Below are 57,671 nucleotides of genomic sequence, written 5' to 3'. Positions count from 1 at the left end.
GCGCGACTTCGCCTACTACGAGGCGATCACCGTCCGGGACTCGTCGCTGTCCGCGCCCGCGCAGGCGGTGGTCGCCGCCGAGGTCGGGCACCCGGACCTCGCTTACGCGTACGCCCGCGAGTGCGCGCTCATCGACCTGTCCGACCTCCGCGCGGAGACCGGCGAGGGCCTGCACGTCGCGGCGCTCGCCGGCGCGTGGACGGCGCTCGTGGTCGGGCTCGGCGGCCTGCGGCAGCGCGGCGACACGCTGGACCTGGTGCCGCGGCTGCCGCGCCGGCTCACCCGGGTGTCGTTCACCGTGCTGCAGGGCGGCGCGCGGGCGGAGGTGGACGTCCGGCGGGACCTGGTGACCTACCGGCTGCTGTCCGGGGACGAGATCCTGCTGACCCACCACGGCGAGCCCGTACACCTGTCGACCGCGGCCCCGGAGCAGGAGCGCCCCCAGCCGCCGCTCGAGCACCACCCGTCCCCGCCGCAGCCGCCGGGCCGGCACCCGGTGTTCGACGAGACCTGAGCGAGGGCCGCCCTCTCGAGGTCGCCGGTTCCGCGCCCGCGCTCGGCGTGTCGCACCGCGTGTCGCGGCGGAACCGCCGACCTCGACGACCTCAGCGCAGGTACGCCGCCGCGGCCGCCCGCACCGCCGCGCCGGTCCGCTCGAGCGCCGCCGTCCGCACGGTCCACTGCTGCCAGTGCAGGACGACGTCGACGTGCCGGCCCGGGTCGAGGTCGACCAGCGTGCCGTCCTCCTCGCCGGCGCGGGCGTCCGCCTCGGGCAGCATCCCCCAGCCCAGCCCGAGCCGGACGGCGAGCGCGAAGTCCGCGGAGGAGGGCACGTGGTGCCGGGGCGCGAGCAGCGGATCGGCGCCGCGACCGCGCAGGTACCGGTCCTGCAGGTCGTCCTTCTTGTCGAACACGACGAGCGGCGCGGCGGCGAGCCCGGCCGGCGTCGGACCGTCCGGCAGCAGCGCGGCGGCCCGGTCCGCGGCGACCATCGGCCGGTAGCGCAGGACGCCGAGACGGTGCGAGGTGCAGCCCTGCACGGGGCGCGCGGCGGTGGTGATCGCGGCGACCACGGCACCCTCCCGCAGCAGGTCGGCGGAGTGGTCCTGGTCCTCGCGGTGCAGGTCGAACACGATCTCGTCGGCGAGCGGCGCCAGCGCGGGCAGCACCCAGGTGCCGAGCGAGTCGGAGTTCACCGCGATCGGCAGCACCGGCCGGCCGGACGTCGCGCCCGCGGTCACGGCGGCGCGCGCCTCGTCGGACAGCGCCAGCACCTGCCGCGCCAGGCGCAGGTACACCGCGCCGGCGTCGGTCACCCCCGCGGGCCGCGTGCGCCGCACGAGCACCTGGCCGACCGCGGTCTCCAGCGCGCGGATGCGCTGGCTCACGGCCGACTGCGTGAGGTGCAGCGCGACGGCCGCGCCCTCGAACGAGCCCTCGTCGACGACGGCGAGCAGGGCGCGGAGCTGCGGGAGGTCGGCGTCGGCCATGCCGGGACCCTACCGACCCCCCGCCCCGCACCCCGCGCACGCCCGCACGCCCGCACGCCCTGCACGCCCCGCACGCCCGCACGCCCGCACGCCCGCACGCCGAGCTTGCAGAAGATGCGTGGTTCCTGCCCCTCGGACCCCGCATCTTCTGCAAGCTCGGCGAGAGCGCAGGAGGCGCGGTGGCGCCGCCAGCATCAGGTGCACTGATGGGGCATCGATAGCAGTCGTTGGACTGATGGTGTCGGCCCGCCCTAGCGTCGCCTCGTGCCCGACTCCCTCGCCGCCGCGCTCACCGGCCTCGCCTTCGGCCTGTCGCTGATCGTCGCCATCGGCGCCCAGAACGCGTTCGTCCTGCGCACGGGCCTGCGCCGGACCCACGTGCTGCCCGTCGTCGCCGTGTGCGCGCTGTCGGACGCCGTGCTGATCCTCGCCGGGGTCGGCGGCCTCGGCACGCTCGTCGACCGGCACCCGGCGGTGCTGACGGTCGCCCGGGTCGCCGGCGCGGCGTTCCTGCTCGGGTACGCCGTGGTGGCCGCCCGCCGTGCGCTGCGACCGGGCGCCGTGCTCACCGCCGAGGACGGCGACGCCGCCCCCGCCCGGGTGTGGCCGGTGGTGGCGACCTGCCTCGCGCTGACCTGGCTCAACCCGCACGTGTACCTCGACACGGTCGTGCTGCTCGGCTCGGTGGCGGGCACGCACGGCGACGCGCGGTGGTGGTTCGGCGGCGGCGCCGTGCTGGGCAGCCTGATCTGGTTCACCGGGCTCGGGTACGGCGCCCGCCTGCTGCGGCCGCTGTTCGCGCGGCCCGGGGCGTGGCGCGTGCTGGACGCCGCGATCGCGCTGGTCATGGTCGCGATCGCGGCGAGCCTGCTGCTCGGGCTGTGACCCGTCAGGCCGCGGCGCGCCGCCGGCGCACCAGCGCCGTGACCCCGTAGATCCCGACCACGACCGCCACCAGCCCGGCCGTGGCGAGCAGCTGCCCGCGCGCCGTGCCGTCCGCGAGCATGAGCACCACCAGCCCGGCGAGCGCCGCCAGCGTCGCCCAGGTCAGCCACGGGTAGCCCCACATCCGCAGCGGCAGCTCCTCGCCCCGGGCCCGGGCCTCCGCCTCGAGGCGCGGCCGGAGCCGGAGCTGGGCGACCGCGACCAGCACCCAGACGACCAGCAGCGCAGCGCCGACCGCGTTGAGCAGGATGCCGAGCAGCGTGTCGGGCAGCGCCCAGTTGAGCCCGACCGCCACGACGCCGAACGCCACCGACACCAGCACCGCCACCCAGGGCACGTCCCGGCGGGACACCCGGCGGAGCACCGCGGGGCCGTCGCCGCGGCCGGCGAGCGAGTACACCATCCGGGACGTGGCGTAGACGTTCGCGTTGAACGCCGACAGCAGCGCGATCACCACGACGGCCTCCATCAGCCGCGCGGCGCCCGGCAGGCCCGCGACGTCGAGCACCGCCACGAACGGCCCCTCCTGCAGCACGGGCGCGTCCCACGGCAGCACGAGCACGATGATCGCCACCGAGCCGACGTAGAACAGCAGGATGCGCCACAGGATGGTCCGGGTCGCCCGCCCGACGGCGCGCTGCGGGTCCCGGGCCTCGGCGGCGGCGATCGTCACGATCTCGATGCCGCCGAACGCGAACACGACGACGAGCAGCCCGGCCGCCACGCCGCCGACGCCCTCCGGCGCGAAGCCGCCCTGGCCGAGCAGGTTCGTGGTGCCGACCGGGTCGGTCCCCGGCAGCAGGCCCAGCACGAGCAGCACGCCGAGCACGAGGAACACCACGATCGCGGCGACCTTGACCAGCGCGAACCAGAACTCGAGCTCGCCGAACTTGCGGACGCCCGCGAGGTTCGCGGCGGCGAACACCGCCACCACCACCAGCGCGACGCCCCACTGCGGCACGCCCGGCAGCCAGCCGGTGACGATCCGCGCGACGCCGGTGATCTCGGCGCCGAGCACCATGATCAGCGTGAACCAGTACACCCACCCGAGCGTGAACCCCGCCCACCGGCCCAGCGCCCGCTCCGCGTAGACCGAGAACGAGCCGCTGGCCGGCAGCGCCGACGCCATCTCGGCGAGCATCCGCATCACCAGGACGACCAGGACGCCGGCGATCGCGTACGACACCAGCACCGCCGGCCCGGCCGTCGCGATCCCGACACCGCTGCCGAGGAACAGGCCGGCGCCGATCGCGGAGCCGAGGCCCATCATCGTCAGGTGCCGGGTGCGCAGGCCGTGGCCGAGGTGGTCGCCCCCGGCGGGGCCGGCGTCGGCGGGGGTGGCGGTCGGCGGGGCGTCGGTGGCGCGGGGCATGCGGGCTTCCTGGTGCGGCTGGTGCCGGAGGTGCGGCTGGTGCGGCTGGTGCGACGCCGCGGGGCCGCGGCGTGGTGGCCGGGCGGGGTCGCCGGCCGGCGCACCACGGTAGCCCGGGTCGGGGCGCCCTACTTCCCGCCGCGCTCCCGCGACCGCCGCCACCGGGTCAGCCGCTCCTCGAACCGCCGGTCCACGTGCCGGTCGACCTGGCGGCTCAGCTGCCGGCTGACCTGCTCGTCGATCTGGGCGCGCAGCTGGCGGCGCTCGGCGCGCAGGAACGCCGTGTGCTCCGCGTGCAGCGCCCGCGACGTCGAGATCACCATGCCGATCATCACGACGCTGAACGGCAGCGCGATGAGGATCGCCGCCGTCTGCAGCGCCGTCAGCCCGCCCGCGAGCAGCAGGGCGATCGCGAGCACGCCGCCGAGGCCCGCCCACACGACGCGCAGCGGGGTTCGCGGGTGCGGGTCGCCGCCCGCCGCGAGCATCGACACGACGAGCGCGCCGGAGTCGGCGGACGTGATGAAGAAGAGGGCGACCAGGATGATCGCGCCGATCGACAGCACCGCCCCGCCGGGCAGCCCGGCGAGCAGGTCGAACAGCGCGTTCTCCGGCACGACCTCGCCGTCGGGGCCGACGAGCCCGCCCTGGCCGAACAGCTCGCGGTGCAGCGCCGAGCCGCCGAGCACGGAGAACCACAGGAAGCAGACGATCGTCGGGACCAGCAGGACGCCGCCGACGAACTGGCGCACGGTGCGGCCGCGGGAGATGCGGGCGATGAACACGCCGACGAACGGGGACCAGGAGATCCACCACCCCCAGTAGAACGTCGTCCAGGACGCCTGCCAGGCCTCGCCCTCGGCGCCGGCGTACGCGGACACGTTGAACATCAGCGGGATCACCTGCGACAGGTACGTGCCGATCGACTGCACGAACTCGCGGAGCAGGAACAGCGTCGGCCCCAGCACGAGCACCAGCACGAGGAGCACGCCCGCCATCGACACGTTGATGTTCGACAGCCACTTGAGACCCTTGTCGAGGCCCGAGACCACCGACAGCGTCGCGATCGCGGTGATCACGAGGATGAGCACCACCTGCAGCGTGGTCGAGCTCGTGGCGATGCCGGTGTGGTCCAGGCCGGCGGTGATCTGCAGGACGCCGAGGCCGAGCGAGGTCGCGACGCCGAACACGGTGCCCACGACGGCCGTGACGTCGACCGCGTCGCCGATCCGGCCGCGCACCCGGTCGCCGAGCAGGGGCTCCAGCGACCACCGGATCGACACCGGGCGGCCCTTGCGGTGCACGGTGTAGGCGATCGACAGGCCGACGACCACGTAGATCGCCCAGGCGCTCAGGCCCCAGTGCAGGTACGTCTGCGACATCGCCTGCTGCGCGAGCTGCTCCGGGGTCCCGGTGACGCCCGGCTTCGGGTTCGCGTAGTGGCTCAGCGGCTCCGCGACGCCCCAGAACACCAGGCCGATGCCCATGCCGGTCGCGAACAGCATCGCGAACCACGACCCCAGGGGGTACTCGGGCTCGTCGTCGTCCTTGCCGAGCGTGATGTCGCCCCACCGCCCGACGCCCAGCCAGATCGCGAACGCGACGAAGCCGGCCACCAGGGCGACGTAGTACCAGCCGAATCCGCTGACCACGTTCGACTGCACCGACCCGATGACGTCGTTCGCGGTGTCCGGGAACAGGATCGTGAACCCGGAGACGGCCGCCACGACGGCCACGGAGCCCCAGAACACGGCCCGCGACGTGCCCCACGGGCCGCGGCCGGCGCCGGGACGTGGCGCCCGCTCGTCGGTCGGGGTCTCGGTCGTCGGTGTCGCCACGGGGGTCCTCTCGGCGGTCGGCGGCAGGGCGCCGACCACCCTAGCCAGGGCGGTCCCACCCAGCCACAGGACGGCGGACCCTCAGGTCAGCGGGCGCGCCGGTGGCGTCACCGGCGCCGGACCACCAGCCGTCCCGGCCCGCCGTGCGCGTGTCGGTGGCCCGGCCTAGCGTGACCGCCATGACCGAGCAGACTCCCGAGAACAGCACCGACGCCGCCAAGGACCCGGCCGACTGGGTGACCGGCGACGAGCCGATCACCGGTCCGCAGGACTCCTACCTGCACACGCTCGCGCGGGAGGCCGGCGAGGAGGTCCCCGAGGGCCTCACCAAGGCCGAGGCGTCCGAGATGATCGACCGGCTGCAGGGCGAGACGGGTCGCGGCGCGAGCTGACCCGCCCGGGGTGGCGTACGCGGACCCGCGGGCGGCTCAGTCGTCCGCGGGCTCCCGCAGCACCGGCCAGGCGCCGTCGGACGTGTTCGCGAGCACCGTCACCGTGACGCCCGTCGCCGGGTCGTGCGCGGTGCGCGCGGACACGCCGGCGTCGTACCCCTCCAGCACCAGCTCGTCGGTCCCGAGCGCGAGCCAGAACCCGCGGCCGTACCGCATGCCCTCGTCCTCGACGACGTGCCGCGGCTCGACGAGCCGCTCGACGGCCGCGAGCGGCACGATCCGCCCGGTCGTCAGCGCCCGCCAGAACGCCGCGAGGTCCGCCGCCGTGGTGGCGAGCCCGCCGTCGCCGCTCCCCCGGACCGGCAGGTGCAGCACGTTCGTCCGCGGGCCCTCCTCGTCGAGGTAGCCGACCGCGAGGTCCGCGGTGGGCTCGTCGGACCGCGGGTAGCCCGTGCGCGTCATCCCCGCCGGCCCGAGCACCCGGTCGGCGACCAGGTCGGGGAACGGCACCCCGGCGACCCGCTGCGCCACGAGCGCCAGCAGCACGTAGCCGGCGTTGTTGTACGCGAACCGCTCGCCCGGCTCCGAGACCTGCGGGTGCGGCGCCAGCATCGGCAGGTAGGCCTCGGTGTCGTCCAGCACGTGGGGCGGCAGGGTGAGGACGTGGTCGGTGATCGACCCGAGCGCCGACTCGTCCAGGTAGTCGCCGATCCCCGACGTGTGGTCGAGCAGGTGGTCGACGGTGACGCGGTCGTCCACCAGCGGCAGGTCGCCGCCCAGCACCGGCCGGACCGGGTCGTCCCAGCCGAGCCGGCCCTCCTCGACCAGGGACGCGATCGTCAGCGCCGTGAACCCCTTGGCGACGCTGGCCACGCCGAACCGGTGCTCGACCGACGCGGGCACCCGCCGGGCGCGGTCGGCCCAGCCGTACGCGCGGGCGAGCACCACCTCGTCGCCCCGGGAGACGTGCACCACCCCGCTCAGCCCGGTCGCCTCGGCGCGGGCGTGCAGGGCGCTCGCGCGGTCCTCGGGTGCGTTCGTCGGGCGGCGGTGCGCGGCGCTGGTCATGCCGACGACCGTACGAGGGCGACCCCCCGGCGGGCGAGCGGTTATCCCCAGCCCCAGGACGAGTCGGGGTGCTGCTCCGGGCACTCCGCCGCCCCGTCCGGCAGCTTCTCGAAGTGCCACACCTCGTTCGCGTACGTCTGGCACAGCCCGAACTCGACCGCGCGCTCCGCGAGCCAGTACGCGCCCTGCGTCGCGCCGACGTCGATCGCCAGTCCCTGCACGTGCGCGGACGTCTCCGCGGGCAGCACCCAGCGGTACGCCTCCGGCACGCCGTGCTCGGCCACGGCCTCGTCGACCAGGCGCTGCTGCTCCTCGGCGGTGCGCCGGCCCGAGGTGATCCGGAGCTCGACGTCCTCGGCCGCCGCCGCCGCGCGGGCCGCCTCGAACCGGGCGAGCAGCTCGGCGTCGACGCCCTCCGCGGGGCCGTCCGGCGTCGGCGCTCCCGGCTCGCCCGTCGGCGCGCCCCGCACCTCGTCGCCCGGCACCGCCGCGACGCGCGGCGGGTCGTCGGCCGCGGTCGCCGCGGAGCAGCCGGCGGCGGCCAGCGCGACGACGGCGAGGGCCGCGGCGAGCGCGGGGCGGCGGGCGGAGGCGGGGCGGGCGCGGTCAGCGGCCGGCGCGGGGCGGGCGCGGCGGCGGCCCGGCGCGGCGAAGGCGCGGCGGCGGTGCGGGTCGTCGGTCGTCATGCCCCCACGCTCCCGCGGCCTGCGGCACGGTGCGTCGGCCCGCGGTCCGACCGCGCCGCGCCCGGGTCCCCCCGCGGTCGCACCCGCGCCTGGTCCCGCCGACCGACCCCCGGGGCCGCAGGCGCCCCGCCCCGCTCAGCCCCGCGCCCGCGCCAGGCGCTTGTCCCGCTCCTCCTGCTTCAGCTCCTTCGCGCGCACCTCGCCGCGCAGCGTCACCCGCGCGATCCCGTCCAGCAGCCCGGCGTCCGCGTCCTCGTGGAACACCCGCCCGTACCGGATCCGGCTGAACACGTCGACCATCCGCCGGTCGAGGTACCCGATCGCGACCCGGCCGAGCAGCCAGGCGGCCGCGCCCCCGTTCACCGCGCCGAGCACCACCAGTGCCGCGCCGAGCGGCGCGCCCCCGCGCGGCGCGACGTACACGATCGCCGCGGCCGTCGGCGCCACCGCGACGACGATCGCGAGGATCACCACCCAGACGTGCACGGCGATGTTGCCGTTGGCGTCGTTGGGACCGACGCGGCGGCGCGGGTCGACGCCGGGCGACACCCCGACCGCCGAGGTCAGCACCGCGGCCCCGGTCGCGGCGCCGAGCACCGCCGGGACCGCCGCCGCGACGAGCGGCACCGTCCACCACGCCCCGCTCAGCACCAGGAACGGCACGGTGACGAGCACGACGCGCGGCGCGAACACGAGCACCATCGCCCACTGCCGCCCGCGCACGTCCGCGCGCACCGACCCGGCGTCCTCGCCGACGACGTTCTGCCACACCGCCGAGCCGTCCTGCCCGTACAGGTTGCAGCCGGACAGCCCCAGCACGAACGCCACGATGACGCCCGCGAACGCCGCCGCCGGCCGGGTGTACCCGCCGAGGAGCGCCAGCACGCCGATCACCACCCCGGTCCACAGCGCGGTGGAGCTCTCCAGCGCCCGCCACGGGTCGCGCCGCCACTGGCGCACCTCCTTGCCGACGACCGCGCCGGTCGGGCTCGCCGGCAGCAGGCCGCCGCCCGCCACCAACCCGCGGGACCGGGGCCGGCCGCGCCGCCGGGCCGCGCGCGCCGAGCGCGGCACGAGCAGCGGGACGGCCGCGGCGACCAGCACCACGTCCAGCAGCGCGAGCCCCCCGAGCAGCGCCAGCGCCCGGCCGGCGTCCCCCGCCGCGGCCGCGTCGGCCGCGAGCACCGGCCACGACGACGGCAGCGCCTCGAGCACCGTGGTGACCGGGCCGTCGGGCAGCCCCCGGGTCAGCAGCGCGGGGACGCTCTCCATCGCGACCGAGACGATCATCCAGCCGGCGAACATCGCGGCGAACATCACCCCGAACTGCACCCCGGCGATCTCGATGCCGAGCTTCGACTGCATGGCCGCGCCGAGCAGGCCGTAGACCAGCCGGGACGCCACCACCAGCAGCACCCACGCCAGCACCGCGCCGACCACCCCGGCCGCCACCGCGGCCGGGCCGCCGCGCGCCCCGTGCGCCGCGACCGCCAGCAGCGCGACCAGCACGACGCCCGCGGCGATGCTGACGAACACGCTCATCAGCAGCCCGCTGCCCACCTGGCGCCGCGTCAGCGGCAGCAAGGCGAAGTACTCCGCGCGCAGCACCCCGGCGCCGCTGGTCAGCACCGGCCCGACGAGCCCGCCGAGCGTCCACACCGCCAGGAGCAGCGTCAGCGCCGAGCGGCGCACGCCGTCGTCCTGCACGCCGACGGCCACGGCCCACGTCGCCGCCGCGAGCAGCCCGCCGAGCACCCAGCCCACGAGCCGCAGCCCCGGGAGGGCGTTGCGGAGCATCGCGAACTTGAGCGCGATCATCCCGCGATCCACGCCAGCTCCTCCTCCCGCACCTCGGGCTCGCCGACCAGCGCGACGAACCGGTCCTCGAGCGCCGCGCCCGCCCGCACCTCGTCGAGGGTGCCCGCGGCCTCGACCCGGCCGCGCACCACGATCGCCACCCGGTCGCAGAGCTGCTCGACCAGCGACATCACGTGGCTCGACACCACGACCGAGCCGCCGGCGGCGGTGAACCGCCGCAGGATCCGGGTGAGCACCCGGGCGGACACCGGGTCCACCGCCTCGTACGGCTCGTCGAGCACCAGCACGCGCGGGGTGTGCAGCAGCGCCGTCGCGAGCCCGATCTTCTTCCGCATCCCGGTGGAGTACTCCCCCACCAGCGTGCCGAGCTGCTCGGCCTCCTCCAGCTCGAGCACCCGCAGCAGCTCGGCCGACCGCGCCGCCACGACGTCGCGCGGCATCCGGCGGAACCGACCCCAGTAGGTCAGCAGCTCGCCGCCGGTCAGCCGCTCGGGCAGCGCCAGCCCGTCGGGCAGCACCCCGAGGCGGCGCTTCGCCTCGACCGGGTCCGCCCACACGTCGACGCCGTCGACCCGCGCCACCCCCGCCGACGGCCGCAGCAGGCCGACCGCCATCGACAGCGCCGTGGTCTTGCCCGCCCCGTTCGGCCCGACGACCCCGTAGAACGACCCGGCGGGCACCACCAGGTCCATGTCGTCGACCGCCACCTTGTCCCCGAACGTCCGGCGCAGCCCGCGCAGCTCGAGCGCGGGCGCCGGCGTCGTCGTCTCCCTGTCGTCCATGCCGCCAGCCTCCGCCGCCGGTGCGCGGACGCGGATCGGCCGACCGGCCAGAGGGGTCGGCCGATCGGCCGGTCCTCGGCGCCCGGGCGGCCCGGCCGGCGTGGTCGCCTCCTACGATCGGCAGGTGACCGACGACGCGGGACGGGCGACGGCGCCGGCCGGGTGGCGGCGCGTGTCCCCGTTCGCGCGGCCGCGGACCCCCGGCGAGTGGGTGAGCGACGGCCTCGTGAACGGCCTGCTCACGCTGTCCTGGCTCGCCTCGGTCGCGGGCGGCCGGCCGGACCAGATCCCGGCGTGGTTCTGGCCGCTCGACGTCGCGCTCGGCGGGTTCGCCTGCCTCGCGCTGTGGTGGGCCCGGCGGTTCCCCGTCACGGTCGCGCTGCTGCTGGTGGTGCCCGCGGCCCTGTCGCTGTCGGGCGGCCTGGCCGGGCCGTTCGCGGTGTACCGGGCGGCGCAGCTCGGGCGGCCCCGCGCCGCGGTGGCGGTGGCCGTGCTGCACGTCGCCACCGGGCTGCCGTACCACCACCTGTTCCCGCTGCCCGGCATGTCGTGGCTCGTCTACGCCGTCGTGATCCCGCTGCTGTACGCGCTGGCGGTCACGCTCGGTCTGCTCGGCCGGTCCCGCCGGCTGGTCATCGAGGGGCTCCGCGAGGCCGCCGCACGGGACCGCGAGCGGTACGAGGCGCAGCTGACCGCCACCCGGCACGAGGAGCGCGAGCGGATCGCGCGGGAGATGCACGACGTGCTCGCGCACCGGATCTCGCTGCTGTCCGTGCACGCCGGCGCCCTGGAGTTCCGCGCGGGGTCCCCCGCCGCGCCGAGCACCGCGGAGGTCCGGGACGCGGCCCGCGTGATCCGGGAGAACGCCCACCTCGCCGTCGAGGACCTCCGCGAGCTGCTCCTGCTGCTGCGCGCGGAGGACGACCTGGCGACGGGGCGGCCGCAGCCCCGCCTCGACGACCTCGGCCGGCTCGCGGCGGAGGCGGCCGAGGCGGGCCAGCAGGTGGACCTCGTCGTCGACGTGTCGGCCGCCGGGCTGCGCGAGACCACGGAGCGGACCGTCTACCGCGTCGTGCAGGAGTCCCTGACCAACGCGCGGAAGCACGCCCCGCGGGCACCGGTCCGGGTGCGGGTGTCGGGCGGCGAGGGCGCGCGCGTCCGGGTCGAGGTCGAGAACGCCGTCCCGGTCGGGGTCACCGACGCCGACCTGCCACGCGGCGGGAACGGCCTGGTCGGCCTCGCGGAGCGGGTCCGCCTCGACGGCGGCACGCTCGTGCACGGCGTCGACGGCGGTCGGTTCCGGGTGCGGGCCGACCTGCCGCGGGCGGCGCGGTGACGGCGGGGCCGGGGCCGGCGGGCGCGGGGCCGGCGGGCGCGGGGCCGGCGGCCGCGGCGGCGCGCGTCCTGCTCGTCGACGACGACCCGCTGGTCCGTGCCGGGCTGCGGCTGATGCTCGCGGGGCACCCCGCACTCGAGGTCGTCGGCGAGGCGGGCGACGGCGACGAGGTCGTGGCGGCCGTGGAGGATGCACGGCCCGACGTGGTGCTGCTCGACGTCCGGATGCCGCGCGTGGACGGCGTCGCCGCGCTGCGCGCCGTCCGGGAGCGGTTCGCGTCGCCGCCGGCCGTCGTGGTCCTCACGACCTTCCGCGCCGACGCGCTCGTGCTGGCCGCGCTCCGCGCCGGGGCCGCCGGGTTCCTGCTCAAGCACACCCCGCCGGAGCAGATCGTCGCCGCGGTGCTGGCCGCGGCGGCCGGCGAGCCCGCGATGTCGCCCGCGGTGCTGGCCCAGCTCCTGGAGCACGTGCGCGCCGAACCGGAGCCCGCTGCGGCCGGCCCGGACCCGCTCGACGGGCTCACCGACCGGGAGCGCGAGGTGGCGCTGGCCGTGGCGGACGGGCTGTCGAACGCCGAGATCGGCGCGCGGCTGTACCTGTCGGTCGGCAGCGTGAAGACGCACCTGTCCAGCGCGCTGGGCCGCCTCGGGCTGGAGAACCGGGTGCAGCTGGCGATCGCGGCGCACGAGTCCCGCCGCCGCGGCTGAGCCCGGGCCGGGTGTCCGCGTCGAGATAGGTCCGCGCCGTCGAGGTAGGACCACCGATGGTCCTACCTCGGCGCGGAGGCCCTATCTCGGCGAACGCCGCCCCGGCCTCAGTCCCGCACGCGCGTCGCCCAGAACGCGACCGCGCCCGCCGCCGCCACGTTGAGCGAGTCCACCCCGCCCGCCATCGGGATCCGCACGGTCACGTCCGCCGCGGCGATCGTCGCCGGCTTCAGCCCGTCGCCCTCCGCCCCGAGCACCAGCGCCAGCCGCTCCGGCGGGTCGGCCTCCAGCGCGTCCAGGCTCACCGAGTCGTCGGACAGCGCCAGCGCCGCGGTGACGAACCCGGCGGCGCGCAGCAGCTCGACGCCGCCGGGCCACGGGTCCACCCGGGTCCACGGCACCTGGAACACCGTGCCCATCGACACCCGCACCGACCGGCGGTAGAGCGGGTCGGCGCACCGCGGGGTGACGAGCACGGCGTCGACGCCGATGGCCGCCGCCGACCGGAAGGCCGCGCCGACGTTCGTGTGGTCGACGACGTCCTCCAGCACCGCGACCCGCCGCGCCCCGGCGATGACCTCCGCGACGGACGGCAGCGGCGGGCGGTGCATGGCCGCGAGCGCCCCGCGGTGCACGTGGAAGCCGGTGATCGCCTCCAGCACGGGCGACTCCGCGACGTACACGCGCACGGGCTCCCCGGCCGGGTCCCGGGCCTCGAGCATCGACGTGAGGTCCGGCAGCCAGCGCGGCGACACCAGCACCGACCGCGGCCGGTGCCCCGCGGCGAGCGCCCGCCCGAGCACCGTCGAGCTCTCCGCGATGTACAGGCCCTTCTCGGGCTCGTGCCGGGAGCGCAGCGCGACGTCGGTCAGCGAGACGTAGTCGGCGAGCCGCTCGTCGTCGGGGTCGGTCAGGTGGACGATGTCGAGCGCGGGCACGCCGGACATCATCCCCCGGCGGCGGTCAGGCGAGGAACTCCAGCGCGGCGGCCACCAGCAGCCGCCGGCCCGCGGCGATCGTCGGCTCGTCGAGCGGCGCGAACTGCGCGGTGTGGTTGCCCGGGACGGCCGCGGAGAACCCGGAGACGTAGCCGTCGGGGAACAGCGCGGGGTCCATGCCGCCCCAGAACCAGAACGCGTACGGCACCGGGTCGCCCGCGTACCGGCCCCTCGGCAGCCCGTACTCGGAGAAGTCCTCGGAGCCCATGAGCGGCTCGGCGGTCCGCACCGCGCCCCCGGGCATCACCGCCTGCTGCGCGGCCATCACCCGGTCGACGACCTCGGCGGTGTTGACGGTGGCCGGCGGGTTCTCGCGCATCGTGATCGTGGGCGGCTGCGGGCAGCCCGCGGCCGCGGCCTCGGCGCCGACGATCCGCTCGACCGCGGCGACGGCCCGCGTCATCGACGCGTCGGACCGCGCCCGCAGGTTCACGGTGAACGTCGCGGTGTCCGGGATGATGTTCGACTTCGTGCCGGCGTGGAAGGTGCCGACGGTGACGACCAGCGGGTCCTCGGGCGCGGTCTCGCGCGCAGCGATCGTCTGCAGCCGGGTGATCGCGTACGCCGCGGTGAGGATCGGGTCGACGGTGACGAACGGCCGGGAGCCGTGGCCGCCGCGCCCGTGGATCGTCACGTCCAGGGTCGCGGCCGCGGCCATGAGCAGGCCCCGGGAGTGGTTCGCGACCCCGGCGGGCAGCGGGCCGACGTGCTGGCCGAGCGCGACGTCGGGCTTCGGGAACCGGGTGAACAGCCCGTCGGCGAGCATCGCGCTCGCGCCGGTCGCCGTCTCCTCGGCGGGCTGGCCGACGACGAGCAGGGTCCCGCGCCAGGCGTCCCGGGCGGCCGCGAGCGCGTCGACCGCGGCCGCGAGCGCCGTCACGTGCATGTCGTGCCCGCACGCGTGCATGGTGGCCACGGTCTCCCCCGCCGGGTTCACGTCCGTGTGCCGGCTCTGGTACGGCAGGCCGGTCTCCTCGAGGACCGGCAGGCCGTCCATGTCGGCACGCAGCATGACCACCGGGCCGTCGCCGTTGCGGAGCACGCCGACCACGCCGGTCCCGCCGACGCCCTCGGTCACGTCGAGGCCCGACGCGCGCAGCTCGGCCGCGAGCGCCGCGGCCGTGCGGTGCTCCCGGCCGGACAGCTCGGGGTGCGCGTGCAGGTCGCGGTAGAGGTCGCGCCAGTGCGCGTCGCGGGTGTCCGCCGCGTCGAGCACCCGCGCGGCGCGGGTGCGGTCGGTGGTCGGGGCGGCGTCGAGTGCCATGCGGCGGTGGTCCCTCCGGGTCGGGGTGGCGTCCCTCGCGCACGCTACCCCCGGGGCGCGGGCGGGCGGGGGTCGTGCGGCGGTCGCCGGGCGGCACCCGCGGGGCCGCTACCGCGCCCCTCTTGCCCCCGCCGCCCCGGCCGGGCCACCATCGGCCCATGCGGTACGGGGTGCTGGGGCCCGTGGAGCTCGTGACCGCGGAGGGGGCCGAACCGGTCCGCGGCTCGCGCCAGCGTGCGCTCCTCGCGGTCCTGCTCGCGCACCGGGGGGCCCTGGTCCCGCGCGAGCGGCTCATCGCCGCGCTCTGGCCGGCCGGCCCGCCGCCGAGCGCGGAGCACACCCTGCACTCGCACGCCTCGCGGATCCGCGCGCTCGTCGGTGCCGACCTGCGCGCGGTGCCGGGCGGGTACCGCCTCGACCCCCAGGACCTCGACGCGGACCGGTTCGACCGGGCCGTGCGCGCCGCCACCCGGCCCCGGTCCGCCGGGCGGGGTCGCGCCGACGCCGCCGGGGACGAACCCGCGAGCCGGGCGCAGGTGCTCGCCGACGCGCTCGCCCTGTGGCGGGGCCCCGCGTTCGGCGGCGAGGCCGACCTGCCCGAGGTCCAGGCGGAGGCCGAGCGGCTGGAGACCGCGCGGCGCAGCGCGCACGAGGCGCTCGCCCGAGCCCTGCTCGACACCGACGCGGAGCGCGCCGCGGACGCCGCCGAGCGTGCCCTGGACGGCGACCCGTACCGGGAGGGCGCGTGGGCGCTGCTCGTCCGCGCGCACACGGCCGAGGGCCGGCCCGGGGAGGCCGTGCTCGCCTACCTGCGGGCCGCCGCGGCGCTGGACGAGATCGGGCTGCTGCCGTCGCACGAGCTGCGGACCGCGCACGCCGCGGCGCTCGCGGCCGGGCGGCCGCCGGGCGCCGGGGCGCCGCCGGGAGCGGGGACGCCGCGCGCCGGGGAGCCGCCGGGGGCAGGGGCGCCGCCGCGCGCCGGGGAGCCGCCGGCGCCGGTCCGGGCCGACGGCCGCAGCGCGCCGACGGGCCCGCGCCGCACGGGCGGGGTCCGCCCGGCCGCGGGCGCGCTCCCCACGCCCGGAGCGCCGCCGGCGGCCGGCACGCCACCCTCCGCGGCCCCGCCGGCGGGCGCGCGCCGCACCGGCGCGGCGCGCACGACGCCCGGTGCCGGCCCGCCGGACGCCCCGGCCCGCGCCGCCCTGCCGCGCCCGCGCACCTCGTTCGTCGGCCGCGAGGACGAGCTGCGCGCCGCGCGCGCCCTGCTGGGCGAGAGCCCGCTGGTGACGCTCGTCGGCCCGGGCGGCGTCGGCAAGACCCGCCTGGCCCTGGAGGCCGCGGCCCGGGTCGGCGCGCCGCTGGTCCCCCGGTTCGTCGAGCTCGGGGCGGTGCGGGACCCCGCGGCGGTGCCCGCCGCCGTCGCGCACGCCCTGGACGCCGACCCGGACGACCCGCCCGCGCAGGCCCTCGCCCGGGCCGGGACGCGAGCGGTCGTCCTGCTGCTGGACAACTGCGAGCACGTCGCCGGCGCGGTCGCCGAGTGCGTCGACCTGCTGCTGTCCGAGCCCGGCCCGCTGCGCCTGCTCGCCACGAGCCGCACGCCGCTCGGCGTCGCCGGGGAGCACGTGCTGCTGGTGGAGCCGCTCGACGCCGTCGGCCCGGCATCCGCGGCGGCGCGGCTGTTCCGGGACCGCGCCCGTGCGGCCGCCGGTCGCGCGTTACCGCCGACCCCGGAGGCGGCGGTCGGGGCGCCGGACCCCGTCGCCCGCATCGTCGCCCGCCTCGACGGGCTGCCGCTCGCGGTCGAGATGGCGGCCGCCCGCACGGCGACCCTGAGCGTCGCGGACGTCGCCGACCTGCTCGACGCGCGGCTCGACTCGCTGGTGCTCCCGCGCCGGGACGCGCCCGCGCGGCACCGCTCGCTCGCCGCGCTCGTGGCGTGGTCCCGGGAGCTGCTCACCCGGGACGCGCGCCGCGCGCTGGAGGGCTGGCCGGTGTTCGCGACCGCCTGCGCCCCGGACCTCGCCGCCCGGGTGCTGGACGTCCCGGCCCGCACCGCCGAGCAGCTCGCCGCGGCCTCGCTGCTGGTCCGGGACGACGCCCGGGGGCGCACGCGGTACCGGATGCTGCAGACGGTGCGCGCGGTGATCGGCCCGCCCGCGGACGGCGTGCGCGCCCGGCACGCGGCCGTGCTGCTCGACGTCGTGCGGGACGCGGACCGGGCGCTGCGCGGCCCCGGCGAGCCCGAGGCGCGCGCCCGCCTCACCGAGCTGCTGCCCGACCTGCGCGTCGCGCACGCCTGGGCGGCGACCCACGACCCCGACCTCGCCGTGCGCCTGACCCGGGCGCTGCACCGGCACGCCGTCGACGTGCTGCGCACCGACGTGCTCGCCTGGCCGGTGCCCGGCCGCGAGGACGCGCCGGCGGTGCTCGCGGCGCTCGCGGCCCGCGCGCTGCTGCAGGGGCACCGCGGCGGGGCCGCGCGCCGGGCGGAGCAGGCGCTCGCGGGCGCGGCGGAGGCGGCCGACCGGCTGCACGCGCTCGAGGTGCTCGCCGACCTCGCGCTGTTCGAGGGCCGCACCGAGGACGCCGTGGCGCTCGGTGGCCGGATCGCCGCGGAGGCGCAGCACGCCGCCGACCCGCACTACCGGGTCATCGGGCTCACCTACCCCGCGCTGGTCGCGGCGTACCGAGACCGCCCGATCGCCGCGGAGGCCGCGCTCGCCGTGCTGCGCCGCGCGGTGCACCCCGTCCTCGCGGCGCCGTCCGACCGGGCGTGGCTGGCGTTCACCGACGGCGAGGTGCTCGCCGGGAGCGACCCGGCCGCGGCGGTGGCGGCGCTCGCGGAGGCCCGGGAGCTCGCCGACGCCGTGGGCGACCGGTACCTGTCCGGGGTCGCCCGCGCCGCGACCGTCGCCGCGGTCGCCCGCCGGCCCGACCCCGCCGGGGCGCTCGAGGAGCTGCTCGCCCTCGCCCGCGACTGGGCGCCCGCCGGCAACCGGACGCACCTGCTCACCGCGCTGCGGAACGCCGTGCCGCTGCTGCTCCGGCTGGACCGGCCCGAGGACGCGGCGCTGCTGCTCGGTGCCGTCACCGCACCGGACCTGCCCGTGACGTACGGGGTCGAGGCCGACGCGCTGGCCGCCGCCCGCGCCGGGCTCGCCGCGGCGCTCGGGGCCGAGCGGCTCGCCGCGCTGCTGGACGCGGGCGCGGACGACGACCTGGCGGCGGCGGTCGACCGGCTCCCGGCGCGGGCGGCGGGCGGCGGGGGCGGCGCGGCTGCGGCGACCGGCACGGCGGCGACCGGCGCGGCGGGCGAGGACGGCGCGGCGGCCGCCCCGCGCCCGGCCCGCGCGGCCGCCGGACCCCCGGGCCGTCAGACCCGCAGGCGGTAGAACCGGAACAGGTCGTGCTCGACGGGCAGCACCTCGACGGCGGCGTACCCCGCTGCGCGGGCGTACCCGGCCAACGTCGCGGGCCGCATGACGGTCCCCGTGCCGGCGCTCGGCCGGTGGGACATCCCGTCCGGCAGGCACACCCCGAGCGAGAACCCGTAGTACCAGCGCTCGAGGGGACCGGCGGGCGCGGCGAACTCCTCGGCGACCCGCTCGTCCGCGACGACGACCCAGCCGTCCGCGGCCACGAGCGCGCGCAGCGCACCGAGCACGCCGACCGGGTCCGCCAGGTCGTGCACGCACTCGAACGCGAGCGCCAGGTCGAACCCCCGCCCCGCCCGCGGCCCGAGGGAGGACGCGTCCGCGGCGACGAACCGCACCCGGTCCTCCACGCCGCGGGCCGCCGCGTGCCGCCGGGCCGCCGCCACCGACGCCTCGTCCAGGTCGACCCCCGTCACCTCCGCGTCCTCGTGGGCCAGCGCGAGCCCGATCGACGACCAGCCCTCGCCGCAGCCGACGTCGAGCACCCGGCCGCCGGCGCGCAGCCGCGCGTCGAGGCCCGGCAGCGCGTCCCCGAGCGCCGCGGCCAGCCCGTCCAGGAAGAACGGCCGGTTGAGCGCGGCCTGCGCCTCCCGCGCGTCCGCGCCCAGCCGCTCCCACGGCACCCCGCCGCCCGAGCGGTACGCGGCGTGCAGCTCGTCGGACACCCGCACGCTCGCGGCGTGCATCCGGCCGAGCGGCGCGAGGTGGTCCGGCGAGTCGGGGTCCGCCAGCACCGCCGCGGCGCCGGGCGTCAGCGCGAACGCGCCGCCGTCCACGACCAGGTACCCGCAGGCGGCCTGGTGCTCGAGCCACTCGCGGACGTACCGCGGGTGGGTGGCGGTGAGCGCGGCGAGCTCGTCGGCGGTGCACGGCCCGTGCCGGTCCAGTGCGCGGTACCAGCCGAGCCGGTCGCCGGCGTGGACGGCGGCCAGCTCCTGCGCGCCGAGGCTCGCCGCGAACACCCGGTCGGCGACCTCCGCGGTGCTCGGGCCGACCGGCTCGAGCAGGTCGCCGGGCCTCGCGGCAGCGCGCACGTCGGCGGCGGGCGCGCTGACGGCGGCCGCGTCGTCCGGGCCGGCGTCGGAGCCCGCGGTGGTGACGGCGGACCCGGCGGTGGTGCCGGGGTCCGGGCCGGAGTCCGGACCGGCGGACGTGCCGCGGGTCGTGGCACCGAGACCGGTGGCGGGCGTGGTCGTGGACATGCGGTCCCCCTCGCGGGTCGGGCCGTCGGCACGGTCGCCGGCGGGTCCCCACCAGGAGGCGCCCGGTCCCTCGCAGCCCCCTCGCACCCGCCTCGCAGCCCGACCGTGCGACTGCGCGATTGCGCGACCTCGCGCCGAGATGGCAGAAGATGCGCGCTTCGCCGCGCGGGAAACCCGCATCTTCTGCCATCTCGACGCTCGTCGACGCGGGGCGACTGCGGCGCAGCAGCAGCGCGGCAGCGCCGCAGCCGCAGCGCGGCGCTCAGCCCTGGTCCGCGCGGAGCGCCCCCGTCTCGCGGAACGTGTCGGCGATCTGCTGCGCCTGGGCGGACACCAGCCGGCGGTAGAGGTCGTACGCCGCCTCGACCCGGCCGGGCAGGTCGCCGCGGCTGCGGGCGAGCTGCCAGTCGCGCTTCGCCGCCGCGATGTCCGCGTTGGTGATCACCACCCGCGACTCGTCCTGTTCCGCCATGCCCCGAAGTTTGCGTCCGTTTTGCCCGTTATGCGATAGACCGTCGGGGTGAACGGGGGCGCTGACCCGGGTGAACTCCGTCGTGGGCCCGGCGCAGGGGCTGCGGCGAACCCCGTCGGGCCCGGGGCGGACCGCTCACCGCCCGCACCCGGACCGTTCGTCCTGCGGACCTGGGGGGTCCCCTGGCACGCTGTGCCCAGGACGCGGCAGACCGCCGCCGACACCGACCGCCCCCCGGAGGACTGACGCGCATGAGGATCTGGCCCGGACGCCCCTACCCGCTCGGCGCGACCTACGACGGCAGCGGCACGAACTTCGCCCTGTTCTCGGGCGTCGCCGAGCGCGTCGAGCTGTGCCTGTTCGACGAGGCGGGGAACGAGACGCGGGTGGACCTGCCGGAGGTCGACGCGTTCGTCTGGCACGGCTACGTCCCCGCGCTGCAGCCCGGCCAGCGCTACGGGTTCCGCGTGCACGGCCCGTACGACCCCGCCCAGGGCCACCGCTGCGACCCGTCGAAGCTGCTGCTCGACCCGTACGCCAAGGCCATAGACGGGCAGATCGACAACGACCCGTCGCTGTACTCGTACACGTTCGGCGCCGAGGACGAGCGGAACACCGACGACTCCGCCGGCCACACCATGACCTCCGTCGTGGTGAACCCGTACTTCGACTGGGGACACGACCGCCCGCCGCAGCACGAGTACCACGACTCGGTCATCTACGAGGCGCACGTCAAGGGCCTCACGCAGCTGCACCCGGCCGTGCCGGAGGAGATGCGCGGTACGTACTCCGCGCTCGCGCACCCCGCCGTGATCGAGCACCTGACCAGCCTCGGCGTCACCGCCGTCGAGCTCATGCCGGTGCACCAGTTCGTCAACGACCCGTCCCTGCAGGACCGCGGGCTGTCGAACTACTGGGGCTACAACACGATCGGCTTCTTCGCGCCGCACAACGCCTACGCCGCCTTCGGCAGCAACGGCCAGCAGGTGCAGGAGTTCAAGGCGATGGTCAAGGCGCTGCACGCCGCCGACATCGAGGTCATCCTCGACGTGGTCTACAACCACACCGCCGAGGGCAACCACCTGGGCCCGACCCTGTCGTTCCGCGGGATCGACAACGCGTCGTACTACCGGCTCGTCGACGGCGACCAGGCGCACTACTTCGACACGACCGGCACCGGGAACTCGCTGCTCATGCGGTCCCCGCACGTGCTGCAGCTGATCATGGACTCGCTGCGCTACTGGGTGCAGGACATGCACGTCGACGGCTTCCGGTTCGACCTCGCGGCGACGCTGGCCCGCCAGTTCCACGAGGTCGACCGCCTGAGCGCGTTCTTCGACATCATCCAGCAGGACCCGATCATCTCCCAGGTCAAGCTCATCGCGGAGCCCTGGGACCTCGGCGACGGCGGCTACCAGGTCGGCGGGTTCCCGCCGCTGTGGTCGGAGTGGAACGGGCAGTACCGGGACACGGTGCGCGACTTCTGGCGCGGCGAGCCGTCGACCCTGGCGGAGTTCGCCAGCCGGCTGTCCGGGTCCTCCGACCTGTACGAGCACACCGGCCGCCGCCCCATCGCGAGCGTCAACTTCGTCACCGCGCACGACGGCTTCACGCTGGCGGACCTCACGGCGTACAACGAGAAGCACAACGAGGCCAACGGCGAGGACAACCGGGACGGCGAGAGCCACAACCGGTCCTGGAACTGCGGCGTCGAGGGCCCGACGGACGACCCGGAGGTCCTGGACCTGCGCGGCCGGCAGCGCCGGAACTTCCTCACCACGCTGCTGCTGTCCCAGGGCGTGCCGATGATCCTGCACGGCGACGAGATGGGCCGCACGCAGCAGGGCAACAACAACGTGTACTGCCAGGACGACGAGCTGTCGTGGCAGAACTGGGAGCTCGACGAGCACGACACCGAGCTGCTCGAGTACGCCCGCGCCGTCGTGCACCTGCGCAAGGACCACCCGGTGTTCCGCCGGCGCCGGTTCTTCGCGGGCGCGCCCGAGCGGGGCGGCGAGTCCGACCTGCGCGACATCGCGTGGCTGTCCCCGGCCGGCACGCACATGTCGGACGCGCAGTGGCAGGAGGAGTTCGCGCGCGCCGTCATGGTCTTCCTGAACGGCGACGCGATCGCCGAGCCCGACCTGCGGGGCGAGGAGATCGTCGACGACTCGTTCCTCGTGCTGTTCAACGCGCAGCCCGAGCCGGTGCAGTTCACGCTGCCCGACGCCGAGTACGGCGAGACCTGGACCGTCGCGCTCGACAGCGACCACCAGCTCGAGCCGGGCGACGAGCTGGCGCACTCGACGACGATCGAGATCGCGCACCGGTCGACGGTCGTGCTGTCCCGGCCGCCGGTCCAGCAGGTCGACCCGATCACGCAGGCGCCGGCGGTCACGACGCTCGCGGACGGCGCCCAGCCCCCGGCCACGTCGGGCGCGCCCGGCACCCCGGGCGGCCCGGCGACCACCGGCGCGGCGGGCGGCGCGTGACCGTCGACCGCGGGACCGAGCCCCGCACCCCCAGCCGCCGCCTGCCCGCCCCGGGCCGGCCGGTGCCGACGTCGACCTACCGGCTCCAGCTCGGCGCCGACCTGACGCTGGACGACGCCGCCGACCTGGTCCCGTACCTGGCGGACCTCGGCGTCACGCACGTCTACCTGTCGCCGATCCTGACCGCGGCGCCGGGCTCGACGCACGGCTACGACGTCGTCGACCACGACGAGGTCTCCCCCGTCCTCGGCGGCGAGCCGGCCCTGCGCCGGCTCGCCGACCGGGCGCACGCGGCGGGCCTCGGCCTCGTGCTCGACATCGTGCCCAACCACATGGCGGTGCCGACCCCCGCGTGGCACAACAAGGCGCTGTGGTCGGTGCTCGCCGAGGGCCCGGAGTCGCCGTACGCCTCCTGGTTCGACGTCGACTGGTCGGCGGGCGAGGGCGACGTGCTCATGCCCGTGCTCGGCGACCGGATCGGCGCCGTGCTGGCCTCCGGCGAGCTGCACCTGGAGCACGAGGTCGTCCCCGGCCACGGCGACGAGCCGCAGCCGGTGCTGCGCTACTACGACCACGCGTTCCCGGTCCGGCCGGGCACCGAGGCGCTGCCGCTGGCCGAGCTGCTCGAGCGGCAGCACTACCGGCTGGCGTACTGGCGGGTCGCCGACGAGGAGCTGAACTACCGGCGGTTCTTCGACGTCGGCACGCTGGCCGCGATCCGGGTCGAGGACCCCGCCGTGTTCGACGCGACGCACGCCCTGGTCCTGCGCCTGCTCGACGAGGGCGTGCTCGACGGCCTGCGGATCGACCACCCGGACGGCCTGGCCGACCCGGGCGGCTACCTGGAGCGGCTGCGCGAGCGCTCCGGCGGCGCGTGGGTCGTGGTCGAGAAGATCCTGCAGGGCGACGAGGAGCTCCCGGCCGACTGGGACACCGCCGGCACCACGGGCTACGAGGCGCTGTGGCGGATCCAGCAGGCGTTCGTGGACCCGGGCGGCAGCGCCCGGCTCGGGGCGCTCATGCACCGGCTGACCGGCGAGTCCTCCGACGCCCTGCCCGAGGTCGTCGACACCGCCAAGCGCGAGATCGTCGACCGGGCCCTGTACGCCGAGGTGTACCGGCTCACCGAGCTGGCCGCCGAGGTGTGCCGCGGCGACCTGCGCCTGCGGGACCACACCTGGCGCTCGCTGCACGACTGCCTGGTCGAGCTGCTGGTGGCGATGGACCGGTACCGCGCGTACGTCGTGCCCGGCCGGACCCCGCACCCGGCCGACGTCGAGGTGCTGGAGCACGCCGCCCGGATCGCCCGCGCCCGGCTGCAGCCCGAGCGCGCCGCCACGATGGACGTGCTGGTCGACCTCCTGCTCGGCCGCGAGGTCGGCAGCGCGGGCCGCACCCGGGAGCCGCAGCGCGACGAGCTGGTCGTGCGGTTCCAGCAGACCTGCGGCGCCGTGATGGCCAAGGGCGTCGAGGACACCGCCTTCTACCGGTGGACCCACCTGGTGTCGCTGACCGAGGTCGGCGGCGAGCCCGAGCGGTTCGCCCTGTCCCCCACCGAGCTGCTCGCCTGGGCGGTCCGCGCCCAGCAGCAGACCCCGCTCGGGATGACCACCCTGTCGACGCACGACACCAAGCGCAGCGAGGACGTCCGGGCCCGGCTCGGCGTGCTGTCCGAGCTGCCGGTCGAGTGGGCCGAGCTGGTCGGGCGGCTGCGCGAGGCCACGGCCGCCTACCGGAGCACCCTGCTGGACGGCCGCGCCGAGAACTTGCTGTGGCAGACCCTCGCGGGCACCTGGACCGCCGAGGGGCCCATCGCGGCCGAGCGGCTGACCGAGTACCTGACCAAGGCGGTGCGCGAGGCCAAGGACCGCACGTCGTGGACCAGCCCGGACGAGGCGTACGAGCGCGCGGTGCTGGACGTCGCGACCCAGGCCCTGGCCGACGAGCGCGTCGGACGGCTGCTCACCGACTGGGAGCACCGGACCCGGGACGCCGTGCGCGCCGCCACGCTCGGCCAGAAGCTCGTCCAGCTGACGCTGCCGGGGATCGCGGACGTGTACCAGGGCACCGAGGTGCCCGCGGTCGCGCTGGTCGACCCGGACAACCGCCGGCCCGTCGACCACCCGGCGATCGCCGCGCGGCTGGGCCGGCTGGACGAGGGCGCGGGCGCCCGCGACCTGGCGGACGAGAAGCTGCTGGTCACGTCGCGGGCGGTCCGGCTGCGCCGGGACGTGCCCGAGGCGTTCGTCGGCCCCGGCGCGGGCATCGTGGCGCTGCCGCACTCGTCCGGCCACGTCCTGACCTACGCCCGCACCGCCGACGGGGAACCGCGGGTCGCCGTGATCGCGACCCGGCTGGCCGCGATGGTCGACCGGCTCGGCGGCTGGGGCGAGCACACCGTCGCCCTGCCCGAGGGCGACTGGCACGACGTGCTCGCCGACCGGCCCGTGGACGGCGGCGTGCAGCCGCTGTCCGACCTGCTCGACCGGCTGCCGGTCGCCCTGCTCGTGAGGAGGACCGACGCGTGACCGAGACCCGCGCCGACGACCACCGCCGCACCGTCCGCCCCGGCGAGGTGTGGGCGCCGCACGCGACCGCGGTCGCGCTGCACCTCCCCGCCGCCGACGACGCGGGGGCCGAGACGGTCCCCCTGACGGACGCCGGCGGCGGCTGGTGGACCACCGACCGCGACCTGCCGCACGGCACGGACTACGCGTTCGTGCTCGACGGCGGGGACCCGCGCCCCGACCCGCGCGGCCCCTGGGCGCCCGCGGGCGTGCACGGGCCGAGCCGGGTGTTCGACGCGACCCGGCACGCCTGGTCCGACGACGGCTGGGCCGGCCGCGACGTGCGGGGCGCGGTCGTCTACGAGCTGCACGTCGGGACGTTCACCGCCGAGGGCACGCTCGACGCCGCGATCGGGCGGCTCGACCACCTGGTCTCCACCGGCGTCGAGGTCGTCGAGCTGCTGCCGCTCGCGCCGTTCAACGGCGAGCGCGGCTGGGGCTACGACGGGGTCAGCCTGTACGGCGTGCACGAGCCGTACGGCGGCCCGGCCGCCCTGCAGCGGTTCGTGGACGCCGCGCACGCCGCCGGGCTGGCGGTCTGCCTGGACGTCGTGCACAACCACCTCGGGCCGTCCGGCAACTACCTGGGCGAGTTCGGGCCGTACTTCACCGACGCCCACCACACCCCGTGGGGCGCGGCGATCAACCTGGACGGGGACGGCGCGGACGAGGTGCGCCGGTGGATCGTGGACAGCGCCCTGCGCTGGTTCCGGGACTTCCACGTCGACGCGCTGCGGCTGGACGCCGTGCACGCGCTGGTCGACGACTCGCCCCGGCACGTGCTCGCGCAGCTGTCCGACGAGGTCGCGGCGCTGGCCGCCGAGGTCGGGCGCCCGCTGTCCCTGGTCGCCGAGGTCGACCTCAACGACCCGATGTCGGTCACCCCGACCGCCGAGGGCGGCTGGGGCATGACCGCGCAGTGGGCGGACGACGTGCACCACGCGCTGCACGCCCTGCTGACCGGCGAGCGGCACGGCTACTACGTCGACTTCGGCGCGCCGGAGACGCTGCGCAAGGCGTACCGCGACGTGTTCGTGCACGACGGCGGGTACTCGACGTTCCGCGGCGAGGACTGGGGCCGCCCCGTGCCCCCCGAGGTCGACGGGCACCGGTTCGTCGTGTTCGGCTCCGACCACGACCAGGTCGGCAACCGGGCGCTCGGGGACCGACCGTCGGACGCCCTGGACGACGGCGCGCTGGCCGCGTCGGCCGCCCTGGTGCTGCTGTCGCCGTTCACGCCGATGCTGTTCATGGGCGAGGAGTGGGGCGCGCGCACGCCGTGGATGTACGTGACCGACCACCCCGAGCGCGAGCTCGCCCAGGCGGTCCGCGAGGGCCGGTCCCGGGAGTTCGGCGGGCACGGCTGGGCGGAGATGTACGGCGCGGACGAGGACACCTTCGAGGTCCCCGACCCGCAGTCCCCGGCGACGTTCGAGGCCGGCCGGCTGGACTGGGACGAGCCGACCCTGCCGGGCGGGGTGCGGATGCTCGACTGGTACCGGACGCTCGCCCGCCTGCGCCGCGAGGTCCCGGACCTGGCGTCCGGCGACCGCACCCGCACGGACCTGACCTGGGCGGAGGGGGCCGAGCCCGTCGACGGGGCCTGGGCCGACTGGCTCGTGCTGCACCGCGGCGGCGCGCGCGTGGTCGTCAACCTCGCGGACGCCGAGCGCACGGTGCCGCTGGGGACCGACGACGAGCTGCGCGTGCTGGCCTCGTGGGCCACGGCCCGCGTGGTGCAGGCCGAGGACGGCGACCGGCCGCAGCTGCTCCTGGGCCCGCGCTCGGTGGCCGTCCTGGCCCCCTGACGTCGCCCGTCCCCCTCGAGTGGACGATCTGGCCCGACACGTCGAGGCGTCTCGGGCCAGATCGTCCACTCGTCTCCAGCCGGGGTGAGGCACACGAGAGCGGGCGCGTCAGGCGCGGGCCGCGGCCTCCTGGCGACCGCGCTCGGCCAGCGCGCCCAGGCGGGACAGCGCGCGGTAGTACTTCTTCCGGTACCCGCCCGCGAGCATCTGCTCGGTGAACAGCACCGACTCCCCCGCGCCGCCGAGCAGCACCGGCACGTCCCGGTCGTACAGCCGGTCCACCAGCGACACGAGCCGCAGCGCGACGTCCTGGTCCGGCACCGGCCCCACGCCGGTCAGCCCGACCAGCGCGACCCCGTCCAGCAGCGCCCCGTACCGGGACGCGTGCACGGTCGACAGGTGCGCGAGCAGGTCGCCGAACGCGTCCAGGGTCGCCCCCGGCACCCCCGCGACCGCCGCGCGCACCGCGTCGTCGGACAGCCCGGGCGCGTCGGTGACCGCCTCGCGGCGCCGGTAGTCCTGGCCGTCGATCCGCAGCACCTCGAACCGGTCGGACAGGTCCTGGATCTCGCGCAGGAAGTCGTCGGCCGCGAACCGGCCCTCGCCGAGCGACTCGGGCAGCGTGTTCGACGTCGCGGCGAGCGCCACGCCCCGGTCGGTCAGCTCGCGCAGCAGCCGGGACATCAGGACGGTGTCGCCGGGGTCGTCGAGCTCGAACTCGTCGATGCAGACGAGCTTCCGACCGGCGAGCGCGTCGACCGTCGGCCGGAAGCCCAGCGCGCCGACCAGGTTGGTCCACTCGACGAACGTGCCGTACGCCGCGTCCTCGGGCCCGACGGCCGCGGCGAGCGACGCGAGCAGGTGCGTCTTGCCCACGCCGAACCCGCCGTCCAGGTACACCGCGGGCACCGCGGCGGGCTTCCGCCGGAGCCGGCTCAGCAGGCCGCCGGAGCCGCCCGACGTCAGCGTCGCCGCGACCTCGCGCAGCCGGGCCACGGCGGCGGCCTGGCTCGGGTACTCCGGGTCGGGCACGTAGGTGTCGAACGACTCGCCGGCGAAGTGCGGCGGCGGGACGCGCTCGGCCAGCAGGCGGTCGCGGCCGACGTCGGGGCGCCGGTCGGTCAGGCTCGCCGTCGTCGGCGTGGCGGGGCTGGTGCTCACGGCGGCACAGCCTAGGCCGGGCGCGGCGCGGCGGCGACACCGGCCCGCGACGCCCCGCGCTCCCGGCCGCCGCTAGCCTGGCGCGCATGCCCCGCGAGCTCCCGCCCCTGGACGTGCTGCTGCCCCTCGACCGCGCCGGCGCGCGCCTGGCGCCCGAGCCGGGCGAGCCGGCGCTGCACGACCTGTACGCGCACCCGGCCCCCGCCCCCGGGCGCCGGTCGGCGGTGCGGGCCAACATGATCGCGACCGTCGACGGCTCCGCCCAGGGCCCGGACGGCCGGTCGCGCAGCATCAACGGCCCGGCCGACTGGCGGGTGTTCCGGGTCATGCGCGCGGTCGCCGACGTGGTCCTGGTCGGCGCCGGGACAGCCCGCGCCGAGGGGTACACGCCGCTGACCGTCCCCGCCGACCTGCGCGAAGCCCGCGCGGCCCGCGGGCAGGCGCCGGGCCTGGAGCTCGCGCTGGTCACGGCGTCCGGCGAGCTGCCCGAGGGCCTGCGGGGTACCGACCGCCCGCCGTACGTGGTCACCGTCGCCGCCAACCCGCGGCTGGCCGGGCTGCGCGCGGAGCTCGGCGACGACCGGGTGCTCGTGGCCGGCGAGGAGGACGTCGACCTGGGCGCCGCGGTCGGCGCGCTGGCCGACCGCGGCCTGACCCGGGTGCTCGCCGAGGGCGGCCCGCGCCTGCTCACGGACCTGGTGCGCGCCGGGCTGGTCGACGAGCTGTGCCTCACCACCAGCCCGCTGCTCGTCGCCGGGCCGGGGCTGCGCGCCGTGCAGGGCCCGGAGTGGCTGGAGCCGCTGCCCGCGCGGCCCGCGCACCTGCTGCACCACGACGGGATGCTGCTCGGCCGCTGGCTGCTCGACCCGGCCGGCTGAGGGACGCCGCCCGGGTGAGCAGCGCCGACGCCCGCTAGGGTCGATCCGTGACCGACACGATCCTGGTCCTCACGGAGGACACCCTCGCCGCCGCCGACGTCGCGCACATCGTCTCGCTGCACGACGGGGAGTCGCTGCAGTACCGCGTGCTCGTCCCCGCCGACACCGAGCGCAACGTGCTCGTGTCCCTCGTCGACCAGCTCAGCATGGGCGAGCTCCGCGAGGCGCTCGACACCGTGCTGGGCCGCGAGCCCGAGCCGGCCGAGGCCACCGCCGACGCCGCGGAGCAGCTCGCCGACAGCCTCGCCGCGTTCGCCGACGCGGGCGTCGCCGCCACCGGCACCGTCGTCGACGACGACCCGCTGCCCGCGCTGCGCGCCGCCGTGGCGTCCGAGGGCGCCCGCGAGGTCGTCGTCGTGACCTACCCGCACGCGCTCGAGGACACCTTCCACCGCGACTGGGCGTCCCGTGCCCGCGACGAGCTGCAGGTGCCGGTGCTGCACCTGTACTCGGGCACGTCCGAGCTGGGCTGACGCCCGCCCCACGCACGACGACGGCCGGCGTCCCCGAGCGGGGGCGCCGGCCGCCTCTTCGTCCCGGTGCGGGGCGTCAGAACCCCGTGCTGGTCGGCTCCGGGTAGTACCGGCGGAACTTGCGCACCTGGTTCAGCCCCGCGGCCAGCACGTACCAGCGCCGCTTGAGCCCGGCGTCACGGCGGTAGCGCAGCGGGTGCGCCACCCGCCCGGCCTTGATCAGCCCGCGCACCTTCCCGGCCAGCGCCGGGTCCAGCACGTACCGCAGCAGCAGCCGGTGCGGCAGGATCGAGTACAGCACCTCGGTGTCGACCACGACCGGCTCGACCGCCCGGTCCAGCACCCGGTCCTCGACCAGGAACCGCGCGACGTTCGCCCCGGCGGCCGTCACGTAGTAGTTGTTCCGCCCGATGCGGGGATTCACCTCGAAGAACCGGAAGGACCCGTCGCGCGGGTCGACCTTCACGTCGAAGTTCGCGAACCCGACGTAGCCCACGCCGCGCAGGAACGCGGCCGCCTGGTCGAGCATCCCCTGCTCCCGGGTCACGACCATCGCGGCCGGGTTGCCCAGGCCGGACGGCGTGTGCTCCTCGAGCAGCACGTGCGCGGACGCGAGCAGCGTGATCGACCCGCGCGAGTCGACGTACGCCGTGATCGACCGCATCTGGGTGTCGTCGCCCGGCACCAGCTCCTGGACGACGAACCGCCCGCGGTAGCCCGCGCGGCGCAGCGACGCCCACAGCGCCTCGAGCTCGTCGGGCGAGGAGATCTCGAAGACCTTCTTCTTCCCCGCGAACTCGACCTCCTGGTAGTCGGCGCTGCTGGCCGCCTTGGCGATCAGCGGGTAGCCGACGTCCACCGGGACCGGCGCCCAGGCCGGGTCGTCCGCGAGCGCGAAGTCCTGGACGATCGTCCGCGGCACGGCCAGGCCGAGCTCCGTCGCGATCTCGGCGAACGTCGCCTTGTCGGACAGCCGGTCCATCAGCTCCTCGCCGAGGAACGGCACCACGTAGTGCGGTTCGAGCTCCGCGCGGTGCTGCACGACGACCCGGACCAGCCAGTCCGAGTTGGCCAGCAGCACGAGCCGCTTCCCGGCCTGCTCGCGCGCCACCTCCAGCACGGCGTCGACCAGCTGGCGCGGGTCGTGCCCGTCCGCGACCAGCCGGTTGTCCACGATCCGCGAGTCGGCGACCGGCCCGAGGGCCGCCCCGCTCACCACGATCGACCGGACGCCGTACTGCTCGTGGAACGCGCGTGCGAGCGCGTACACGCCGATGTCGGCGCCGAGCATGACGGGCTGCAGGTCGGGCAGGTGCGCCGGCGCCGGCGTCGACGCGCTCACGCGGTGTGCTCGGCGCGGTCGCCGGACCACTCGGTGTGGAAGGTGCCGGGCTTGTCGACGCGCTTGTAGGTGTGCGCGCCGAAGAAGTCGCGCTGCGCCTGGATCAGCGCCGCCGGCAGCCGCTCCGCGCGGACGCCGTCGTAGTAGGACAGCGAGGACGCGAAGGCCGGCGTCGGGATGCCCGCCAGCGCGGCCTGCGCCACGACCCGGCGCCACGCGGCGACACCGTTGCCGACGGCGCCGGTGAAGTACTCGTCGGCGAGCAGCAGCGGGAGCTCGGCGTCGCGCTCGTACGCCTCGGTGATCCGGTTGAGGAACCGGGCGCGGATGATGCAGCCGCCGCGCCAGATCCGGGCCATGGCGCCGCGGTCGATGTCCCAGCCGTTCTCGGCCGAGGCCGCCGCGATCTGGTCGAAGCCCTGCGAGTACGCGACGACCTTCGACGCGTACAGCGCGAGCCGGACGTCCTCGATGAACGCGTCGCGGTCGGACACCTCGAACGCCCCGGCGTGCGCCGGCAGCGTGCCGCGGGCGGCCTCGCGCTGCGGGACCGAGCCGGACAGCGCGCGGGCGAACGTGGCCTCCGCGATGCCGGTGATCGGCACGCCCAGGTCCAGGGCGTTCTGCACGGTCCAGCGGCCGGTGCCCTTCTGCTCGGCCTGGTCGAGCACGACGTCGACGAACGCCGACCCGGTCTCGGCGTCGACCTGGGACAGCACCTCGGCGGTGATCTCGATGAGGAACGACTCCAGGTCGCCCTCGTTCCAGGTCCGGAAGATGTCGGCGATCTCCGCCGCGCTCGCGCCCAGGCCCTGCTTGAGCAGGTCGTACGCCTCGGCGATCAGCTGCATGTCGGCGTACTCGATGCCGTTGTGCACCATCTTGACGAAGTGCCCGGCACCGTCGGGGCCGACGTAGGTGCAGCACGGCACGCCGTCGACCTTCGCGGAGATGTCCTCGAGGATCGGGCCCAGCACCTCGTACGACTCGCGGGAGCCGCCCGGCATGATCGACGGGCCGTTGAGCGCGCCCTCCTCGCCGCCGGACACGCCGGAGCCGACGAAGTGCAGGCCCTTCTCGCGCAGCGCGGCCTCGCGGCGGCGGGTGTCCGGGAAGTGCGCGTTGCCGGCGTCGATGACGATGTCGCCCTCGTCGAGCAGCGGCACCAGCTCCTCGATGACCGCGTCGGTCGCCGCGCCCGCCTTGACCATGATGATCACCTTGCGCGGCCGCTCCAGCGACGCCACGAACTCCTCGGTGGTCACCGACGGCACGAACGTGCCCTCGTCGCCGTGGTCCGCGATCAGCGAGTCGGTCTTCGCCTGCGAGCGGTTGTGCACCGCGACGGTGTAGCCGTGCCGGGCCAGGTTGCGGGCGAGGTTGCGGCCCATGACGGCGAGGCCGGTGACGCCGATCTGTGCGGCGGGTGCAGACATGCGCGGGTGCTCCTTCGAGGGGGTGCCAGGGCAGCTTCACCCTAGTCCGCACCCCCCGCGCCCGGCGTGCCGCGCCCGCAGGTCGAGAGCGTCGCCCCTACGCTCGGCGCTGTGAGCACCGGCCCCCGCGACGCGCCACCGGAGTTCCTGCGCGCCCTGCGGTCGCTGCGGGGCGTGACCCTGCGACCCGAGGTGTCCCTCGAGGAGGCGCCCGGACCCGCCCGCATCGCCCCGTACACCGCCGCCCTCGTCGCCGACGTGCGCAGCACCCGCCGCGACCCCGAGGCCGACGAGCTCGCCTCCGGCCGGTTCGTCGTGCTGCACGACCCGGCCGGCCAGGAGGCCTGGGACGGCGCGTTCCGCCTGGTGACGCTCGTCCGCGCGACGCTGGAGCCCGAGGTCGGCCAGGACCCGCTGCTCGCCGAGGTCGCCTGGAGCTGGTTCTCCGACGCGCTCGCGTCCGCCGAGGTCGACGCCCGCGCCGCCGGCGGCACCGTGACCCGGGTGCTGTCCCAGTCGTTCGGGGCCCTGGACGAGCGCCCCGAGCTGTGCGAGCTCGAGCTGCGCGCCTCCTGGACCGCCCGGGACGAGGACCTGGCGCCGCACCTGCGCGCCTGGGGGACCCTCCTGTGCACCGTCGCCGGGCTGCCGCCGCTGCCCGAGGGCGTCGTCGCGCTGGCCCCCCGGCGGTAGGGCACGGCGACGGGCGCGCGATCTCACCCGTGACACGCGGGTCACGGCCGGGTCACGATGTCACCCGATCTGCTCAAGACACCGCGAGGTCGGGCCGATAGGGGGAGCAAGACTTGGACCGTCAAGGGGGCACCGCAGTGAGCATCGAGCCGATCCGACGTGGCGCGGGACTCGCGCCGGGCGTCCCGGGTGCCCGGACCGGCGCCCTCGCCACCCAGCCGCGCCGCCCCGGCACGCAGGTGGTGACCCCGACCGGCACCGCGACCGACCCGCGCCGCCGCCCGCTCGGCCAGATGTGCGTCGTCGTCACCGAGCTCGCCGAGGGCGACGGCCAGACGCTCGTGCGCAACCTGCGCCGCCGCGGCTCCGGCCGCGTCATCCTGCTCGCCCGCCGCGCCGGGCGCCGCGACCTGGTGGGCCTGCTGACCGGCGGCCTGCGCGGCGCGGTCGCGACCGAGCCGAACGCCACCGTCGGCCAGCCGGGCGCGGCCCCGGGCGCCGTGCCCTCGCCGTTCGCGCGCACCCGCCCCGACCTGACCTCGCGCGAGCTCAGCGTGCTGCGGCTGGTCGCCGACGGGTTCAGCAACCGCGCCATCGGCGACGAGCTCGGCCTGTCCGCGCTCACGGTCAAGAGCCACCTCGCCCGGATCTCGCGCAAGCTCGGCACGGGCGACCGCGCCGCGCTGGTCGCCATCTCCATCCGCACCGGGCTGCTCGCCTGAGCGCCCGCCCCGCCCCGGACGCCGCGCCTGCGCGCCGCACCGGGGGCGGCGGCCCGACGGCCTACGGTTGTCCCATGCAGTCAGTCCCGCACCCGGCCGGTACCCCGGCCGAGGAGACCAGCGCCCCGGCCGGCGCCGACCGTTCCGCGGACGCCCCCGAGGCGCCCGCCGTCGTCCCCCTGACCGAGCCCGCCGAGGGCGTGCCCGCCGTCGTCGACACCCCCGAGGCGTTCGCCCGGGTCGTCGAGGCGTTCGGCGCCGGCACCGGCCCGGTGGCCGTCGACGCCGAGCGCGCGTCCGGCTACCGGTACGGCCAGCACAACTACCTGGTGCAGGTGCGCCGCGAGGGCGCGGGCACCGCGCTCATCGACCCGGTCGCCCTGCCCGACCTGTCGCCGCTGTCCGACGCCCTGGTCGGCGTCGAGTGGGTGCTGCACGCCGCGTCCCAGGACCTCGGCGCCCTCGCCGAGCAGGGCATGCGCCCGTCGCGCGTGTTCGACACGGAGCTCGGCGCCCGGCTGCTCGGGCTGGAGCGCGTCGGCCTGGCCGCCGTCGTCGCCGAGCTGCTCGGCCTCGGGCTCGCCAAGGAGCACTCGGCCGTCGACTGGTCGACCCGCCCGCTGCCCGAGCAGTGGCTCCGGTACGCCGCGCTCGACGTCGAGGTGCTGGTCGAGCTGCGCGAGGTGCTCGCCGAGCGGCTGGCCGTCGCCGGCAAGGCGCAGTGGGCCGCCGAGGAGTTCGAGGCCGTCCGCCTCGCAGGACCGCCCGTCCCGCGCGTCGAGCCGTGGCGCCGGGTGTCCGGCGTGCACGCCATCCGCGACCCGCGCCGGCTCGCCGTCGTCCGCTCGCTGTGGGAGACCCGCGACGAGAACGCCCGCCAGCGCGACATCTCCCCCGGCCGCGTGCTGCCCGACGCCGCGATCGTCGCCGCCGCGCAGGCGCTGCCGCGGTCCGTGCCGCAACTCGTCGCCCTGCCGCAGTTCTCGGGCAAGGGCACCCGGCGGCGCGCGGCGCTCTGGCAGCGCGCCATCGACGTCGGGCTCCAGCTGCCCGAGGACCAGCTGCCCAGCAGCCGCGGGCCGCGCACCGACGCCCCGCCGCCGCCGCGCGCCTGGACCGACCGCGACCCCGCCGCCGCGGCCCGGCTCACCGCCGCGCGCGCCGTCGTCGCCGAGCTGTCCGAGGCGCACACCGTGCCCGCCGAGAACCTGCTGCAGCCCGATCTGCTGCGCCGGGTGTGCTGGACCCCGCCGACCCCGGCCGACGAGGCGCACCTCGCCGAGCGCCTGGCGGCCGGCGGCGCGCGGCCGTGGCAGATCGGCCTCCTGGCCCCGCGCCTGGCGGAGGCGTTCGCCGCGGCGCCCACCCCGGCCTGACGCGGCGCCGCCGCGCCCGCGCCAACCGCGAGTGGGCACCGGACGCGTCGAGTGGGCATCCCCTGGTTGCCCACTCGACGCGTCCGCTGCCCACTCGACGACGGGGAGCGCCCGCTGCACCGCGGGCGTCCCCCAGGCGGCTGACCTGCGGCGCGCCGTCGTCCGGGCACCGCGACAGCGCGCAGCCGGGGCGTTAGGGTCGCCGGTGTTCCGACCGGACACCGTCGTCCCAGGGAGTGCCGCATGCGCCACGCCGCCACCGAGCCGTCTCCGTCGTCCGCCCCGCGCGACCCCGCCGCGCCCGGCACCCCCGCGCCCGGCACCGGCGCGCCAGACGGCCTGCCCGCGGAGGCCGACGACCACGTCCTGCGCGTGACGACCCGGGACGTCGAGCTGCCGGACGGCGCCGGCGTGCTGGCCCTGCTGACGCTCACCGCCACGGACGAGCGCCGCCCCACCACCCTCGGCCCGCGCGGCCTGGCGGTGCTCCGCGAGGCCCTGGGCGCCGTGCGGCGCCGCGCCGAGGCCGGCGAGGTCGCCGCCGTGGCCGTCACCGGACGCCCGGGCTGCTTCGTCGCGGGTGCGGACCTGTCCGTCGCCCGCCGCCTCGACGGCCTGCCGCAGACCCGCGCGCTCGCCGAGGCCGGGCACGCCGCGCTGCGGCCGCTCGGCGAGCTGCCGGTCCCGACGTTCGCCTGGCTGACCGGGCACGCGCTGGGCGGCGGCCTGGAGCTCGCGCTGCACTGCGACCACCGCGTCGCCGTCGCCGGGATCCGGTCGATCGGGCTGCCCGAGTCGTCGCTCGGCATCGTGCCGGGCTGGGGCGGCTGCTGGCTGCTCCCCCGCCTGGTCGGCCTGCCCGCGGCCGTCGACCTGGCGGTGCTGCGGCCGCTCGCGAACAACCGGCTGACCACGGCGGAGCAGGCCCTCGACCTGGGCCTGGTCGACACCGTGCTGCCCGCCGAGGGCTTCGAGCAGTCCGCGCTCGCCTGGACCGCGGGCGTGCTGCGCGCCGGGACCCCGGGCCGCCGCGGTGCCGCGGTGCCGGCGGTCCCCGAGGGCGAGCCGGACCCGGTCACCCGCGCCGCGGCGACCCTGGACGCCCGGCTGCACGGCGCCGCCCCGGCGTATGCGCACACGCTCGACCTGCTGGCCCGGGCGGGTGGACGGGACCGGGAGGCCGGCTTCCGCGCCGAGGACGACGCCCTGTCCCGCCTGCTCGCCTCCGACGAGGCCCGCGCCGCCCTGTACGCCGCCGAGCTCACCGGCCGGGGCGCCCGCCGCGCGGCGCGCGCCGAGGCGGACGACGCCGGGCCGCGCGAGGTCCGCCGGGTCGGCATCGTCGGCGCCGGCCTGATGGCGGCGCAGCTCGCGGTCCTGCTCGGCGGCCGGCTCGGCGTGCCGGTGGCCATGCGGGAGGTCGACGAGGAGCGCGCCGCCGCCGGCCGCGAGCGCGTCCGGGACCTGGTGGAGTCGGCGGTCGCCCGCGGCCGGATGCCGCAGGACGCCGGGCGCGCGCTGCTCGACGGCGTCCGGGTCGGCACGGACCTGGCCGACCTCGCCGACGCGGACCTCGTGATCGAGGCGGTCACCGAGGTGCTCGACGTGAAGCGCGCCGTGTTCGCGGAGCTCGAGACGCTCGTGCACCCCGACTGCGTGCTGGCCACCAACACCTCCGCGCTGTCGGTCGCCGCGATGGCCGAAGGGCTGGCGCACCCGGAGCGCGTGGTCGGGCTGCACTTCTTCAACCCGGTCGCGCAGATGCCGCTGGTCGAGGTCGTCGCCACGCCGTCGTCGGACCCGGCGTCCCTGGCGACGGCGGTCGACGTCGCGCGGCGCGCCGGCAAGACGGTCGTCCGCACCACCGACCGCCCCGGCTTCGTGGTGAACCGGGTCCTGCTGCGGATGCTCGCGGACGTGCTGGGCGCCGTCGAGGACGGCACGCCCGTCGAGGCCGCGGACACGGCGCTGCGCCCGCTCGGGCTGCCCATGAGCCCGTTCGCCCTGCTGCAGCTCGTCGGGCTGCCGGTCGCCCGGCACGTGCTGGTCACGCTGCACGACGAGCTCGGCGACCGCTACCCGCTGTCCCCCGGCCTGGACGCCCTCGTCGAGCAGGGCCGGTCCGTCGCCCGGCCGGGACCGGCCGGGCTGCCCCAGGTCGACCCGGGGATCCAGGACGCCTTCGGCGCACCGGCGGCGGCCGGCACGCGCGCCGAGCAGGAGCGGGCGGTGCTCGACCGCGTCGCGCGCGGGCTGGCCGAGGAGATCGGCTCGCTGCTCGACGAGGGCGTCGTGCCGTCCGCGGACCAGGTCGACCTGGCGATGCTGCTCGGCGCCGGCTGGCCCGCGCACCTCGGCGGGATCTGCCCGTGGCTCGACCGCACCGGGTGGTCCGAGCGCGTGCTGGGCCGCCGGCTGCTGCCGCCGGGCGTCGCCGACGCGGACGTGTCGGGGACCGCGGCGGTCTGACCGCACCGGGGCACGCTCAGAACACCGTCAGCCCGCGGCGAGGTACCGGTCGAGCGCCTCGCGGACGATCTGGCTGCGCGTCAACCCCTGCTGCTCGAGCCGCTCGATCGCGGCCTCCTGGGCTGGGCTGATCGTGACGTTCACTCGCGGCGACCGCACGCCCCTCCGGCCGGTGCCGCCGCCCACCCGCGGGCGACCGACCGACCGCTCCACGGCGGCCACGTCGATCCCAGCGGCCTCCAGCACGGAGCGCCCATACGCGGACGCGGCGTCGCCGGTGAGAACCTCGCGCGGCTCGCCCCAAGCAGACGGGTCCGCGGCGAACCCCGCCGCCCGCTCCGCGTCCTGCTCGCCCATCCGGCTCACTCCTCCTGGTACCCGACCCGAGCGCGGGTCGATTCCCGCAACCGCATCACGTGGAAGATCCACACCCGGTCCGGCGGCCTCACGTCGGCCAGCACCTCCAGAGTGCCGAACCGGCTCGGGCCGATGAACAACGTCGGAGCCGTCGGCCCGATCCGTGGCTCGCCGAACTCGCGGACCACCACGCGGGCGTGGGCCATGGCGTAGAGCGCCTCGTCGTGCGGGACGCCGTGCTCGTCGGCGCTCGCCGCCCACGTCACGCCCACGTCACTCTCGCATCCCACGGGGCATTGTGTCCACCACTAGTGGCCCATTCGACCGGTGTCGGTGAACACCGCGCGAGCCCTGCACGCTCAGAACACCGTCAGCCCGCGGTCCCGGAACTGCTGCCGGACCCGCGCCACGAGCTCCGGGCTCGGCGGCTCGGTGTCCGCGAGCTCGTAGGTCATGCCCAGGCCCTGCCACTTGTCCCGCCCCATCTGGTGGAACGGCAGCACCTCGACCCGGCTGACGGTCGACAGCGAGGCGACGTAGTCCGCGACGGCGTCCACGTTCTCCGGCGCGTCCGTGAGCCCGGGGACGAGCACGAACCGGATCCAGATCTCGGTCCCGGAGGCGGCGACCCGGCGACCGAAGTCGAGCGTCGGCTGCAGGTCCCGTCCGGTGGTCCGCCGGTAGGTCTCGGGGATGCCCGACTTCACGTCGAGCAGCACGAGGTCGATGTCGGCGAGCATCGCGTCCGAGCAGTGCGCGCCGAGGTAGCCGGAGGTGTCGATCGCGGTGTGCACACCGAGCTCCTTGGCCCCGCGCAGCAGCCGGGCGACGAACGCGGGCTGCATGAGCGGCTCGCCGCCGGAGATCGTCAGCCCGCCGCCGGTCACGCCGAACACCGGGACGTAGCGGCGGATGCGGCGCAGCAGCTCCTCGGCGAGCACCGGCTCGCCCCGGCGCATCTCCATGGTGTCGGGGTTGTGGCAGTACAGGCAGCGCAGCGGGCAGCCGGCCAGGAACGTCGTGAGCCGGGTGCCGGGCCCGTCGACCGCGGTGACGAGCTCCCAGGAGTGCAGCGACCCGAGCTCGCCGGCGCGCATCTGCGCGAACCGCTCGCTGCGCTCCGCGTCGCTCGTCGCGAGCCCCGCGGTGCCGGCCGTCGAGCGCTGGTGCGAGCCGCCCGTGACGGGCAGGCCCAGCTCGATGACGGGGGCGCCGCCCTCGCCGACGACGGACGGGCTGCTGCTCATGGTCGCGACCTCCTCGCGGGGTCCTGCTGGGGTCCTGCTGGGGTGGGGGCGGGGCCGTCCGGCCCGGGGCGATCCGCGCCCCGGGCCGGTCGGGTGTCAGACGCCGCCGTGGAACGTGCGGGACAGCACGTCGAGCTGCTGCTCGCGGGTGAGCCGGACGAAGTTCACCGCGTAGCCGGAGACCCGGATGGTGAGCTGCGGGTACTTCTCGGGGTGCTCCATGGCGTCCTCGAGGGTGTCCCGGTTGAGGACGTTGACGTTGAGGTGGTAGCCGGACGACACGTTGTACGCGTCCATGAGGCCCACCAGGTTCGCCACCTGCTCCTCCTTGGTGCGGCCGAGGCCCGAGGGCACGACCGTCGAGGTGAGCGAGATGCCGTCCATCGCCTCGGAGTACGGCAGCTTCGCGACCGACATCGCGGAGGCGAGCATGCCGTGCGAGTCGCGCCCGTTCATCGGGTTGGCGCCCGGGGCGAACGGCTCGCCGGCGCGGCGGCCGTCGGGGGTGTTGCCCGTGGCCTTGCCGTAGACGACGTTCGACGTGATGGTCAGCACCGACTGCGTGTGCAGCGAGTTCCGGTAGGTCTTGTGCTTCCGGATCTTCGCCATGAACGACTTCGTGATGGCCACCGCGATGTCGTCCGCGCGGTCGTCGTCGTTGCCGTACGTCGGGAAGTCGCCCTCGATGACGTAGTCCGTGACGAGGCCGTCCTCGTCGCGCACCGCCGTGACCTTCGCGTACCTGATCGCCGACAGCGAGTCCGCCACGACGGACAGCCCGGCGATGCCGCAGGCCATCGTCCGGAGGATCTGGCGGTCGTGCAGCGCCATCTCGAGCCGCTCGTACGCGTACTTGTCGTGCATGTAGTGCACGCAGTTGAGCGCGTCGACGTAGGTCTCCGCCAGCCACTCGAGCAGCTGGTCGTACTTGGCGGAGACGTCGTCGTAGTCGAGCACGTCGCCCTCGACCGGCGCGGACACCGGCGCGACCTGCTTGCCGGACACCTCGTCGCGGCCGCCGTTGATCGCGTACAGCAGGGCCTTGGCGATGTTGACCCGCGCGCCGAAGAACTGCATCTGCTTGCCGACCCGCATCGGGGACACGCAGCAGGCGATCGCCGCGTCGTCGCCCCAGGACGTCCGGATCAGGTCGTCCGACTCGTACTGGATCGCGGAGGTGTCGATCGAGACCTGCGCGCAGTACTTCTTGAAGCCCTCGGGCAGCCGGTTGCTCCACAGCACGGTGAGGTTCGGCTCGGGCGCCGGGCCGATGTTGTACAGCGTCTGCAGGAACCGGAACGACGACTTCGTGACGAGCGGCCGCCCGTCCTCGCCGATGCCGGCGATCGACTCGGTGACCCAGGTCGGGTCGCCGGAGAACAGCGCGTCGTACTCGGGGGTGCGCAGGAAGCGCACGATGCGCAGCTTGATGACGAAGTCGTCGATCAGCTCCTGCGCCTGCTCCTCGGTGAGGCGGCCGGCCTCGAGGTCGCGCTGCAGGTAGACGTCGAGGAAGGTCGAGGTGCGGCCCAGCGACATCGCCGCGCCGTTCTGCTCCTTCACCGCGCCCAGGTAGGCGAAGTACAGCCACTGGATCGCCTCGCGGGCGGTGGTCGCCGGCCCGGAGATGTCGTAGCCGTAGGTCGCAGCCATCTGCTTGAGCTCGACGAGCGCGCGGATCTGCTCCGCGTTCTCCTCGCGGTCGCGGATGACGTCCTCGACCGACGGCTCCATGTCCAGCTCGTGCCGCTCGAGCCGCTTGGCCTCGATCAGCGCGTCCACGCCGTACAGCGCCACGCGGCGGTAGTCGCCGATGATGCGGCCGCGGCCGTAGGCGTCCGGCAGGCCGGTGATGAGGTGCGACGAGCGGGCGGCGCGGACGTTCGGGGGGTACACGTCGAAGACGCCGTCGTTGTGCGTCTTGCGGTACGTGGTGAAGATCTTCGCGACGTCGGGGTCGACGTCGTAGCCGTAGGTCTCGAGGCTCTTCTCGACCATGCGCCACCCGCCGTTGGGGATCATGGCGCGCTTGAGCGGGGCGTCGGTCTGCAGGCCGACGATGAGCTCGTTCTCCTGGTCGATGTAGCCGGCCGGGTGCGAGACGATCGTCGACGGGGTGCGGTTGTCGATGTCGTGGACGCCCTTGGCGCGCTCCTCCGGGAACATCGCGCTGAGCCTCGCCCAGATGCCGGTGGTGCGCTCGGTCGGCCCGGCGAGGAAGTCCGCCTCGCCGGTGTACGGCGTGTAGTTGCGCTGGATGAAGTCGCGGACGTCGATCCCGTCACACCAGGGTCCGGTGACGAAACCGTCCCAGGCCGGCGCGGTGGCGTCGGTCCCGGTGGGGGGTACTGCGGTGGTGGACATCTGCTGCTCCCTCGCTGAGTGCGTCGTACTGGCGACGCTATTCACGAGGTCATGGGATGTCTTGGGACGGAGGTCCCCCGCCCTCGTCAGGGGCGCGGACCGGCCCCGTGACGGTGCTCACGTCCCGGACGGACGTCCCGTCAGGCGGTCGCGCCGAGCGCCGCCAGCACGTCCCGCGCGACGTCGGGCGCGGTCAGCCGCAGGCCGGTCAGCAGCTCGTCCCGGCTCGCGTGCTCGAGGTACCGCCGCGGCACGCCGAACGCCTGCACCGGCGTCGCGATCCCCGCGTCGCGGGCGCGCAGCCCGACGGCCGACCCGATGCCGCCCTCGCGGACGCCGTCCTCCAGCGTGACCGCGTGGTCGTGCTCCCCCACCAGCTTCACGAGCGCCGCGGGCACCGGCAGCACCCAGCGCGGGTCGACCACGGTCACCGCGAGCCCGTGCTGCGCCAGCAGCTCGCCCAGCGCGAGCGCGGTGCGCACCATCGCGCCGATCCCGCACACCAGCACCGAGCGCGCGCCGTCCGGGCCGGCGTGCCGGGCGAGCACGTCGACGCCGTCCGCGTCGTCCACCGCGGGCAGCGGCTCGGTGAGCGCGCCCTTGGGGTACCGGACGACCGTCGGGGCGTCGTCGACGTCGACCGCCGCGCGCAGCGCCGCCCGCAGCGTGTCCTCGTCGCGGGGCGCGGCCAGCCGGAGCCCCGGGACCACGCCCAGCACCGCCATGTCCCACACGCCGTTGTGCGACGGCCCGTCGTCACCGGTGAGCCCGGCGCGGTCGAGCACGAACGTCACGCCCGCCCGGTGCAGGCCCACGTCCATCAGCACCTGGTCGAACGCGCGGTTGAGGAACGTCGCGTACACCGCGACCACCGGGTGCAGGCCGGCGAACGCCATGCCCGCGGCGGTGGTCACGGCGTGCTGCTCCGCGATCCCGACGTCGAAGGTCCGGTCCGGGAACGCCTCCGCGAACGGCGCCAGCCCGACCGGCTGCAGCATCGCCGCCGTGATCGCCACGACGTCCGGCCGGCGGCGGCCGATTCGCACGACCTCGTCCGCGAACACGCCGGTCCAGCCGAACCGGGACGGCGCCACCGGTAGCCCGGTCTCCGGGTGGATCTGCCCCACCGCGTGGAACCGGTCGGCGACGTCCTGCTCGGCCGGGGTGTAGCCGCGGCCCTTCTCGGTGATGACGTGCACGATCACCGGGCCGCCGAACGACCGCGCCCGGCGCAGCGCGAACTCCACCGCCGCCTCGTCGTGGCCGTCGACCGGCCCGACGTACTTGAGGCCGAGGTCCTCGAACATGCCCTGCGGGGCGACGGCGTCCTTGATGCCCTTCTTCAGCCCGTGCAGCGCGTCGTAGGCCGCGCGGCCGGGCGGCCCGGAGCGGCGCAGCGCCTGGCGCCCCCAGGACAGGACGGTCTCGTAGCCGCGCGTCGTGCGCAGGGCGTCGAGGTGCAGCGCCAGCCCGCCGATCGTCGGGGCGTAGGACCGGCCGTTGTCGTTGACGACGACGACGAGCCGCCGGTCGGCCCCGTCGGCGATGTTGTTCAGCGCCTCCCAGGCCATGCCGCCGGTGAGGGCGCCGTCGCCGACGACCGCGACCACGTGCCGGTCGCCGCGTCGGCCCAGGGCGTTGGCCCGGGCGATGCCGTCCGCCCAGGACAGCGCCGTGGACGCGTGCGAGTTCTCGACCACGTCGTGCGGGGACTCCGCGCGGCTCGGGTAGCCGGACAGGCCGCCGCTCCGGCGCAGCCGGCCGAAGTCCTGCCGGCCGGTCAGCAGCTTGTGCACGTAGGCCTGGTGGCCCGTGTCGAACACCAGCGTGTCCCGCGGGGAGTCGAACACCCGGTGCAGCGCGATCGTCAGCTCGACGACGCCGAGGTTCGGTCCGAGGTGGCCGCCCGTCCGGGACACCTGGTCGACCAGGTAGCGGCGGATCTCCGCGGCCAGCGCCCGGACCTGGCCGGGCGAGAGCGCACGGACGTCGGCCGGTGACCCGATCCGGTCCAGCAGCCCCATGTCCTCACCGCCCGTCGCCGTCGTCCGCGCGGCCCGCGCACGAGGACCCCACCCTACGGGGCGGGGTCGCCGCGGACGCGGGCGACGTGCCCGCGAGCCGCGACGACCCCGGGGAGATCCCGTGCCGGACCCGGTCAGCCCCGGACCCGCACCTCGACGTCCGCCTCGGCGTCGACGTCCGTCGACCCGTCCGCGCCGACCCGCACCGCCAGCGGCCGCCCGCCGAGGCGCAGCCCGCGCACCGACACCGCGCCCAGCGGCGACGGCACCGGCGGCGCGACGTCCAGCCGGCCACCCGGGACGTCCGGGTCGAGGCCCAGGGCCGCCCCCAGCACCGACACCGCCGCCGCGGCCGACCAGGCCTGCGGGCGGCAGGCCGCCGGGTACGGCACCGCGCGCGGGACCGTGCCGCGGGCGTCGCCGCCGTACAGCTCGGGCAGCCGCTGGTCGAAGTCCTGCGCGGCCGCGAGCAGCCCCTCGGCGAGCGCCGCCGCCTCCCGGGCGTGCCCCGCCCGGGCCAGCCCCTGCACGACGATCGCGGTGTCGTGCGGCCACACCGCCCCGCCGTGGTACCGCAGCGGCCAGTAGCCGGCAGACCCCGTCGACATGGTGCGCAGGCCGTACCCGGAGTCCATGTCGGGGTCGACCAGCCGCGCCGCGACCGTCGCCTCCTCCTCCGCGGACAGGATGCCCGTGCCCAGCAGGTGGCCGATGTTCGACGTCACGGTGTCGACGACCCGCTTGTCCGCGTCCAGCGCGATGCCGGGGTACGCGCCGCGCTCGTCCGCGGTCCAGAACGCCGCGCGGAACCGCTCGGCCAGCGCCGCCGCCCACGCGCGCCACCGGTCGCCGCCCGGGCGCCCGAACGCGTCGAGCAGCGCCGCGCCGGCGACCGCCGCCTCGTGCGCGTAGCCCTGCACCTCGGCGAGCGCGATGGGGCCCGTGGCCAGCCCGCCGGCCCGCCACTGCACGGAGTCGCCGGAGTCCTTCCAGCCCTGGTTCGCCAGGCCGGTGCCGAGCTCGTCGACGTACTCGAGGAACCCGTCGCCGTCGGAGTCGCCGTGGTCCGCCATCCAGGCCAGGGCGCGCTCCATCGCCGGCAGCAGCGCCTCGACCTCGTCGGCCGGCATGCCCCAGCGCCAGGCGTCGTGCAGCAGGCAGACCCACAGCGGCGTCGCGTCGACCGTGCCGTAGTACACCGGCGGCAGCACCATGCCCTCGCCCGGCATCGACAGCTCGGCCCGGCGGACCTCGTGCAGGATCTTGCCGGGCTGCTCGGCGGTCGCCGGCTCGAGCTTGGTGCCCTGCAGGGTCGCGAGCGTCCGCAGCGTGCCGGCCGCCAGCTCCGTGCCCAGGGGCAGCAGCATCCGCGCGGCCCAGATCGAGTCGCGGCCGAACAGCGTGAAGAACCACGGCGCCCCGGCGGCCAGGAACACGTCGTCGGGCGCGAACCGCGCGCTCAGCCGCAGCGTGCCGAGGTCCGCGAGCGCCTGGTCCAGCAGCGCGGGCAGCCGGCGGTCGGCGGCCTCGACCTCCAGCGGCGACCACTCGGGCTCCGCGCGCCGGGGCGCCGTCACCGGCCCGCCCGCGTCGGTGACCGCCAGCGTCCAGGCGACGTCGACCGGCGCGCCGGACGCGGCCGTCACCTCCCAGGCGAGCCGCACCGTGCCGTCCGCGTCGACCGCGACCTCCGCCCCCGGGGCCGTGAGCACCGCCGCGACGTCGGCGTCGGCCCGCCAGCGCGCGCCGTCGGCGGCGGGCTCGGCGACCGGCGCCGCCCCGGCCGCCGCCCCCGACTTGATCCGGTCCATCGGCGTCCCGTCGGGGCGCAGGGCGACCTCGAGGCGCGCCGCCACGGGGTCCGCTGTCGAGCAGGACAGCGTCAGCGACTCCGTCACGCGGCCCGGCGCGACCTCGCGCAGCCGCTCCAGGCGGGCGGTCGGGTCGGGGCCGGGGCCGTCGACCGACCGGGCGAGCAGCACCGTCCGGGCGCGTCCGGGGCCGTCCGCGCCGGAGGCGACCGCCTCGGGGGCCGCGCCGCCCACCGTCAGGCGCGCACCGGACAGCACCCGGACGTCGCCGTGGTAGACGCCCTGGGCGCCGCGGCCGTCGGCCAGGCCGATCTGGCCGTCGGCGTCCGACCACGCCTGCGTGGGGGCGCAGACCGCGACCAGCAGGTCGTGCAGCAGGGGCTGGAGCTCCATGGGTACCTCGTCGTTCGTGGGGCGGGGTCGGGCGGGCGGGGCGTCGGCGCGGCCGCCGAGACCGGATCGTGATCCCCGGCGACCCGCCCCGGCTTGACAGGCCCGGGGGCGCTGGCAACTCTAGGGGCATCCGTTTGAGCGTTCCAATCGCAACTTGGAACGATCATATGCACGACGACCGCCGCGAGGGAGCGACCGTGGACGCCACGACCAGGCCGACGCTGGAGAGCGTCGCCCAGCGCGCCGGCGTGTCCCGCCAGACCGTCTCGAACGTGCTCAACGCCCCGCACCTCGTGCGGGCCGAGACCACCGACCGGGTGCGCGCGGCGATCGACGCGCTCGGGTACCGGCCGTCCTCCGCGGCGCGCCAGCTCCGCACCGGGCGGTCCCGCGTGCTCGGCCTGCGGCTCGAGCCCGTGCACGACGGCATCAACGGCGCCGTGCTCGACCGGTTCCTGCACGCGCTCACCGAGAGCGCGCAGGCCCGCGGCTACCGCGTCATGCTGTTCACCGCCCCCGACGACGACCGGGAGATCGCGCAGTACGGCGAGCTCCTCGACACCGCCGACCTCGACGCGTTCGTGCTGACCAGCACGCACCGGGACGACCGGCGCGCCGCCTGGCTCGCCGAGCGCGACGTCCCGTTCGTGACGTTCGGCCGGCCGTGGGACCCCCCGGGCGACGACCGTCCCGCCCACCCGTGGGTGGACGTCGACGGCGCCGCCGGCACCCGCGCGGCCGTCGACCACCTGCGCCGCCTCGGCCACGAGCGGATCGCCTACCTCGGCTGGCCGGACGGCTCCGACGTCGGCGAGGACCGCGCGTCCGGCTGGGCCGCGGCCATGGTCGACGCGGGCCACGACGGCGGGCTGCTGCGCCGGCTGCACGCCCGCGTCCCGGACGGCGTCGCCGCCGGCGCCCAGGCCACCGAGCGCGTCCTCGCGGACGCGTCCCCCACCGCCGTCGTGTGCGCGTCCGACTCGCTGGCGCTCGGCGCCCTCACGGTCGCCCGGACCCACGGCACGTCGCTGGCCGTCGTCGGGTTCGACGACACCCCCGTCGCCGCCGCCGTCGGCCTCACGTCGGTGGCGCAGCCGCTCACCGAGGCCGCCCACCGCACGCTCGACCTCCTGCTCGACCAGCTCGACGGCACCGGCGGCACCCGCAGCCGCGAGGTCCTGCTGGCCCCGCACCTGGTCGAGCGCGCGTCCAGCCGCACCCCCTGAACCAGCCGCACCCCGCTCCACCCTCGAAGGAGAGTCCCCCGATGCACACCATCCCCACCCGAGGAAAGCGCCTGCTGGCGTCCGTCGCCGCCACCGGCGCGGGCCTCCTGGTCCTCACCGCCTGCGGCGGGTCCGGCTTCGACGACGAGGGCGGCGACGCCGCGACGTCGGGCGGCGGCGGCGGCTCGCTGAGCATCCTCATCGGCTCGTCCGGCGACGCCGAGACCGACGCCGTCGAGGCGGCCGTCGCGGCCTGGTCCGAGGAGTCCGGCGTGGACGCGACCGTGCAGGTCGCCTCCGACCTCACCCAGGAGCTCAGCCAGGGCTTCGCGTCCGGCGAGCCGGCCGACGTGTTCTACGTCAGCGCCGACCAGTTCCAGAGCTACGCCGCGAACGGGTCGCTGCACCCCTACGGCTCCGAGCTCGATGACGCGGACGACTTCTACCCGTCGCTCGTCGAGCAGTTCACCTACGAGGACGAGCTCGTCTGCGCGCCCAAGGACTTCTCCACGCTCGGCCTCGTCATCAACACCGCCGCGTGGGAGGCCGCCGGGCTCGCCGACGACGACGTCCCGACCACCTGGGACGAGCTGACCGAGGTCGCCGGGACGCTGACGACCGACGACCAGGTCGGCCTCGGCTTCTCCGGCGAGTACGCCCGCGTCGGCGCGTTCCTCGCCCAGGCCGGCGGCACGCTGGTCGACGCCGACGGCACCGAGGCGACGGCCGACTCCCCGGAGAACGTCGAGGGCCTCACCTACGTCCAGGAGCTGCTCGCGTCCGGCTCCGCCGCGTACGCCACCGAGCTCGGCACGGGCTGGGGCGGCGAGGCGTTCGGCACCGGCGCCGCCGCGATGACCATCGAGGGCAACTGGATCACCGGCGCGATGGAGAACGACTACCCCGACGTCGAGTACCGCGTCGTCGAGCTCCCCGCCGGTCCCGCGGGGCAGGGCACCCTGCAGTTCACGAACTGCTGGGGCGTCGCCGCAGACTCCGCGAACCAGTCCGACGCCGTCGACCTGGTCCGGCACCTGACCAGCACCGACCAGCAGCTCGCGTTCGCCGAGGCGTTCGGCGTCATGCCGTCCGTGCAGTCGGCCGCCGACGGCTGGAAGGAGCTGTTCCCGGAGATGACCGCGTTCATCGACTCGGCCGACTTCGCGCAGAACGTCGTCAACGCCCGCGGCGCCGCGGACGTGATCACCGACTTCAACGCCCAGCTCGAGGGCCTGGAGAACGGCGACCCGGCCGCCATCCTCGGCTCGGTGCAGACGAACCTCCAGGCCGTCCTCGACGAGAACGCGTCCTGACCACGATGACCGCTGTGCCCGCGACGGCGCAGCCGCGCCGACGCGAGCGTCGCGGCCCCGGGTCCGCCCGGGGCCGCGAGGCCGCGTCGGGGTGGCTGTTCCTCGCCCCGATGCTCGTGATCCTCGGGCTGTTCCTCGTCGTCCCCGTGCTCATGGCGCTGTGGGTCAGCCTGTCCGACTGGACGGGGCGCGGCAGCCCCCTGTCCTCCGACGTCGGCTTCGTCGGCCTCGACAACTACGAGAGCCTGCTGCTCGGCGGCGGCCTGGCGACGCAGGACTTCGGCACGGCCATGCGCAACAACGCGTACTACGTCCTGCTCGTCGTCCCGCTGCAGACCGCGCTCTCGCTGTTCCTCGCGACGATGGTGAACCGGGCCGCCCTGCGCGGGAAGGGGTTCTTCCGGACCGCGTTCTACTTCCCGTCCGTGACGTCGTCGGTGGCCATCACGGTGCTGTGGCTCTTCCTGTTCTCGGCCTCGGGCACCATCAACGCGGTCCTGGCGAAGCTGTCGATCACGGGGCCGAACTGGTTCAACGACCCCCAGGGCGTGCTCCACCTGCTGCTCGGGACGGTGGGCGTCGACGCGGCGCCGGCGTTCCTGGCGCAGCACGGCTTCCTCGGCATCCCGCTGTGGGAGTGGGCCGCCGGGCCGTCCGTCGCGATGACCGCGTTCGTCCTGCTGGCGATCTTCACGACGTCCGGGACGTTCATGCTGCTGTTCCTCGCCGCGCTCCAGGCCGTGTCCCACGAGGTCGAGGAGGCCGCCACCATGGACGGCGCGAACGCCCGGCAGCGGTTCTTCCGGGTCACGCTGCCGATGCTGCGGCCGACCGTGTTCACCGTCGTGACGCTCGGGCTCATCGGCACGTGGCAGGTGTTCGACCAGATCTACACCGGCACCCAGGGCGGCCCGGCGAAGACCACGCTGACCCCGGCGTACCTGTCGTACACCGCCGCGTTCCAGAACAACCAGTGGGGTCGCGGCGCCGCGATCGCGTTCGTGCTGTTCGCGATCATCGTGCTGCTCACCGTCCTGCAGCGGGTCGTGCTGCGCGAGCGCGACGTGCCCCGCCGCAAGCGGTTCCACCGGGACCCGCCGGCTCCCCTGGCGGCCGTCGCCGGCGCCGTCGGGACGACCGGCGGACCGGGCGCGGGTGCGACCACCTCGACGACGACCGGGAGCGACCGATGACCGCCGCCACCGTGAGCCCGCGGACCCGGGGCGGCGCGGGCGGGCCCGGGGACGGCGGCCGCGCGGCGGCCCGGCCCCGCCGCAGCCGCCGCCGCATGCTCGCCACGTCGTTCACCTACGCCGTGCTCGTCGTGCTCGCGATCCTGTACGTCTACCCGTTCCTCATCCAGGTCGCGACGTCGTTCAAGACCGACGCCGACGCGGCGCAGAACGCGATCTCGCTGCTCCCGCAGACCTGGTCGACCGCGGCCTACGAGCGGCTGTTCCTGCGCTCGGACTTCCCGCTGTGGTTCCGGAACTCGGTGGTCGTCACCGTGGTGGTGACGGTCGGGCGCGTGTTCATCAACTCGCTCGCCGGCTACGCGCTCGCGCGGCTGCGGTTCCGGGGCCGCGCGCTCGTGTTCGCCGGGCTCGTCGCGGTCATGGCCGTGCCGAACGTCGTGCTGCTCATCCCGAAGTTCCTCGTGATCAAGCAGGTCGGCATCTACAACTCGTTCGCGGGCCTGATCATCCCGCTGCTCGCGGACGCCGCCGGCATCTTCATCATGAAGAACTTCTTCGAGTCGATCCCGCGGTCGGTCGAGGAGGCCGCCCGGATGGACGGCGCCGGCACGTTCCGGGTGTTCTGGTCCGTCGTCCTGCCGATGGCCCGGCCCGCCCTCGTCACCATCGTCATCCTGTCCTTCCAGGGGTCGTGGAACGAGCTGTCGCACTTCATCGTCGCGTCGCAGGACCCGCAGCTCGTCACGCTGACCAAGGGCGTCGCGCAGCTCGCGTCCGGGCAGCTGTCCCAGGGGACGCAGTACCCGCTGAAGCTGGCCGCGGCGGCGATCATGACCATCCCGGTCGCCGTCCTGTTCTTCGTGTTCCAGAAGCGGATCATGAACCAGAGCGCCGGCGCCGTGAAGGAGTAGTGCGGGGGCCGCGGGGTCCCGGTGCGGGATCCCCCGGTCCGCGGTGGGGGCCGCGCGGTGCCGGGTAGCATCAGGCGGAAAGGGGAACACACCTATGCGCTTCCTGCCCGGGCACCAGCCCTCGTCCGACCTCACCTACGGCGACGTCTTCCTCGTCCCGTCCCGCTCCGAGGTCGCCTCCCGCTTCGACGTCGACCTGGCGGCGACCGACGGCACCGGCACCACGATCCCGGTCGTCGTCGCGAACATGACCGCCGTGGCCGGCCGCCGGATGGCCGAGACCGTCGCGCGTCGCGGCGGCCTCGCGGTCCTGCCGCAGGACGTGCCGACCGACGTCGTCGCCGACGTGGTCGCGTCCGTCAAGGCCAAGCACCCGGTGGTCGAGAGCGCGGTCGTCGTCTCCCCGCAGGACACGGTGCACACCGCGCTCACCCTCATCGGCAAGCGCGCGCACGGCGCCGCGGTCGTCGTCGAGGGCGACCGGCCCGTCGGCGTCGTCACCCCCGCCGACTGCGAGGGCGTCGACCGGTTCACCCAGATCGCCGACGTCATGTCCGGCGACCCGACGACCGTCGAGCTCGCCGTCGTCGAGTCCGGCGGCGTCGCGGGGCTGGAGACCGCGTTCGAGCGGCTGCACGGCTCCCGCCGCAAGTTCTCCCCCGTCGTCCGCGACGGCCGGCTCGTCGGCGTGCTGACCCAGGTCGGCGCGCTCCGGTCCTCGATCTACGCCCCCGCGCTCGACGCGCAGGGCCGGCTCCGCGTCGCCGCGGCCGTCGGCGTGAACGGCGACGTCAAGGGCAAGGCCGCCGCGCTGATCGACGCCGAGGTGGACGTCCTCGTCGTCGACACCGCGCACGGCCACCAGCGCAAGATGCTCGACGCCCTCGAGGCCGTGCGGTCGCTCGACCCGCGGGTCCCGGTCGTCGCCGGCAACGTGGTCACGGCCGAGGGCACCCGCGACCTCATCGCCGCGGGCGCCGACATCGTCAAGGTCGGCGTCGGCCCCGGCGCCATGTGCACCACGCGCATGATGACCGCCGTCGGGCGCCCGCAGTTCTCCGCCGTCCTCGAGTGCGCCGCCGCCGCCCGCGAGCTCGGCAAGCACGTCTGGGCCGACGGCGGCGTGCGGCACCCCCGCGACGTCGCGCTCGCGCTCGCCGCCGGCGCCTCGCAGGTCATGGTCGGGTCCTGGTTCGCCGGCACGCACGAGTCGCCCGGCGACCTGCACGCCGACGGCACCGGCCGGCTGTACAAGGAGAGCTTCGGCATGGCGTCCGCCCGCGCCGTCGCCGCCCGCACCCGCGGCGGGTCCGCGTTCGACCGCGCGCGCAAGGCGCTGTACGAGGAGGGCATCTCGTCCTCGCGCATGTACCTCGACCCGGAGCGCCCCGGCGTGGAGGACCTGATCGACCGGATCACCTCCGGCGTGCGGTCCTCCTGCACGTACGTCGGCGCGACCTCGCTGGACGAGTTCGCCGAGCGCGCCGTCGTCGGGATCCAGTCCGCCGCCGGGTACGACGAGGGCCGGCCGCTGCCCGACGGGTGGTGACCGGGCCCGGCGCGGCCGGGCCTGGTCCGACCGCGGCCGGCGCTCCCGGGTCCCGCGTGCCCGCCCCCGCTGCCCGCCGCGCACCGTCGCGGCGGGCAGCGGCTAGGGTCGGCCCGTGACCCAGCCGCGTCCCGTCCTCGTCCTCACGCACGTCGCGCACGAGGGGCCGGGCCTCGTGGCCCGCGCCCTGGACGGCCTGCCGATCACGACGCGCACCGTGCTGGACGACCCGGAGCCGCGGCTGCCCGCCGTCGCCGACCTGGCGGGACTCGTGGTCATGGGTGGGCCCATGGACGCGGACGACGACGCCGGACACCCCGGGCTGGTGGCCGAGCGCCGGCTGCTCGCCGAGGCCGTCGACGCCGGCGTTCCCACGCTCGGCGTGTGCCTCGGCATGCAGCTGCTCGCCCTCGCGCTGGGCGCGCCGCTGCACCGGCGGCACGGCACGGAGATCGGGTTCGCCCCGGTCGACGTGGTGGCGCACGACCCGCTGCTGGCGCCCGCCGGCCCGCGGCCGACCGTGCTGCACTGGCACTCCGACGCCGTCGACCTGCCCGCCGGGGCGACGCTGCTCGCGTCCACGACCACGACGCCGGTGCAGGCGTTCCGCGCGGGGTCCGCGGTCGGCACGCAGTTCCACCTCGAGGTCGACGCCGGCGTGCTCGACCTGTGGCTGTCGACGCCGCAGATGGTCGCCGACCTCGAGCCCGGCGAGGCCGACGCGATCCGGCTCGGCTCCCGGCAGCACCTCGCCGCGCTCCGGCCGGGCGCCGACCTGGGCCTGGCGTCGTTCGCCGACGCCGTGCGGGAGCGCGCGTGACGGCGGCGCGGGCACGGGCGCGCGCCGCCGGCCGGTCGGGGCGCGCGTGACCGCCGGTCCCGGCCCGTCCGCCGCAGGCGCGCTCGCCGACCTCCTCGCGCTGTGCGCCGAGCGCCCGGTCTGGGAGCCGCACCCGGAACGCGCCTTCGACGACCCGCCACCCGGGCGCGCCGCCCCGCACGCCCGCCCGGTCCGGCGCTCCGCGGTGCTGGTGCTGTTCGGCGTGCTCGACGACGCCGCGGCCCGCACGGACCACCCGGCCGTGGCCGCGGACCTCGACGTGCTGCTCACCCGCCGCTCCCCCACGCTCAGCCACCACCCGGGCCAGGTGTCGTTCCCCGGCGGCGGCATCGACCCCGCCGACGCCGGCCCCGAGGCGGCCGCGCTGCGCGAGGCGCAGGAGGAGACCGGGCTCGACCCCTCCGGGGTCCGGGTGCTCGGCACGCTCCCGCCGCTGCCGGTCACCGTCAGCCGGAACCTGGTCACGCCCGTCGTGGGCTGGTGGGACCGGCCGTCCGCCGTCGCGGCGACCGACCCCGCCGAGACGGTCGACGTGTTCCGCGTCCCGGTCGCCGACCTGGTCGACCCCGGCCGGCGGGTGACGACCGTGCTGCGGCACGCCGGGCACGAGTGGCGCGGCCCGGCGTTCGACGCCGACGGCGTGCTGGTGTGGGGCTTCACCGCGTTCATCCTCGACCGGCTGCTCGACTCGGTCGGCTGGGCGGTGCCGTGGGACGCGACGCGGACGGTGCCCGCGCCGGTCTGACGGGCGCGGGCGGCCGTCTGACCGGCGCGGGAGCCGGTCTGACGGGCGCGGGCATCGGGGCCGGGGGACGTCCCGGCCGCCTCGCCGCGCGCGCCGCGCCGGCCGCGCTCGCCGGATCGGGCCGCGTCCCGGAATCGCCCCCTGAGGGGCTGGTCAACGGCGGTCGTAACGATACGATCGGTGCTGCGGCGCGACCCGGGAGCACACCGGACAGGGCGCCGCGTCCCCTCGTGCGACCCGTCCCCACCCCTCCCTGCCCCGGAGCACTCTCGTCATGGCCAAGGTCCTGACCGCCGGCAGCCCCTGGCGCGTCATCCTCGTGTTCGCCGTCCCCCTGCTGGTGGGCAACGTCGTCCAGCAGCTCTACCACGTCGCCGACGCCGTCGTCGTCGGCCGCCACCTCGGCGTGGCCTCGCTCGCCGCCGTCGGCGCGACGGGCAGCCTGCTGTTCCTGCTGCTCGGGTTCGCCTGGGGCATGACCTCCGGCTTCGCGATCCCGACGGCGCAGGCGTTCGGCGCCCGCGACGCCGCCGCCGTCCGGCGCTCCGTCGCCGCCGGGACGATCCTCACCGGTGCCACGAGCGTGGTGCTGACCGTGGCCGCGCCGCTGCTGTCCGGGCCGGCGCTGGCCCTCCTCCGGACGCCCGAGGCGCTGATGGCCGAGGCGACGACGTTCGCGCAGGTCAGCTTCCTCGGCGCCGGCGCGACCATGTTCTTCAACTTCCTGGCGGCGGTCATCCGCGCGATCGGCGACTCCCGCACGCCGCTGTGGTTCCTCACGGTCGCGTGCGTGCTCAACGTCGTCCTGGTCGTGCTGATGGTCGGGCCGATGGGCCTCGGCGTCGCGGGCGCCGCCCTGGCCACCGTCGTGTCGCAGGCGCTGTCGGTGGTCCTCTGCCTCGAGTACGTGCGCCGGCGCATCCCGGTGCTGCACGTGCGCCGCGCGGACTGGCGGGTGCCCCGCCCCGAGCTCGTCGAGCACCTGCGGCTGGGCCTGCCGATGGGGTTCCAGGCGTCGATCATCGCGATCGGGACGCTGGCCGTGCAGGTCCGCCTCAACACGCTCGGCGCGGACGCGGTCGCCGCGTACACGACCGCGGCCCGCGTGGACGGCCTGGCGGTGGCCCTGCTCCAGTCGCTCGGCCTCGCGGTGTCGATGTTCGTCGCCCAGAACCTCGGCGGCGGCCGCCCCGACCGGATCCGGCAGGGCGTCGTGCAGGCCACGTGGCTGGCGGTGGCGGGCTCGGCGGTCCTCGGCGTGGTGCTGGTCGCGTCCGGCACCTGGCTGGTCCGGCTGTTCGTCGGGCACGGCGCCGCGGACGTCGTCGAGCTCGCGACCCAGTTCCTGCACGTCAACGCCGCGCTCTACGCGATCCTCGGCGTCCTGTTCGTGCTCCGCGGCGCCCTGCAGGGCCTCGGGCACACCGGCGTCCCGACGCTGACCGGCGTCATCGAGCTGGCGATGCGCGTCGGCGCCGCGGTCGTGCTGGGGGCCGCCTTCGGGTTCCTCGGGGTGGTCTGGGGCAACCCGCTCGCCTGGCTCGGTGCGGTCGTGCTGCTCGTCCCCGCCTACCTCCGGGCGCACCGCGCGCTGGGACGGCAGCCGATCGCGCCGCTCGACCGCGTCGAGGCGACCCCGGTGCCCGTGCCCGTCGAGGGCCCCACCGACGGGTCGATGGTCGTCGACGCCGTCGTGCCGCTCCCCGCCGACGACGCGGCGCTGCAGGCGCGGGACGCCGCCCGGGCGACCTAGGCTGCGGCGCATGCACGAGTTCCTCGCGGGCGCCCGCCTGCTGGTCGGCGGCTGGGGCTGGTGGCGCCGCCGTCCCGGCGCCATGGCGCGCGGCCTCATCCCGGCGGCGATCGTCGGCGCCCTGGTCCTGACCGCGCTGGTGGTCCTGGTGCTCCAGCTCGACACCGTCGGCGAGTGGCTGACCCCGTTCGCGGACGGCTGGTCGCCCGGCTGGGAGCGCGCCGCCGAGCTCGCCGCGCAGGGCGTCGTGCTGGTGGCCGCGGTGGTGCTCGTCGTGGTGACGTTCACCGCCCTGACCCTGGCCGTCGGCGAGCCGTTCTACGACCGCATCTGGCGCGCCGTCGAGCAGGACACCACGGGGACCGTCCCGGACGGCTCCACCGGGGTGTGGCGCGGCGCGGCCGACGGCGTGGCCCTGGTCGCCCGGGGCCTGGTGGCCGCGGTGATCGCCGGCGCGCTCGGGCTGGTGCCGGTCGTCGGGACCGTGCTCGGCTGGCTGACCGGCGTCCTGCTCACCGGGTGGGTGCTCGCGCACGAGCTCTCGTCCCGCGCCCTGGTCGCGCGCGGCCTGTCCCGGCGCGAGCGGAACGTCCTGCTGCGGGCCCACCGGGCGCGCGCCCTCGGGTTCGGCGTCGCGACGCAGCTGTGCTTCCTCGTGCCCGGCGGCGCCGTCGCGACGATGCCTGCCGCGGTGGCCGGGTCGACGCTGCTGGCGCAGTCGGTGCTGCCGCGTGGCGCGGCGCCGGCCGGGGCCGGGACCGGGCCTGGCGCCGGGGCCGCGGTGGCCGGTCCTCCCCGCGCGCCGGGTCCGCGCGCCGCAGGTCCGACCACGGGCGGTCTTCCCGCGGCGGGCCCGCGCGCAGCCGGATCCTCCACCGCCGGGGACCTACCCGGGACCTGACGCGCGGACGGACCCCGCGCGGCCGTGTACCGTCGTCGGTCCTGCAGGCCCGGCGCCCGGGGGTGGCCTGCCGACACCGAGGGGAACCGCCGTGCCCGTGAAGCCGCCCGCCGAGGTCGACCTGACGGCCGACCTGGTACGCGCGCTGCTCGCGGACCAGCACCCCGACCTCGCCGCGCTCCCCCTCCGGCTCCTCGCGCACGGGTGGGACAACGCGACGTTCCGGCTCGGCGACGACCTCGCCGTGCGGCTGCCGCGCCGGGCGGCCGCCGCGCACCTGGTCGAGCACGAGCAGCGCTGGCTCCCGACGCTCGCCGCGCTGTGCCCTGTCCCGGTGCCGGCGCCGGTGCGGGTCGGACGGGCGGGGCCACGGTTCGGCTGGTCGTGGAGCGTGGTGCCGTGGATCCCGGGCGAGCACAGCGCCGACGTCGCCGTGCCCGCCCGGACGCCGTGGGCACCGGAGCTCGCCGAGGCGCTGAGCGCCCTGCACGTCGTCGCGCCGGCGGGCGCCCCGGTCAACCCGGTCCGCGGCGGTGCGCTCGCCGGGCGGTCTGCCACCCTGCTCGGCCGGCTGGACGCAGGGCACCTCGAGGCCGCGCTGCCGGGTGCCCGGGACCGCTGGCTCGCGCTGTGGCACGACGCCCTGGGCGCGCCGGCGTGGCCCGGCCCCCCGATCTGGGTGCACGGCGACCCGCACCCCGCGAACCTCGTCGTGCGCGGCGGACGGCTCGCCGGGCTGCTCGACTTCGGCGACGTCACCGCGGGCGACCCGGCGTGCGACCTCGCGACGGCGTGGCTGACATTCGACCATCGCGGCCGCGCCGCCTTCCGCGCGCGCGCGGACGCGCAGGCCGACGCCCGGGGCACCGTCGACCGCGGACGCTGGCGGCGCGCGGCCGGGTGGGCGCTCGTGATGGCGTCGGCGATGGTGACGCACGGCGAGGACGACCCGGTGATCGCCGCGATCGGCCGGCACGCGCTCGGGCAGCTGGCCGCCGACCGCGCCTGACGCGGCGCCCTCGCTCCAGTGCTACCGCGCGGGTGGAGCCTCCGACTCCCCGGGACCAACGCCCGGGTTCGGATCCGCCGACGCCGGGGCGGTCGTGGCGAGCTACGTCGAGGACCACGGGCATGATGGGCGCATGGCCGAGTCCCCGAAGACCGTCCCCACCGACGCGAACGTCGACGCGTTCCTGGAGCAGGTCGCGCCCGCACGCCGGCGCCGGGACGCCGAGCGGGCGCGCGACCTGTTCGCGCGGGTCACCGGCGAGGAGCCCGTGCTGTGGGGACCGTCGATCGTCGGGTTCGGCAGCGTGCACTACCGGTACGCGACCGGCCGCGAGGGCGACTGGCCGCCGGTGGCGTTCTCGCCGCGCAAGGCCGCGCTGACCCTCTACCTCATGGACGGCGTCGAGCCGCACGTCGACGACCTCGACGAGCTCGGCGCCCACACCACCGGCGTGGGCTGCCTGTACGTCAAGGACCTCGAGGCGGTGGACATGGCGGTGCTGGAGCGCATCGTCGCGCGCTCGTGGGCGAACCGCGGGCAGAACCCCCGCGACTGACCCGACCGCCCGCAACCGACCCGGCAGTCCGGGACCGCCTCGAACGCCCGCGACCGCCCCGACCGCCCCGACCGCCCGGGACCGCCTCGAACGCCTGCGCGCAGACCGCGGCGAGCGACCACCGCGCGGTCCGAGGACGCCGAGATGGCACCTCTCGGCTGTGCCGGCGCGCTCGGAGGCAGCCGAGAGCT

At 76.4% G+C, this 57,671-nt stretch carries 46 protein-coding genes (1 of these 46 running past the window's edge); 26 read left to right on the top strand and 20 right to left on the bottom strand.

Translation table 11 applies throughout. From position 1 onward, the window contains the following. On the top strand, positions 1-514 hold the 3' end of the coding sequence (locus tag Cpa01nite_RS16045; RefSeq protein WP_203669788.1) for a glycoside hydrolase family 65 protein. The gene continues 1,808 nt to the left of window position 1, outside the view; the window shows 514 of its 2,322 coding nt (coding positions 1,809-2,322); its start codon lies off the left edge, out of view; the stop codon is at positions 512-514. 91 nt (positions 515-605) lie between these two features. Here Cpa01nite_RS16045 and Cpa01nite_RS16040 read toward each other — a convergent pair whose 3' ends face one another. Continuing rightward, positions 606-1,490, bottom strand: coding sequence for an ArgP/LysG family DNA-binding transcriptional regulator (locus Cpa01nite_RS16040; RefSeq protein ID WP_203669786.1), 885 nt, complete (start codon positions 1,488-1,490; stop codon positions 606-608). A gap of 264 nt (positions 1,491-1,754) precedes the next feature. Here Cpa01nite_RS16040 and Cpa01nite_RS16035 point away from each other — a divergent pair, with 264 nt between their 5' ends. Further along, the gene (locus Cpa01nite_RS16035; RefSeq protein ID WP_203669785.1) at positions 1,755-2,375 is read left to right on the top strand and encodes a LysE/ArgO family amino acid transporter; all 621 of its coding nucleotides are present in this window, start codon (positions 1,755-1,757) and stop codon (positions 2,373-2,375) included. A gap of 4 nt (positions 2,376-2,379) precedes the next feature. Here Cpa01nite_RS16035 and Cpa01nite_RS16030 read toward each other — a convergent pair whose 3' ends face one another. Further along, positions 2,380-3,807 carry an amino acid permease gene (locus Cpa01nite_RS16030; RefSeq protein ID WP_203669783.1) on the bottom strand — a complete coding sequence of 476 codons (1,428 nt, stop codon included), beginning with the start codon at positions 3,805-3,807 and terminating at the stop codon, positions 2,380-2,382. 128 nt (positions 3,808-3,935) lie between these two features. Then, a complete protein-coding gene (locus Cpa01nite_RS16025; protein ID WP_203669781.1) occupies positions 3,936-5,645 on the bottom strand; it encodes a BCCT family transporter in 1,710 nt (569 codons plus the stop codon). Positions 5,646-5,824: 179 nt separating this feature from the next. Here Cpa01nite_RS16025 and Cpa01nite_RS16020 point away from each other — a divergent pair, with 179 nt between their 5' ends. After that, the gene (locus Cpa01nite_RS16020; RefSeq protein WP_203669779.1) at positions 5,825-6,037 is read left to right on the top strand and encodes a DUF3072 domain-containing protein; all 213 of its coding nucleotides are present in this window, start codon (positions 5,825-5,827) and stop codon (positions 6,035-6,037) included. Between the two features lie 36 nt (positions 6,038-6,073). Here the strand turns inward: Cpa01nite_RS16020 and Cpa01nite_RS16015 are convergent, their stop codons facing one another. The 4 genes from Cpa01nite_RS16015 to Cpa01nite_RS16000 form a co-directional block, all read right to left on the bottom strand. Further along, positions 6,074-7,105 carry a serine hydrolase domain-containing protein gene (locus tag Cpa01nite_RS16015; RefSeq protein ID WP_203669777.1) on the bottom strand — a complete coding sequence of 344 codons (1,032 nt, stop codon included), beginning with the start codon at positions 7,103-7,105 and terminating at the stop codon, positions 6,074-6,076. A gap of 41 nt (positions 7,106-7,146) precedes the next feature. Beyond that, the gene (locus Cpa01nite_RS16010; protein WP_203669775.1) at positions 7,147-7,791 is read right to left on the bottom strand and encodes a D-alanyl-D-alanine carboxypeptidase family protein; all 645 of its coding nucleotides are present in this window, start codon (positions 7,789-7,791) and stop codon (positions 7,147-7,149) included. A gap of 135 nt (positions 7,792-7,926) precedes the next feature. Beyond that, entirely contained in the window at positions 7,927-9,621 is a 1,695-nt protein-coding gene (locus Cpa01nite_RS16005; RefSeq protein WP_203669773.1) for a hypothetical protein, read from the bottom strand. Further along, positions 9,606-10,391, bottom strand: a complete 786-nt coding sequence (locus Cpa01nite_RS16000) for an ABC transporter ATP-binding protein (protein WP_203669771.1) — start codon at positions 10,389-10,391, stop codon at positions 9,606-9,608. Before Cpa01nite_RS16000 ends, Cpa01nite_RS16005 begins: the two co-directional genes overlap by 16 nt. A 124-nt stretch (positions 10,392-10,515) precedes the next feature. Between Cpa01nite_RS16000 and Cpa01nite_RS15995 the strand changes: the two genes are divergently transcribed. Together Cpa01nite_RS15995 and Cpa01nite_RS15990 are read left to right on the top strand one after the other, a co-directional pair. After that, on the top strand, positions 10,516-11,727 hold the full coding sequence (locus tag Cpa01nite_RS15995) for a sensor histidine kinase (RefSeq protein ID WP_203669770.1): 1,212 nt from the start codon (positions 10,516-10,518) through the stop codon (positions 11,725-11,727). Continuing rightward, positions 11,724-12,434 (top strand): response regulator transcription factor, encoded by a 711-nt coding sequence (locus Cpa01nite_RS15990; RefSeq protein WP_203669768.1) that lies wholly within the window; start codon positions 11,724-11,726, stop codon positions 12,432-12,434. Before Cpa01nite_RS15995 ends, Cpa01nite_RS15990 begins: the two co-directional genes overlap by 4 nt. Before the next feature lie 107 nt (positions 12,435-12,541). On the opposite strand, the gene Cpa01nite_RS15985 is transcribed toward Cpa01nite_RS15990, so the two are convergent. Then, the gene (locus Cpa01nite_RS15985) at positions 12,542-13,381 is read right to left on the bottom strand and encodes a TrmH family RNA methyltransferase (protein WP_203669766.1); all 840 of its coding nucleotides are present in this window, start codon (positions 13,379-13,381) and stop codon (positions 12,542-12,544) included. A gap of 16 nt (positions 13,382-13,397) precedes the next feature. Next, positions 13,398-14,696: an amidohydrolase gene (locus tag Cpa01nite_RS15980; protein WP_203669764.1), complete on the bottom strand. Its 1,299-nt coding sequence runs from the start codon at positions 14,694-14,696 to the stop codon at positions 13,398-13,400. 158 nt (positions 14,697-14,854) lie between these two features. Between Cpa01nite_RS15980 and Cpa01nite_RS15975 the strand changes: the two genes are divergently transcribed. Further along, a complete protein-coding gene (locus tag Cpa01nite_RS15975; protein ID WP_203669761.1) occupies positions 14,855-18,091 on the top strand; it encodes an AfsR/SARP family transcriptional regulator in 3,237 nt (1,078 codons plus the stop codon). Here the strand turns inward: Cpa01nite_RS15975 and Cpa01nite_RS15970 are convergent. Both Cpa01nite_RS15970 and Cpa01nite_RS15965 read right to left on the bottom strand, forming a co-directional pair. Continuing rightward, positions 18,073-19,335, bottom strand: a complete 1,263-nt coding sequence (locus Cpa01nite_RS15970) for a class I SAM-dependent methyltransferase (protein ID WP_203669759.1) — start codon at positions 19,333-19,335, stop codon at positions 18,073-18,075. The genes Cpa01nite_RS15975 and Cpa01nite_RS15970 overlap by 19 nt on opposite strands. Positions 19,336-19,597: 262 nt before the next feature. Continuing rightward, positions 19,598-19,807, bottom strand: coding sequence for a hypothetical protein (locus Cpa01nite_RS15965; protein ID WP_203669757.1), 210 nt, complete (start codon positions 19,805-19,807; stop codon positions 19,598-19,600). Positions 19,808-20,058: 251 nt separating this feature from the next. On the opposite strand from Cpa01nite_RS15965, the gene glgX reads away from it, so the two are divergent. The 3 genes from glgX to treZ are packed head-to-tail and all read left to right on the top strand — an operon-like array spanning position 20,059 to position 26,674. Then, entirely contained in the window at positions 20,059-22,299 is a 2,241-nt protein-coding gene (gene glgX, locus Cpa01nite_RS15960) for a glycogen debranching protein GlgX (protein ID WP_203669755.1), read from the top strand. Continuing rightward, positions 22,296-24,827: a malto-oligosyltrehalose synthase gene (gene treY, locus Cpa01nite_RS15955; RefSeq protein WP_203669753.1), complete on the top strand. Its 2,532-nt coding sequence runs from the start codon at positions 22,296-22,298 to the stop codon at positions 24,825-24,827. Before glgX ends, treY begins: the two co-directional genes overlap by 4 nt. Further along, on the top strand, positions 24,824-26,674 hold the full coding sequence (gene treZ, locus Cpa01nite_RS15950) for a malto-oligosyltrehalose trehalohydrolase (protein WP_203669751.1): 1,851 nt from the start codon (positions 24,824-24,826) through the stop codon (positions 26,672-26,674). Before treY ends, treZ begins: the two co-directional genes overlap by 4 nt. 108 nt (positions 26,675-26,782) lie before the next feature. Here the strand turns inward: treZ and zapE are convergent, their stop codons facing one another. Beyond that, the gene (gene zapE / locus Cpa01nite_RS15945) at positions 26,783-27,835 is read right to left on the bottom strand and encodes a cell division protein ZapE (RefSeq protein WP_203669750.1); all 1,053 of its coding nucleotides are present in this window, start codon (positions 27,833-27,835) and stop codon (positions 26,783-26,785) included. Positions 27,836-27,921: 86 nt separating this feature from the next. On the opposite strand from zapE, the gene Cpa01nite_RS15940 reads away from it, so the two are divergent. Both Cpa01nite_RS15940 and Cpa01nite_RS15935 read left to right on the top strand, forming a co-directional pair. Further along, positions 27,922-28,713, top strand: a complete 792-nt coding sequence (locus Cpa01nite_RS15940; RefSeq protein ID WP_203669743.1) for a dihydrofolate reductase family protein — start codon at positions 27,922-27,924, stop codon at positions 28,711-28,713. Between the two features lie 47 nt (positions 28,714-28,760). Further along, complete coding sequence (locus tag Cpa01nite_RS15935) at positions 28,761-29,246, top strand: hypothetical protein (RefSeq protein WP_203669742.1); 486 nt, start codon at positions 28,761-28,763, stop codon at positions 29,244-29,246. A gap of 76 nt (positions 29,247-29,322) precedes the next feature. Here Cpa01nite_RS15935 and Cpa01nite_RS15930 read toward each other — a convergent pair whose 3' ends face one another. Then, a complete protein-coding gene (locus tag Cpa01nite_RS15930) occupies positions 29,323-30,588 on the bottom strand; it encodes a carboxylate--amine ligase (RefSeq protein WP_308439394.1) in 1,266 nt (421 codons plus the stop codon). Then, on the bottom strand, positions 30,585-32,024 hold the full coding sequence (gene gnd, locus Cpa01nite_RS15925) for an NADP-dependent phosphogluconate dehydrogenase (protein ID WP_203669740.1): 1,440 nt from the start codon (positions 32,022-32,024) through the stop codon (positions 30,585-30,587). The genes Cpa01nite_RS15930 and gnd overlap by 4 nt, the downstream gene beginning before the upstream one ends. A gap of 111 nt (positions 32,025-32,135) precedes the next feature. Between gnd and Cpa01nite_RS15920 the strand changes: the two genes are divergently transcribed. The 4 genes from Cpa01nite_RS15920 to Cpa01nite_RS15905 all read left to right on the top strand — a co-directional run bounded on the left by Cpa01nite_RS15920 (position 32,136) and on the right by Cpa01nite_RS15905 (position 37,284). Beyond that, positions 32,136-32,717 carry a DUF3000 domain-containing protein gene (locus tag Cpa01nite_RS15920; RefSeq protein WP_203669738.1) on the top strand — a complete coding sequence of 194 codons (582 nt, stop codon included), beginning with the start codon at positions 32,136-32,138 and terminating at the stop codon, positions 32,715-32,717. 137 nt (positions 32,718-32,854) lie between these two features. Beyond that, a complete protein-coding gene (locus Cpa01nite_RS18915; RefSeq protein WP_275406266.1) occupies positions 32,855-33,439 on the top strand; it encodes a helix-turn-helix transcriptional regulator in 585 nt (194 codons plus the stop codon). Between the two features lie 74 nt (positions 33,440-33,513). Continuing rightward, the gene (locus tag Cpa01nite_RS15910; protein ID WP_203669737.1) at positions 33,514-34,815 is read left to right on the top strand and encodes an HRDC domain-containing protein; all 1,302 of its coding nucleotides are present in this window, start codon (positions 33,514-33,516) and stop codon (positions 34,813-34,815) included. Positions 34,816-35,058: 243 nt separating this feature from the next. Beyond that, positions 35,059-37,284 carry a 3-hydroxyacyl-CoA dehydrogenase NAD-binding domain-containing protein gene (locus Cpa01nite_RS15905; RefSeq protein WP_203669736.1) on the top strand — a complete coding sequence of 742 codons (2,226 nt, stop codon included), beginning with the start codon at positions 35,059-35,061 and terminating at the stop codon, positions 37,282-37,284. Positions 37,285-37,311: 27 nt separating this feature from the next. Here Cpa01nite_RS15905 and Cpa01nite_RS15900 read toward each other — a convergent pair whose 3' ends face one another. The 6 genes from Cpa01nite_RS15900 to Cpa01nite_RS15875 form a co-directional block, all read right to left on the bottom strand. Then, positions 37,312-37,641: a ribbon-helix-helix domain-containing protein gene (locus Cpa01nite_RS15900; RefSeq protein WP_203669735.1), complete on the bottom strand. Its 330-nt coding sequence runs from the start codon at positions 37,639-37,641 to the stop codon at positions 37,312-37,314. A 5-nt stretch (positions 37,642-37,646) separates the two neighbouring features. Continuing rightward, complete coding sequence (locus Cpa01nite_RS15895; RefSeq protein WP_203669734.1) at positions 37,647-37,931, bottom strand: hypothetical protein; 285 nt, start codon at positions 37,929-37,931, stop codon at positions 37,647-37,649. 69 nt (positions 37,932-38,000) lie between these two features. Next, a complete protein-coding gene (gene pflA / locus Cpa01nite_RS15890) occupies positions 38,001-38,888 on the bottom strand; it encodes a pyruvate formate-lyase-activating protein (protein WP_203669733.1) in 888 nt (295 codons plus the stop codon). A gap of 96 nt (positions 38,889-38,984) precedes the next feature. Then, the gene (gene pflB, locus Cpa01nite_RS15885; protein ID WP_203669732.1) at positions 38,985-41,252 is read right to left on the bottom strand and encodes a formate C-acetyltransferase; all 2,268 of its coding nucleotides are present in this window, start codon (positions 41,250-41,252) and stop codon (positions 38,985-38,987) included. Between the two features lie 140 nt (positions 41,253-41,392). Then, positions 41,393-43,276, bottom strand: a complete 1,884-nt coding sequence (gene dxs / locus Cpa01nite_RS15880; RefSeq protein WP_203669731.1) for a 1-deoxy-D-xylulose-5-phosphate synthase — start codon at positions 43,274-43,276, stop codon at positions 41,393-41,395. 134 nt (positions 43,277-43,410) lie between these two features. Then, a complete protein-coding gene (locus tag Cpa01nite_RS15875) occupies positions 43,411-45,480 on the bottom strand; it encodes a glycogen debranching N-terminal domain-containing protein (RefSeq protein ID WP_203669730.1) in 2,070 nt (689 codons plus the stop codon). A 197-nt stretch (positions 45,481-45,677) separates the two neighbouring features. Between Cpa01nite_RS15875 and Cpa01nite_RS15870 the strand changes: the two genes are divergently transcribed. From Cpa01nite_RS15870 to Cpa01nite_RS15820, 11 genes are all read left to right on the top strand, one after another. Further along, entirely contained in the window at positions 45,678-46,706 is a 1,029-nt protein-coding gene (locus Cpa01nite_RS15870) for a LacI family DNA-binding transcriptional regulator (RefSeq protein ID WP_239068842.1), read from the top strand. Positions 46,707-46,747: 41 nt separating this feature from the next. Beyond that, positions 46,748-48,019: a sugar ABC transporter substrate-binding protein gene (locus Cpa01nite_RS15865; RefSeq protein WP_203669727.1), complete on the top strand. Its 1,272-nt coding sequence runs from the start codon at positions 46,748-46,750 to the stop codon at positions 48,017-48,019. Between the two features lie 5 nt (positions 48,020-48,024). Continuing rightward, complete coding sequence (locus tag Cpa01nite_RS15860) at positions 48,025-49,212, top strand: carbohydrate ABC transporter permease (protein ID WP_203669726.1); 1,188 nt, start codon at positions 48,025-48,027, stop codon at positions 49,210-49,212. Between the two features lie 95 nt (positions 49,213-49,307). Beyond that, positions 49,308-50,126 carry a carbohydrate ABC transporter permease gene (locus tag Cpa01nite_RS15855; RefSeq protein ID WP_239068843.1) on the top strand — a complete coding sequence of 273 codons (819 nt, stop codon included), beginning with the start codon at positions 49,308-49,310 and terminating at the stop codon, positions 50,124-50,126. A 94-nt stretch (positions 50,127-50,220) separates the two neighbouring features. Further along, on the top strand, positions 50,221-51,675 hold the full coding sequence (locus tag Cpa01nite_RS15850) for a GuaB1 family IMP dehydrogenase-related protein (protein ID WP_203669724.1): 1,455 nt from the start codon (positions 50,221-50,223) through the stop codon (positions 51,673-51,675). 115 nt (positions 51,676-51,790) lie between these two features. After that, positions 51,791-52,495: a type 1 glutamine amidotransferase gene (locus Cpa01nite_RS15845; protein WP_203669723.1), complete on the top strand. Its 705-nt coding sequence runs from the start codon at positions 51,791-51,793 to the stop codon at positions 52,493-52,495. A 46-nt stretch (positions 52,496-52,541) separates the two neighbouring features. Beyond that, positions 52,542-53,261: an NUDIX hydrolase gene (locus tag Cpa01nite_RS15840; protein ID WP_203669722.1), complete on the top strand. Its 720-nt coding sequence runs from the start codon at positions 52,542-52,544 to the stop codon at positions 53,259-53,261. A 274-nt stretch (positions 53,262-53,535) separates the two neighbouring features. Beyond that, entirely contained in the window at positions 53,536-55,014 is a 1,479-nt protein-coding gene (locus tag Cpa01nite_RS15835) for an MATE family efflux transporter (RefSeq protein ID WP_203669721.1), read from the top strand. Positions 55,015-55,024: 10 nt separating this feature from the next. After that, a complete protein-coding gene (locus tag Cpa01nite_RS15830; protein WP_203669720.1) occupies positions 55,025-55,915 on the top strand; it encodes an EI24 domain-containing protein in 891 nt (296 codons plus the stop codon). Between the two features lie 91 nt (positions 55,916-56,006). After that, positions 56,007-56,924, top strand: coding sequence for an aminoglycoside phosphotransferase family protein (locus tag Cpa01nite_RS15825; protein ID WP_203669719.1), 918 nt, complete (start codon positions 56,007-56,009; stop codon positions 56,922-56,924). Between the two features lie 133 nt (positions 56,925-57,057). Beyond that, the gene (locus Cpa01nite_RS15820) at positions 57,058-57,480 is read left to right on the top strand and encodes a DUF1801 domain-containing protein (RefSeq protein WP_203669718.1); all 423 of its coding nucleotides are present in this window, start codon (positions 57,058-57,060) and stop codon (positions 57,478-57,480) included. Positions 57,481-57,671 lie beyond the last annotated feature (191 nt).

This window comes from Cellulomonas pakistanensis (assembly GCF_016862755.1).
Taxonomy (GTDB): Bacteria; Actinomycetota; Actinomycetes; order Actinomycetales; family Cellulomonadaceae; genus Cellulomonas; species Cellulomonas pakistanensis.
Note: the sequence above shows the minus strand (reverse complement) of the source record. Positions and strands in the feature narration are given on the sequence as shown.

What these genes read in the sequence shown, in the direction of transcription:
- Cpa01nite_RS15980 (WP_203669764.1), bottom strand. Translation starts at nt 14,696, where the DNA reads ATGGCACTCGACGCCGCCCCGACCACCGACCGCACCCGCGCCGCGCGG.
- Cpa01nite_RS15905 (WP_203669736.1), top strand. Translation starts at nt 35,059, where the DNA reads ATGCGCCACGCCGCCACCGAGCCGTCTCCGTCGTCCGCCCCGCGCGAC.
- Cpa01nite_RS16030 (WP_203669783.1), bottom strand. Translation starts at nt 3,807, where the DNA reads ATGCCCCGCGCCACCGACGCCCCGCCGACCGCCACCCCCGCCGACGCC.
- Cpa01nite_RS15900 (WP_203669735.1), bottom strand. Translation starts at nt 37,641, where the DNA reads ATGGGCGAGCAGGACGCGGAGCGGGCGGCGGGGTTCGCCGCGGACCCG.
- Cpa01nite_RS15965 (WP_203669757.1), bottom strand. Translation starts at nt 19,807, where the DNA reads ATGGCGGAACAGGACGAGTCGCGGGTGGTGATCACCAACGCGGACATC.
- Cpa01nite_RS15830 (WP_203669720.1), top strand. Translation starts at nt 55,025, where the DNA reads ATGCACGAGTTCCTCGCGGGCGCCCGCCTGCTGGTCGGCGGCTGGGGC.
- Cpa01nite_RS15865 (WP_203669727.1), top strand. Translation starts at nt 46,748, where the DNA reads ATGCACACCATCCCCACCCGAGGAAAGCGCCTGCTGGCGTCCGTCGCC.
- Cpa01nite_RS15850 (WP_203669724.1), top strand. Translation starts at nt 50,221, where the DNA reads ATGCGCTTCCTGCCCGGGCACCAGCCCTCGTCCGACCTCACCTACGGC.
- Cpa01nite_RS15910 (WP_203669737.1), top strand. Translation starts at nt 33,514, where the DNA reads ATGCAGTCAGTCCCGCACCCGGCCGGTACCCCGGCCGAGGAGACCAGC.
- Cpa01nite_RS15855 (WP_239068843.1), top strand. Translation starts at nt 49,308, where the DNA reads ATGCTCGCCACGTCGTTCACCTACGCCGTGCTCGTCGTGCTCGCGATC.
- Cpa01nite_RS16000 (WP_203669771.1), bottom strand. Translation starts at nt 10,391, where the DNA reads ATGGACGACAGGGAGACGACGACGCCGGCGCCCGCGCTCGAGCTGCGC.
- pflA (WP_203669733.1), bottom strand. Translation starts at nt 38,888, where the DNA reads ATGAGCAGCAGCCCGTCCGTCGTCGGCGAGGGCGGCGCCCCCGTCATC.
- Cpa01nite_RS15970 (WP_203669759.1), bottom strand. Translation starts at nt 19,335, where the DNA reads ATGTCCACGACCACGCCCGCCACCGGTCTCGGTGCCACGACCCGCGGC.
- Cpa01nite_RS15820 (WP_203669718.1), top strand. Translation starts at nt 57,058, where the DNA reads ATGGCCGAGTCCCCGAAGACCGTCCCCACCGACGCGAACGTCGACGCG.
- gnd (WP_203669740.1), bottom strand. Translation starts at nt 32,024, where the DNA reads ATGTCTGCACCCGCCGCACAGATCGGCGTCACCGGCCTCGCCGTCATG.
- Cpa01nite_RS16010 (WP_203669775.1), bottom strand. Translation starts at nt 7,791, where the DNA reads ATGACGACCGACGACCCGCACCGCCGCCGCGCCTTCGCCGCGCCGGGC.
- Cpa01nite_RS16015 (WP_203669777.1), bottom strand. Translation starts at nt 7,105, where the DNA reads ATGACCAGCGCCGCGCACCGCCGCCCGACGAACGCACCCGAGGACCGC.
- dxs (WP_203669731.1), bottom strand. Translation starts at nt 43,276, where the DNA reads ATGGGGCTGCTGGACCGGATCGGGTCACCGGCCGACGTCCGTGCGCTC.
- Cpa01nite_RS16020 (WP_203669779.1), top strand. Translation starts at nt 5,825, where the DNA reads ATGACCGAGCAGACTCCCGAGAACAGCACCGACGCCGCCAAGGACCCG.
- Cpa01nite_RS15975 (WP_203669761.1), top strand. Translation starts at nt 14,855, where the DNA reads ATGCGGTACGGGGTGCTGGGGCCCGTGGAGCTCGTGACCGCGGAGGGG.
- Cpa01nite_RS15985 (WP_203669766.1), bottom strand. Translation starts at nt 13,381, where the DNA reads ATGTCCGGCGTGCCCGCGCTCGACATCGTCCACCTGACCGACCCCGAC.
- glgX (WP_203669755.1), top strand. Translation starts at nt 20,059, where the DNA reads ATGAGGATCTGGCCCGGACGCCCCTACCCGCTCGGCGCGACCTACGAC.
- Cpa01nite_RS15940 (WP_203669743.1), top strand. Translation starts at nt 27,922, where the DNA reads ATGCCCCGCGAGCTCCCGCCCCTGGACGTGCTGCTGCCCCTCGACCGC.
- Cpa01nite_RS15835 (WP_203669721.1), top strand. Translation starts at nt 53,536, where the DNA reads ATGGCCAAGGTCCTGACCGCCGGCAGCCCCTGGCGCGTCATCCTCGTG.
- Cpa01nite_RS15860 (WP_203669726.1), top strand. Translation starts at nt 48,025, where the DNA reads ATGACCGCTGTGCCCGCGACGGCGCAGCCGCGCCGACGCGAGCGTCGC.
- Cpa01nite_RS15875 (WP_203669730.1), bottom strand. Translation starts at nt 45,480, where the DNA reads ATGGAGCTCCAGCCCCTGCTGCACGACCTGCTGGTCGCGGTCTGCGCC.
- pflB (WP_203669732.1), bottom strand. Translation starts at nt 41,252, where the DNA reads ATGTCCACCACCGCAGTACCCCCCACCGGGACCGACGCCACCGCGCCG.
- Cpa01nite_RS16040 (WP_203669786.1), bottom strand. Translation starts at nt 1,490, where the DNA reads ATGGCCGACGCCGACCTCCCGCAGCTCCGCGCCCTGCTCGCCGTCGTC.